The 57,671-nt window shown below is 27.6% G+C and carries 51 protein-coding genes (2 of these 51 cut by a window edge); 15 read left to right on the top strand and 36 right to left on the bottom strand.

The window, feature by feature from the left end:
• A protein-coding gene (locus ARA19_RS08815) for a 3D domain-containing protein (protein WP_055070604.1) crosses the window boundary here: on the top strand, positions 1-538 show its 3' end. 800 nt of this gene lie to the left of the window's left edge; the window shows 538 of its 1,338 coding nt (coding positions 801-1,338); its start codon lies beyond the left edge, outside the window; the stop codon is at positions 536-538.
• 28 nt (positions 539-566) lie between these two features.
• Here the strand turns inward: ARA19_RS08815 and ARA19_RS08810 are convergent, their stop codons facing one another.
• Entirely contained in the window at positions 567-1,562 is a 996-nt protein-coding gene (locus ARA19_RS08810; RefSeq protein WP_055070603.1) for a glycosyltransferase family 2 protein, read from the bottom strand.
• A gap of 624 nt (positions 1,563-2,186) precedes the next feature.
• On the opposite strand from ARA19_RS08810, the gene ARA19_RS08805 reads away from it, so the two are divergent.
• Positions 2,187-2,777, top strand: coding sequence for a CCDC34 family protein (locus ARA19_RS08805; RefSeq protein WP_055070602.1), 591 nt, complete (start codon positions 2,187-2,189; stop codon positions 2,775-2,777).
• A 49-nt stretch (positions 2,778-2,826) separates the two neighbouring features.
• On the opposite strand, the gene ARA19_RS08800 is transcribed toward ARA19_RS08805, so the two are convergent.
• Together ARA19_RS08800 and ARA19_RS08795 are read right to left on the bottom strand one after the other, a co-directional pair.
• Positions 2,827-3,996, bottom strand: coding sequence for an iron-containing alcohol dehydrogenase (locus tag ARA19_RS08800; RefSeq protein ID WP_055070601.1), 1,170 nt, complete (start codon positions 3,994-3,996; stop codon positions 2,827-2,829).
• 325 nt (positions 3,997-4,321) lie between these two features.
• Positions 4,322-5,533: a hypothetical protein gene (locus ARA19_RS08795; protein WP_055070600.1), complete on the bottom strand. Its 1,212-nt coding sequence runs from the start codon at positions 5,531-5,533 to the stop codon at positions 4,322-4,324.
• Positions 5,534-5,943: 410 nt separating this feature from the next.
• Here ARA19_RS08795 and ARA19_RS08790 point away from each other — a divergent pair, with 410 nt between their 5' ends.
• Entirely contained in the window at positions 5,944-6,972 is a 1,029-nt protein-coding gene (locus tag ARA19_RS08790; RefSeq protein WP_055070599.1) for an LCP family protein, read from the top strand.
• Between the two features lie 365 nt (positions 6,973-7,337).
• Positions 7,338-9,818: a glycosyl hydrolase family 18 protein gene (locus tag ARA19_RS08785; RefSeq protein WP_084764412.1), complete on the top strand. Its 2,481-nt coding sequence runs from the start codon at positions 7,338-7,340 to the stop codon at positions 9,816-9,818.
• Positions 9,819-10,038: 220 nt separating this feature from the next.
• On the opposite strand, the gene ARA19_RS08780 is transcribed toward ARA19_RS08785, so the two are convergent.
• Complete coding sequence (locus ARA19_RS08780; RefSeq protein WP_055070598.1) at positions 10,039-11,208, bottom strand: NAD(P)-dependent malic enzyme; 1,170 nt, start codon at positions 11,206-11,208, stop codon at positions 10,039-10,041.
• A gap of 185 nt (positions 11,209-11,393) precedes the next feature.
• Here ARA19_RS08780 and ARA19_RS08775 point away from each other — a divergent pair, with 185 nt between their 5' ends.
• The 3 genes from ARA19_RS08775 to ARA19_RS08765 are packed head-to-tail and all read left to right on the top strand — an operon-like array spanning position 11,394 to position 13,628.
• Positions 11,394-12,548, top strand: coding sequence for an ROK family transcriptional regulator (locus tag ARA19_RS08775; protein ID WP_055070597.1), 1,155 nt, complete (start codon positions 11,394-11,396; stop codon positions 12,546-12,548).
• Positions 12,549-12,567: 19 nt separating this feature from the next.
• Positions 12,568-13,113 carry a chromate transporter gene (locus ARA19_RS08770; RefSeq protein ID WP_055072091.1) on the top strand — a complete coding sequence of 182 codons (546 nt, stop codon included), beginning with the start codon at positions 12,568-12,570 and terminating at the stop codon, positions 13,111-13,113.
• Positions 13,113-13,628, top strand: a complete 516-nt coding sequence (locus ARA19_RS08765) for a chromate transporter (RefSeq protein ID WP_242862418.1) — start codon at positions 13,113-13,115, stop codon at positions 13,626-13,628. The genes ARA19_RS08770 and ARA19_RS08765 overlap by 1 nt, the downstream gene beginning before the upstream one ends.
• A 319-nt stretch (positions 13,629-13,947) precedes the next feature.
• Here the strand turns inward: ARA19_RS08765 and ARA19_RS08760 are convergent, their stop codons facing one another.
• A complete protein-coding gene (locus ARA19_RS08760; protein WP_055070595.1) occupies positions 13,948-15,372 on the bottom strand; it encodes an ApeA N-terminal domain 1-containing protein in 1,425 nt (474 codons plus the stop codon).
• Between the two features lie 314 nt (positions 15,373-15,686).
• On the opposite strand from ARA19_RS08760, the gene ARA19_RS17150 reads away from it, so the two are divergent.
• On the top strand, positions 15,687-16,553 hold the full coding sequence (locus ARA19_RS17150; protein ID WP_084764410.1) for a hypothetical protein: 867 nt from the start codon (positions 15,687-15,689) through the stop codon (positions 16,551-16,553).
• Positions 16,554-16,738: 185 nt separating this feature from the next.
• Here ARA19_RS17150 and ARA19_RS08750 read toward each other — a convergent pair whose 3' ends face one another.
• The 5 genes from ARA19_RS08750 to ARA19_RS08730 form a co-directional block, all read right to left on the bottom strand.
• Positions 16,739-17,677: an ATP-binding cassette domain-containing protein gene (locus ARA19_RS08750; protein ID WP_055070594.1), complete on the bottom strand. Its 939-nt coding sequence runs from the start codon at positions 17,675-17,677 to the stop codon at positions 16,739-16,741.
• Positions 17,670-18,695, bottom strand: coding sequence for an ABC transporter ATP-binding protein (locus ARA19_RS08745; RefSeq protein ID WP_055070593.1), 1,026 nt, complete (start codon positions 18,693-18,695; stop codon positions 17,670-17,672). The genes ARA19_RS08750 and ARA19_RS08745 overlap by 8 nt, the downstream gene beginning before the upstream one ends.
• Positions 18,696-18,762: 67 nt before the next feature.
• Positions 18,763-20,325, bottom strand: a complete 1,563-nt coding sequence (locus tag ARA19_RS08740; protein WP_055070592.1) for an ABC transporter substrate-binding protein — start codon at positions 20,323-20,325, stop codon at positions 18,763-18,765.
• 15 nt (positions 20,326-20,340) lie between these two features.
• Positions 20,341-21,252 carry an ABC transporter permease gene (locus ARA19_RS08735; RefSeq protein WP_055070591.1) on the bottom strand — a complete coding sequence of 304 codons (912 nt, stop codon included), beginning with the start codon at positions 21,250-21,252 and terminating at the stop codon, positions 20,341-20,343.
• The gene (locus ARA19_RS08730; protein WP_242862442.1) at positions 21,236-22,207 is read right to left on the bottom strand and encodes an ABC transporter permease; all 972 of its coding nucleotides are present in this window, start codon (positions 22,205-22,207) and stop codon (positions 21,236-21,238) included. The genes ARA19_RS08735 and ARA19_RS08730 overlap by 17 nt, the downstream gene beginning before the upstream one ends.
• 365 nt (positions 22,208-22,572) lie before the next feature.
• Here ARA19_RS08730 and rbr point away from each other — a divergent pair, with 365 nt between their 5' ends.
• Positions 22,573-23,109 (top strand): rubrerythrin, encoded by a 537-nt coding sequence (rbr, locus tag ARA19_RS08725; protein ID WP_055070589.1) that lies wholly within the window; start codon positions 22,573-22,575, stop codon positions 23,107-23,109.
• 379 nt (positions 23,110-23,488) lie between these two features.
• On the opposite strand, the gene ARA19_RS08720 is transcribed toward rbr, so the two are convergent.
• The 5 genes from ARA19_RS08720 to ARA19_RS08700 all read right to left on the bottom strand — a co-directional run bounded on the left by ARA19_RS08720 (position 23,489) and on the right by ARA19_RS08700 (position 27,255).
• Positions 23,489-24,694: a BaiN/RdsA family NAD(P)/FAD-dependent oxidoreductase gene (locus tag ARA19_RS08720; RefSeq protein WP_055070588.1), complete on the bottom strand. Its 1,206-nt coding sequence runs from the start codon at positions 24,692-24,694 to the stop codon at positions 23,489-23,491.
• 289 nt (positions 24,695-24,983) lie between these two features.
• A complete protein-coding gene (locus tag ARA19_RS08715) occupies positions 24,984-25,853 on the bottom strand; it encodes a hypothetical protein (RefSeq protein ID WP_055070587.1) in 870 nt (289 codons plus the stop codon).
• Positions 25,854-25,933: 80 nt separating this feature from the next.
• Entirely contained in the window at positions 25,934-26,443 is a 510-nt protein-coding gene (locus tag ARA19_RS08710) for an HPP family protein (protein WP_055070586.1), read from the bottom strand.
• Between the two features lie 27 nt (positions 26,444-26,470).
• Positions 26,471-26,761, bottom strand: coding sequence for a hypothetical protein (locus ARA19_RS08705; protein WP_055070585.1), 291 nt, complete (start codon positions 26,759-26,761; stop codon positions 26,471-26,473).
• A gap of 101 nt (positions 26,762-26,862) precedes the next feature.
• Positions 26,863-27,255, bottom strand: a complete 393-nt coding sequence (locus tag ARA19_RS08700) for a C-GCAxxG-C-C family (seleno)protein (protein WP_341382164.1) — start codon at positions 27,253-27,255, stop codon at positions 26,863-26,865.
• A gap of 144 nt (positions 27,256-27,399) precedes the next feature.
• Here ARA19_RS08700 and ARA19_RS08695 point away from each other — a divergent pair, with 144 nt between their 5' ends.
• Together ARA19_RS08695 and ARA19_RS08690 are read left to right on the top strand one after the other, a co-directional pair.
• The gene (locus ARA19_RS08695) at positions 27,400-27,696 is read left to right on the top strand and encodes an ArsR/SmtB family transcription factor (protein WP_055070583.1); all 297 of its coding nucleotides are present in this window, start codon (positions 27,400-27,402) and stop codon (positions 27,694-27,696) included.
• A 103-nt stretch (positions 27,697-27,799) separates the two neighbouring features.
• Positions 27,800-30,265 carry a CoA-disulfide reductase gene (locus ARA19_RS08690; RefSeq protein ID WP_055070582.1) on the top strand — a complete coding sequence of 822 codons (2,466 nt, stop codon included), beginning with the start codon at positions 27,800-27,802 and terminating at the stop codon, positions 30,263-30,265.
• 263 nt (positions 30,266-30,528) lie between these two features.
• On the opposite strand, the gene ARA19_RS08685 is transcribed toward ARA19_RS08690, so the two are convergent.
• The 16 genes from ARA19_RS08685 to ARA19_RS08610 form a co-directional block, all read right to left on the bottom strand.
• The gene (locus tag ARA19_RS08685) at positions 30,529-31,392 is read right to left on the bottom strand and encodes a potassium channel family protein (RefSeq protein WP_084764405.1); all 864 of its coding nucleotides are present in this window, start codon (positions 31,390-31,392) and stop codon (positions 30,529-30,531) included.
• A gap of 133 nt (positions 31,393-31,525) precedes the next feature.
• Positions 31,526-31,759 (bottom strand): hypothetical protein, encoded by a 234-nt coding sequence (locus ARA19_RS08680; protein ID WP_055070580.1) that lies wholly within the window; start codon positions 31,757-31,759, stop codon positions 31,526-31,528.
• A gap of 117 nt (positions 31,760-31,876) precedes the next feature.
• Complete coding sequence (locus ARA19_RS08675) at positions 31,877-32,497, bottom strand: DUF4097 family beta strand repeat-containing protein (protein WP_055070579.1); 621 nt, start codon at positions 32,495-32,497, stop codon at positions 31,877-31,879.
• Positions 32,498-32,959: 462 nt separating this feature from the next.
• Positions 32,960-35,299, bottom strand: a complete 2,340-nt coding sequence (locus ARA19_RS08670; protein ID WP_055070578.1) for a glucosaminidase domain-containing protein — start codon at positions 35,297-35,299, stop codon at positions 32,960-32,962.
• Positions 35,300-35,737: 438 nt separating this feature from the next.
• A complete protein-coding gene (locus ARA19_RS08665) occupies positions 35,738-36,649 on the bottom strand; it encodes a hypothetical protein (RefSeq protein WP_055070577.1) in 912 nt (303 codons plus the stop codon).
• A 63-nt stretch (positions 36,650-36,712) separates the two neighbouring features.
• Entirely contained in the window at positions 36,713-37,126 is a 414-nt protein-coding gene (locus ARA19_RS08660; protein WP_242862416.1) for an acyl-CoA thioesterase, read from the bottom strand.
• A gap of 70 nt (positions 37,127-37,196) precedes the next feature.
• Positions 37,197-38,429, bottom strand: coding sequence for an NAD(P)/FAD-dependent oxidoreductase (locus tag ARA19_RS08655; protein WP_055070575.1), 1,233 nt, complete (start codon positions 38,427-38,429; stop codon positions 37,197-37,199).
• Positions 38,430-38,431: 2 nt separating this feature from the next.
• Entirely contained in the window at positions 38,432-38,875 is a 444-nt protein-coding gene (locus ARA19_RS08650; RefSeq protein ID WP_055070574.1) for a 4Fe-4S dicluster domain-containing protein, read from the bottom strand.
• A 138-nt stretch (positions 38,876-39,013) separates the two neighbouring features.
• Positions 39,014-40,909 carry an anaerobic carbon-monoxide dehydrogenase catalytic subunit gene (gene cooS, locus ARA19_RS08645; protein ID WP_055070573.1) on the bottom strand — a complete coding sequence of 632 codons (1,896 nt, stop codon included), beginning with the start codon at positions 40,907-40,909 and terminating at the stop codon, positions 39,014-39,016.
• A gap of 237 nt (positions 40,910-41,146) precedes the next feature.
• Entirely contained in the window at positions 41,147-41,563 is a 417-nt protein-coding gene (locus ARA19_RS08640; RefSeq protein WP_055070572.1) for an RrF2 family transcriptional regulator, read from the bottom strand.
• 348 nt (positions 41,564-41,911) lie between these two features.
• Positions 41,912-43,237 carry a C40 family peptidase gene (locus ARA19_RS08635; protein WP_055070571.1) on the bottom strand — a complete coding sequence of 442 codons (1,326 nt, stop codon included), beginning with the start codon at positions 43,235-43,237 and terminating at the stop codon, positions 41,912-41,914.
• 258 nt (positions 43,238-43,495) lie between these two features.
• A complete protein-coding gene (locus ARA19_RS08630) occupies positions 43,496-43,924 on the bottom strand; it encodes a hypothetical protein (RefSeq protein ID WP_055070570.1) in 429 nt (142 codons plus the stop codon).
• Positions 43,925-44,323: 399 nt separating this feature from the next.
• Positions 44,324-46,216 carry a type I pullulanase gene (gene pulA / locus ARA19_RS08625; protein ID WP_055070569.1) on the bottom strand — a complete coding sequence of 631 codons (1,893 nt, stop codon included), beginning with the start codon at positions 46,214-46,216 and terminating at the stop codon, positions 44,324-44,326.
• Between the two features lie 333 nt (positions 46,217-46,549).
• Positions 46,550-47,518 (bottom strand): alpha/beta hydrolase, encoded by a 969-nt coding sequence (locus ARA19_RS08620; protein ID WP_055070568.1) that lies wholly within the window; start codon positions 47,516-47,518, stop codon positions 46,550-46,552.
• 150 nt (positions 47,519-47,668) lie between these two features.
• Positions 47,669-48,493 carry a fused DSP-PTPase phosphatase/NAD kinase-like protein gene (locus ARA19_RS08615; protein ID WP_055070567.1) on the bottom strand — a complete coding sequence of 275 codons (825 nt, stop codon included), beginning with the start codon at positions 48,491-48,493 and terminating at the stop codon, positions 47,669-47,671.
• A gap of 140 nt (positions 48,494-48,633) precedes the next feature.
• Positions 48,634-49,164: an ECF transporter S component gene (locus ARA19_RS08610; RefSeq protein ID WP_055070566.1), complete on the bottom strand. Its 531-nt coding sequence runs from the start codon at positions 49,162-49,164 to the stop codon at positions 48,634-48,636.
• Positions 49,165-49,419: 255 nt separating this feature from the next.
• Between ARA19_RS08610 and ARA19_RS08605 the strand changes: the two genes are divergently transcribed.
• Positions 49,420-49,671, top strand: coding sequence for a DUF3850 domain-containing protein (locus tag ARA19_RS08605; RefSeq protein ID WP_084764401.1), 252 nt, complete (start codon positions 49,420-49,422; stop codon positions 49,669-49,671).
• A 64-nt stretch (positions 49,672-49,735) separates the two neighbouring features.
• Here ARA19_RS08605 and ARA19_RS08600 read toward each other — a convergent pair whose 3' ends face one another.
• Both ARA19_RS08600 and ARA19_RS08595 read right to left on the bottom strand, forming a co-directional pair.
• Positions 49,736-51,031, bottom strand: coding sequence for a D-alanyl-D-alanine carboxypeptidase family protein (locus ARA19_RS08600; RefSeq protein ID WP_055070564.1), 1,296 nt, complete (start codon positions 51,029-51,031; stop codon positions 49,736-49,738).
• Between the two features lie 272 nt (positions 51,032-51,303).
• Positions 51,304-52,683 (bottom strand): radical SAM protein, encoded by a 1,380-nt coding sequence (locus ARA19_RS08595; RefSeq protein WP_055070563.1) that lies wholly within the window; start codon positions 52,681-52,683, stop codon positions 51,304-51,306.
• A 661-nt stretch (positions 52,684-53,344) separates the two neighbouring features.
• Between ARA19_RS08595 and ARA19_RS08590 the strand changes: the two genes are divergently transcribed.
• Complete coding sequence (locus ARA19_RS08590) at positions 53,345-53,956, top strand: hypothetical protein (RefSeq protein ID WP_055070562.1); 612 nt, start codon at positions 53,345-53,347, stop codon at positions 53,954-53,956.
• A 68-nt stretch (positions 53,957-54,024) separates the two neighbouring features.
• Here the strand turns inward: ARA19_RS08590 and ARA19_RS08585 are convergent, their stop codons facing one another.
• Positions 54,025-54,657, bottom strand: a complete 633-nt coding sequence (locus tag ARA19_RS08585) for an SIMPL domain-containing protein (RefSeq protein WP_055070561.1) — start codon at positions 54,655-54,657, stop codon at positions 54,025-54,027.
• Positions 54,658-54,753: 96 nt separating this feature from the next.
• On the opposite strand from ARA19_RS08585, the gene ARA19_RS08580 reads away from it, so the two are divergent.
• The gene (locus ARA19_RS08580; RefSeq protein WP_055070560.1) at positions 54,754-55,389 is read left to right on the top strand and encodes a zinc ribbon domain-containing protein; all 636 of its coding nucleotides are present in this window, start codon (positions 54,754-54,756) and stop codon (positions 55,387-55,389) included.
• 74 nt (positions 55,390-55,463) lie between these two features.
• On the opposite strand, the gene ARA19_RS08575 is transcribed toward ARA19_RS08580, so the two are convergent.
• Both ARA19_RS08575 and ARA19_RS08570 read right to left on the bottom strand, forming a co-directional pair.
• Positions 55,464-56,225, bottom strand: coding sequence for a DUF438 domain-containing protein (locus tag ARA19_RS08575; RefSeq protein ID WP_055072089.1), 762 nt, complete (start codon positions 56,223-56,225; stop codon positions 55,464-55,466).
• A gap of 262 nt (positions 56,226-56,487) precedes the next feature.
• On the bottom strand, positions 56,488-56,676 hold the full coding sequence (locus ARA19_RS08570) for a hypothetical protein (RefSeq protein ID WP_055070559.1): 189 nt from the start codon (positions 56,674-56,676) through the stop codon (positions 56,488-56,490).
• A 317-nt stretch (positions 56,677-56,993) separates the two neighbouring features.
• Here ARA19_RS08570 and ARA19_RS08565 point away from each other — a divergent pair, with 317 nt between their 5' ends.
• Positions 56,994-57,671, top strand: partial view of a multidrug effflux MFS transporter gene (locus tag ARA19_RS08565; protein ID WP_055070558.1) — the 5' portion only. It continues 549 nt past the right edge of the window; only the first 678 of its 1,227 coding nucleotides appear in the window; its start codon is at positions 56,994-56,996; its stop codon lies beyond the right edge, outside the window.

Genomic DNA, 57,671 nt, shown 5'->3' with positions numbered 1-57,671 from the left:
TACTGGTAATAGTAAAATACAGCAGATTGAAGCTCAACAAAAAGCTGCTCAGGAAAAGGCAGCTCAAGAAAAAGCCGCTCAACAAAAAGCAGCTCAGGAGCAAGCTCAAAAAGAAGCACAACAAAGTAGTAATGTAAGTTCTAATAATAATACAAGTTCTAACAATAATACTTCTAATAATAATTCTAGTAGTAATTCCAATAACGGATCAAGCTCTAGTAACAACAGCCCTACTAACGGCTATAAAAAAGTACTTAGTATGACTGCCACTGCTTATACTGGTGGAACTTTGACTGCTATGGGTTTAAAACCTGTAAGAAATCCTAATGGTATAAGTACAATAGCTGTTGACCCAAGCGTAATCCCTCTAGGAAGTAAAGTTTACATACCTGGATATGGATATGCTATAGCTTCAGACACAGGTGGAGCTATTAAAGGAGATATTATAGATTTATACATGAATTCAGAATCTGCTTGTAACTCATGGGGAAGAAGACCTGTAACTGTTTATATAGTTGCATATCCTGGACAATGGTAAAAAAACTAGAGCCTTTGCTCTAGTTTTTTTATTTTTTTCCAGCTTTATTTATATATATATTCATAAACATTCCTGGCATCATTGAAGCCATTTTAGCCCATGTATATACACTTTTTCCATATCTAGTACTTTCCTTATTCATAGCTTTTAAATATTGTCTTGCCTTAGACTTTCTTAATGCTTCTTTAACTTGACTTTTCGTATCCGTAGTTAAAGCACCACAAATTTGATACATTATATGCTCAGGTATAAATTCTTTTTCTATAGAATTCACTAAATCAATTGATAATGAATTACTTTTTATATACTTAACTACATCTTCAAAAGAATCTATAACTGTTATATTTTTTAATATATCAGGCTTATTTGTTAAGGAATCTTTTCTTTGATAGTAATATACCAATACATCTTTTATAACTTTTACATTATTAGACTTAAATAATGCTTTAAATATAAAGTTTAAATCTTCCGCCGCATAAGCACCTTCTAAAAATTTCAAATTATTTTTTAATAGGAACTCTCTGCTATAAACTAATGCTCCTGTCCATAATCTTAATTCATTATTTTTATAAGCATTAAATATATCTATCCCAAAATGATATCCTTCTTTATAGTCAAACTTTTGTTCCTTATTTTCTAGAATAACATAGTTCTTGTCTACTCTTAAATAATCATATACTAATATTTCTGTATCTTCTAAAATATTCTTTTTTATTACTTCAACTAAATTACCATTTATAAAATCATCAGAATCTAAAAATAATATGTATTTTCCTTTTGCATTTTCTATACCTTTATTTCTAGCATGACTTTGCCCCTTATGTTGTTCCTTTAAGATTTTATATCCTACTTTCATAGTATTTAAATAATTCTCCGCAACAGCTATGCTATCATCAGTAGAACCATCATCTACTAATATTATCTCAAAATCTATATCATTTTCATTATTTAAACTTTCTAAAGTTTTATTTATGTGATCTGCACTATTGTACATTGGTATAATAATACTTAAAAATTTCTCCATTTTTCTTTCCCTTCTAAAAATAAATATCGCATAAGTTAAACACCTTACATATTATTTTACTACCATTTAAGGTTATAATTCTATAGTAAATTTTAAAAAAATTAAATTTTATTAATTACCTAAAATAATATATTTCATATAAACATTAAATTACATTTCCTACATCTTATTTTCATTATTATCTATTATCTTCCTTTAACTTAAAACCTAAAATATATAATACATAAACGTAGACTTAATTCAGGTAAAGTTTTGACTCCATCTAAATGCTTAGTGGTCGTTATCTAGAAACGTGAGACTGTTTATCTCCTACTTATACGAATACTACAGTCTCTAGCTATAAGATAAACCCTTTAAATTACTGCTCTAATATTCTTACATTAAAATAATACTATCATTAATAATATAAATCTCTATTCCCTATGGAATATATAATAAAAATTTAAATTTATTTACTTTTTATTGCTATATATTCCAAATTGAATATATAAATAAAAATATATCTAAAATATTATATTGATATATTTCTATTTAGGTGATAAAATTTATTCAATAAGTGAAATGCTTATTAATTATTTTATTAAACTCACAATTACAGGAGAGTTTTACAAAGGAGGAATCGACATGGGTCTTTTTGGTGATATATTTGAAGGTTTCGTTGAAGGTGAAGTTGAAGGAAGAATAATAAGAAACGAAATGGAAAGAGAACAAATGATGCAAAGAGAAATGATGCAAAGAGAACAAATGGCTCACAATGATGCTCTTAGAAGAAATCAAATGATGGAACAAGAGTTCATGCAAAGAGAACAAATGGCTCAACAAAGATTTCGTGAACAACTAATGCAAGAAGAAAGATTTCATAATGAAAGAATGATGACTTTATCTCCCGAACAAAGAATAGAAGAACAAAGAAGATTTGAAGATAGAATAAATTATATGAAAAGAGCCGAACAAGAAAGAAGAATGTCTCAGCAGCAAATGCTAAACCAACAAAGAGAAATGATGCAAAGAAATGAAATGTACAACTCTTATGGAAATCCTGGATATGGTTATAACAACATGAATTACGGTGCTCCAATGGGCATGGGTGGTGGAATGTTTGGTTCTAACCCAGTTACAACAATGATTGAAGCTGATATTCTTGGAAACATAGCTGGTGATGTTGCCGGTGAGTTAGTTGATGACATGTTCGATGGCGGAGATGGATTTTGGTAAAATAAATTTAATTGGGATGTATCTAAATTTAGATACATCCCTTTTTTGTTTAAAATGCTAATTTATAAATATTATAAATATCCTCTTTGTTAAGCTCTAAGAATTCATTTACTGTTGTATTTCCGTTATTAGTCATTTTATTAATAATCTCTAATAGTTCTTCTTCTTTTACACCAAGCTCTGATAATTTTGTAGGCATATTTATAGAAGCATAGAACTCTTCTAATTTTTTAGCTGTTTCAATAGCCATCTCTTCTATAGATAAATTTTCACCAGTGACTTTAAATACTCTTCTACCTAATTGAGCTATTCTATCACCATATGTTTTAGCTAAAAACTTCATTATAGCTGGATACATTATTGAAAGTATTTCTCCATGTTCTAAGTCATAATTAGCACATATTTGATTTTCTAAACTATGTTCTTCTAACCTTTTTAAAGTACTTGTTGATAAAATATCATTTTGAGCAACAGCCCCTGACCATATTATTTCTGAAAACCCTTCGTAACTAGTATTATTTTCAATTACTTTATAAGCATTATTTATTACAGTTTTCATAGTTCCTTCAATTAATCTATTTGTTATTTCAACGTTCTTTGTATTTAATAAGTACTTTTCTATTAAATGTGATAATATCTCTGCTACAGCTGAACCTATTTGCTTTTCATTTAAAGTAAAACATAACTCTGGATTTAAAAATGAAAATTTAGGATATAGGCTATTTGATATATATGTAATTTTAGATTTTGTATCTTCATTAGTTAATACAGCATAATTGCTTGCTTCACTCCCTGAGCCTGGATTAGTTAAAACTATTCCTATAGGTAGAGCTTCTATACTATCATCTTTAGTTTCGAATAACTCCCAAACATCCTCATCATAATTAGCGCCTAAAGCTATAGCTTTAGCAGAATCTACTACGCTTCCACCGCCTACTGCTAAAATAAAATCAACATTATTTTTTTTACAGAATTCTATACCTTTATTTACTAACTCTAATTTAGGATTTTTTTCTACTCCACCTAATTCTATTAATTGAACACCTGCTTTATTTAATATTTCTAATATTTTACTATAAAGCCCACTTTCTTTTATACTTCCTTCTCCATAATGTAAAAGAGCCTTACTTCCGTATTTTTTTATTTCTTCTCCTACTTTCTCTTCAACATTTCTACCAAAAAATATATTAGTTGGATTATATAATGTTAAGTTTTCCATATTAATCTCTCCTTATTGATTCTTACTTTTAACTATAATAAGTATATTTTATAGTCTATAATTACTTCTCTACTTACATTTAATATTATAATAAATTAAGATTTCATTCAGATAGAATTTTGACTCTATCTGAATTTTAGTGGGACTTATCTAGAGATGCGTATCTATTTATCTCCAGCTTATAGAAAATTTGAATATTTCAAGCACTGATTATCAGATAAACTACTTAAAATCTAATTGTATGTTTATAAGTCTATGACTTAAAGTTACTGCCTTTAAAAGTTTAAGCGTGCACTAATAAATTCAAACTATATTAAACTTTATTTTATGATTTGCTTAAATCTTTATAAATTTCACCATTATCTGTTATATAAAAATTATCTATAAAATTATTATCGCCAGTTATTTTTATATTATAATATTTAACTCCTTTTATTTCCTTTTCAGAGTTTATATTGAATTTATAAGTTTTATTACTAAGCATTAAATTTTCATATTCTATAACTAATTTATAAAGATTATTACTCAAGTTCTTACTGAATTTATTTTTATTTTGATTATCTTTACTATTAGAAGTTGTATTTTCTTTTATATCGGTGGATTTATTATTAGCATTCCCATTAGCTTTTATATTAGCTTTTATATTAGCTTTTATATTAGCTTTTGAATTATTATTATTATTGTTGTTATTGTTATTTTCAGTTGTATTATTAGAAGTAACACTTATATCAGTATATGGAACTATATTCCCACTAGCAGTCATAAAAAATTTATATAATAATCCACCATTTTCGCTATTTCTAAGATTATTATTATACATTAATATTTCATAATAGCTACTTCCATTATAATTTATAGGTGTTGCCATATTTGTTACAAAATTATAACCATTTACATAAGTTGTACCAAATATATTTAACTCTGCCATTTCACATAATTTATAGTATAATTTCTTTTGTTGATCAGTGAACATTTCATTATTGTTATAATTATTTATTTCACTACTATTTAAATCATAAGTTGAATTTACTTGACTATTATTCCCAAAATCATTAACCATACTTATAGAATTATTTATTCCAATTTTTTCATTAGAATCTTCATTAGGCATTATATTAGAATCTAAACTTATATAAAAGGAGTATTTTAGTTCTCTTTTTGTACTATCATTTATTGTATAAACTTCAACAGGATAGTATTTAATTCCACTCATTACTTTTATATCATTAAAATCTACTTTGATTATATCATTTGATAAATATATTCCATTTTTAGCTAAAATATTATTAGCACTAGCCACTAATTCGTTATATATTTGACCTTTATTTTCTATTTGCCCACTATAGTTAACTACCATATTTTCTCCAAAGGACATATATTGATTATTAGAATTGGATTCCATTTCAGCTATTCGTAATTGATTTTTTATATGTGAATTAAAATTTCCAATAATAATTCTATTCCAATCTATAGAAACAAATGTAATTCCAATTCCAATTAAAGCTACTATAATAACTTTCTTTTTTACTTTTTTCATTAATATTCTCCTTGATATATAAATTAAATCATTTATAATTAAAAATTATACATTTAATTATATCAATTTATTTTATTTTTAACATAATAAAATGCATTGAAATAATTTTATTCAATTATTTCCTAGGAAATTTTCATTTTATTATTAAATTAAATTTATAGTAGTTAATTCTATAGTATATTATTTTTTTAATATTAACAAATCATATATATTTTATTTACAGCTAATTATTTTATAATTCCTTTATTGGAAATATTATATTAATAAAAATCTTTTAATCTTAAACTTTTTGTAACATTTACTTAAAAATATGAGTTTATAATGTATTACAGTTGATTAACAACTAATTTACTTTTTGTTTTATTTTTATTAACAAAAAGTTAACATTTTAAAATGGAGAGGAATTTTTTATGACAAAAGATAAAAAACCCAATCGAAGACAACAAAATAAATCTAATAAGAAAAAAACTGCTATAATAACTGTTATAATCATCATAGTAGCAATAATTGTTTTACTATGTTCTAGTTATTTTGTAGTCGAACATTATTTAGGAAAAATAAACAGGGTAAATATTAACCAGAATGATTTAGGAATAAGTAACTCTGTAGATCAAAATCTTTCTAAATTTACTGGTGTGCATAATATTTATTTATTTGGTGTCGATGAACCTGAAGGGGTACCTGGTAGATCAGATGCTATAATGGTTATGTCTGTTAATGACACTACTCATCAATTAAAACTAGTTTCTATACTAAGAGATTCTTTAGTTCCAATTCCAGGACATGGTATGGGTAAAGTAAACTCTGCTTATTACTATGGTGGTCCTCAATTGGCTATGAAAACTTTAAATGAAGATTATCACTTAAACATACATAACTTTATAAGTGTTAACTTTACTACTTTACCTGATATAATAAATTCATTAGGTGGAATTCAAGTTAACTTGAGTCCAGCTGAAGTTAAAGCTATACAATCTCCATATGATCAATTAAAAACTTTAGATCATATGCCTGATGCACCACCTATAGATAAACCAGGTCTTCAAACATTAAATGGTATACAAACAATGGCTTACTTAAGAATAAGACATAATACTGGTGGTGACTATGCTAGAACTTACAGACAAAGAACTGTAATAGAACAATTATTCCAAAAAGTTAAGTCTAGTCCAGTAAGTGAATATCCTGAGTTATTAAATAAAATTGCTCCTGCTCTTGAAACAAACATGAGCGATTCACAAATTTGGCAATTTGGTGAACAAATACTTGCTACTGGTTCTAGTTCTATAATTAAAGCTAGAGTTCCTGTTGACAGTAACTGTATTGGTAAAACTATAAATGGCTTATGGTTCTTAACATTTAATCAAGAAGAAACTAATCAAAACTTATATGACTTTATCTACGGAAATAAAACTCTGCCAGATCAAGAGTATCAATAATATTTGATTTACTTGAGTAAAAATTAAATACTTATCAAAAAAACTCTCATATACTGCTATTTTGCATTATGAGAGTTTTTATTATAGTAAGTTTAAAAGTTCTTTTCTCTATCCTCATCCAACTTTTCTCTATAAACTAGAACTTAATTTAACTCTATCTAAATTTTAGTGTTTATTTTCAAATTTAATAACTCTATTATTGTAAATTTTAAATATTAAACTCCCTTATACAATAAAAATAATTTACCCTTTAAATCTACTTCTACTTGTTTTTTTGTAATAATTTTATGAACGTTTTCTATTGTATTTTTTTTCCATGAGAATTAATATTAAAATATAGTTTAATATTTAAGGGGGAAAATATTTTGTTAAGTTGTAAATTCAAAAAAATAGTTGCTACTATGTTAGTATCATCTTGTGTTTTTTTAAATGTTAGTACCGTCTCTTCCGCCATTGAAAAGCCTGAAAGTAAAAAACTAGCATCAGAAACATCTAGTCAAAATAAAGATTTAAAAAGAAAAATTGTAGGTTACTTCCCTGAATGGGCATATAAAAGTGAAGCTCAAGCTTACTTTGATGTAGCTGATTTACAATGGGATAGTTTAACTCATATCCAATATTCCTTCGCTATGATAGACCCTCAAACAAATAAAATTAAATTTGGCGATGAACATGCCGCTATTAAAGAAGATTTTTCAGATCATGAGTTAACTCATAAAGGAAAAAAAGTAGAATTAGATCCTACTCTTCCTTATAAAGGTCATTTTAATATATTACAAACAATGAAAAAACAATATCCTGATGTTGATTTATTAATTTCTGTAGGTGGATGGGCCGGTTCTAGAGGTTTCTATACAATGTTAGATACTGATGCTGGAATAAATACCTTTGCAGACTCCTGCGTTGATTTTATTAGAACCTACGGATTTGATGGTGTAGATATTGACTTTGAATATCCTTCATCCACATCTCAATCAGGTAATCCAGATGACTTTGATTTAAGTGAACCTAGAAGAGCTAAGTTAAATGAGAGATATAACTTATTAATGAAAACGTTAAGAGAAAAACTAGATGCAGCTTCAAAAGCTGATGGTGAAAATTATCTTTTAACTGCTGCTGTTACTGCTTCTTCATGGGTTCTTGGAGGAGTGTCTTCTAATGAATATGCTGAAAATTTAGACTTTCTAAGTGTTATGTCCTATGACTTCCACGGTGGTTGGAATGAGTTTGTTGAAAATTTAGCTAATATATATCCAGATCCAGCAGATAAAGAAACCACTGCTATGTTAATGCCTGTACTTAATATGGATTGGGCTTATAGATACTATAGAGGAGTTCTTCCTTCTGAAAAAATATTAATGGGAATTCCTTACTATACTAGAGGTTGGGAAAATGTTCAAGGTGGTACTAATGGCTTACATGGAACAAGTAAAACTCCTGCTTCAGGTAAATATAATATATGGGGAGATGACTTAGATGGTGATGGAGTTTTAGAACCTGCTGGTGCTAATCCTCTATGGCATGGATTAAACTTAATGGATCAAGACCCTAATGTAAAGGAATACTGGGATGATATTGGTAAAGTTCCTCATCTATGGAATGATAAAGATAAAACTTTCTTATCTTTTGAAAATGAAAAATCCATTGATGAAAGAGTTAAATATATTGAAGATAAGAATCTTGGTGGTGCTTTAATTTGGGTTATGAATGGTGACTATGGACTTAACCCTAATTATGTTGAAGGCTCTACAAAAATAAATGAAGGTAAGTATACTTTTGGAGATACATTAACTAAACGTCTAAAAGCTGGCTTAGATAAAATGGGAGATTGTAAAGAAAGTAAAGATGAAATTGCCAATTTAGAACCTATTAATGTTGATGTAAAATTAAGTGGAGTTTATGACCATCCTAACTATACTTACGCATTAGATATAACTAACCATACTGGTGAAAAAATAGAAGGTGGTTGGACTGTTTCATTTGATTTACCTAAATCAGCTGTTTATAAGTCTTCTTGGGGTGGTACTGCTACTACAGAAGATATAAATGATACATTCACTAGAGTTACTATAACAGGTGGTGCTTGGCAAGGAATTGACCCTGGTGCTAAAATTACAGTACAAGGTATGATAGGACTATGCTTCTCTGGTGTTAGAAACATCACATTTAACGGCAAGAATCCTGTTGGTAATAGCGATATCATTGTAAACTCAGCTCCAACAATAAATGGTGCTACTAATACAGAAATTAAACTTAATGAAAAATTTGACCCTAAAGCTGGTGTTACAGCTTCTGATAAAGAAGATGGTGACTTAACTTCTAAAATAACTATTGAAGGTACTGTTGATACTACTAAAGTTGGAACTTACAAACTAATATATACAGTTAAAGATTCAAAAAACTTAGAAGCTAAAGTTGAAAGAACTATAAAAATTGTTGATGATTCTGCAGTAACTCCAGATCCTAATACAGCACCTGTTTTAACTGGTGTAACAAACAAAACAGTTAAACTTAATGAGAAATTTGATCCTAAAGCTGGTGTTACAGCTTCTGATAAAGAAGATGGTGATTTAACATCTAAAATAACTATTGAAGGTACTGTTGATACTACAAAAGCAGGAACTTATACATTAGTGTACAAAGTAAAAGACAGTAAAGGACTTGAAACTAATGCTACGGCTATAATAACTGTAGAAAAAGAAACAGCACCATCTAAGGATACCTATGATTCAAATAAAGTTTATTTAGCTGGAGATACTGTAGTATATAATGGTAAAACTTATACTGCTAAATGGTGGACTAAAGGAGAAGCTCCTGATAAGAGTTCTGCTTGGGAATTAGTATAATTAATTTCCATATCATAAAATAAAAAATTATTGTGTATTAAATTACCCCTAAATTTCTATATTAAAGAAGGGACTGTCTCAAAGTGGAATAAAATTCTTACTTAGAGATAATCCCTTTTTCTTTAAATAACATGATATCATTTAAAATTCTCTATCTTCTGTTTTGATATGGAAAATAGTTCTATTATGAGACAGTCCCTTTTTCTATTTTCTATACTTCTTATACCCTTGAAACTTTTGTTTCTATAGCTACTTTTTTTACAGCTTCAGCTATTTTTTTAGCTATATTCTTATCAAGAGGTGATGGTATAATATAATTTTCATTTAATTCACTTTCATCAATACACTCTGCTAAAGCTTTTGCTGCTGCAACTTTCATTTCTTCATTTATTGTTTTAGCTCTAACATCTAAAGCTCCTCTAAACAATCCTGGGAATATTGAAACATTATTTATTTGATTTGGAAAATCTGATCTTCCAGTTCCAACAATTCTAGCACCACCCTTTTTAGCTTCTTCCGGCATTATTTCTGGATTTGGATTAGCCATTGCAAATATAATGGAATCCTTTTTCATTCTCTCTATGTGTTCTGTCTTTAATATATTTGGTGCTGATACACCTATAAATATATCAGCATCTACTAATGCATCACTTAAACTTCCACTTATAGATTCTTTATTAAACAGCTCAGCAAGTTCCTTATAGTGTCCCTCTAAATGCTCATTATTACTTAAAATCCCAACCTTATCACAAGGAACTATATACTTTGCCCCTGCTGATTTAAGAAGTTTAGCTATAGCTGTTCCTGCTGCTCCCATTCCATTAACTACTATTTTAACCTCTTCTATTTTTTTATTAACTACCCTAAGTGAATTCATAATAGCTGCTAATACTACAATTGCAGTTCCATGTTGATCATCATGAAATACAGGTATATCAAGCTCACTTTTTAATCTTTCTTCAATTTCGAAACATCTAGGTGCCGAAATATCCTCTAAATTTATTCCTCCAAAAGTTTTTGAAATTAATTTAACAGTATTCACAAACTCATTAACATCATTGCTATCTACAGTTATAGGAATTGCATCTACCCCTCCAAACTCTTTAAATAATATTGCTTTTCCTTCCATTACAGGTAATGAAGCTTCTGCTCCAATATTCCCCAAACCTAGAACCGCTGATCCATCTGTTATTACTGCTACTAAATTTCCTTTTGATGTATATTTAAAAACATTTTCTTTGTTTTCTTTTATTTTTAAACAAGGCTCTGCTACTCCTGGAGAATATGCCAAACTTAAGTCTTCTCTTGTATTAACCTCAACTTTAGATTCAATTGATATTTTTCCCCTATATTTTTCGTGCAATTTTAAACTTTCTTCAAAATAACTCACAATAAATCACCTCTTTATTTTATCTATATACTTATTTTACTACTTTTCACTAGAAATTTAATTATATACAATTAAATTTATTTAACTAAAAACCCTTCTTATTAATATTAAATTAATTGACTTAACAAATAATTAATATTATAATCAACTTAAATCCATTTCGGACTAAAGTATAGGAGGTACTTATGAATGAATTTAAAGAATTAAGTTCTATAGAAAAAAACATATATAAATCACTGTTAACTTCTAAAAAACTAAAGAAAGATCTCATGTTAGAAATGAATCTTCCTAAAACCACTGTAAATAGAGCACTTCAAAACTTAATTGCTAAAAATTTAATCGAAGAAATAGGTTTTGAAAGCTCTACTGGAGGAAGACGACCTATTGTTTATGGACCTTCTCCTAATAAATTCTTTGTTATTGGTATAGATATCTCTAGAAGTTACTCTGAAATTATTATAGTTGATAGCTCCTTAAATATTAAATTTAAAAATAGATTTGAAATGACTATAGACTTAGATCCTAAAAGTACAATTACCAAAATAAGCAAAATAATTTCTGATACTATATATAATTTGTCTATAGATAAAAATAAAATTATAGGTATTTCTTTGGGAGTTGTAGAACCTATAGATTTAAAATCAGGAACCTTTGGTTCTCTTTCTAACTTTTTAAATAACCAATGGTCTGAATTAAATGTAAAAGCTTTATTTGAAGAATACTTTTCTCTTCCTATTTTTATAGATAGAGGTACAAATATGGCTGCATTAGGTGAGTTCTTCATAAATCAAGATGCAAATTTGAAAAAAATAATATATCTTAACTTAGGATTAGGTATAAGATATGGACTAGTTAATAATGGAGAAATCATGGATTCTCATCATAAAATTTACGATGCTCTAGGACATATGACCATAAATCTAAATGGAGATAAATGTATTTGTGGTAAAAATGGTTGTCTTGAATTATATGGAACTATTTCAGCAATAGAATCTAACTATAACCTAGATGATAACTCTAGTAAAATTAATATTGATTCTATTATAGAAAATGCTCTTTTAGGAGATAAAAAAGCTCTAAAATCTATTGATGATGCCTTATATGCCTTATCTATTGGAATAAATAATTTTTCTAATATCCTTAATCCAGATAAAGTAATTATAAATGGTCCTTTAATTCAAAAAAATCCTTATATATTTGAAAAGCTAATAGAAAATATAAAATCATTTAATAATAATGATTCTTCTATAGAATCTATTTATTCTAAAACCTCTTACTTTAAAGAAAGTATTATTTCTATGGGGGCTGCAATAACCCTTATTTTAAAACATATTGATTAAAAAGGATGTGACTAAACTAATGAAAAAAATTTTTAATGTTTTCTTCAGTTTTTTTAGAGTTGCTCTTGTTACTCATGGCGGTGGATATGCTATGGTTGGAGTAATTGAAGATGATTTAGTAAGTAAACAAAAATTAATAAGTGAAGATGAATTCATAGAAACTATAAGTTTATGCCAAAGTTTCCCAGGACCTCTAGCTGTAACATCTTCTTTATTTGTAGGTTATAAAATTGCTAAGCTCCCTGGTGCTATAGCTGCACTTATAGGAGCCTTATTACCTCCTTTCGTATTTATTTTTATTTTATCTACATGCTTTATGAACTTTCAAGAAAATACTTATGTTAAATACATTTTAAAAGGTATAGATGCAACAGTACCTATGTTGATGCTTTTAGCTGTAGTTAACTTTGGTAAAAAAATGAAGAAAAGTACTCATAATATAATTATTTCATTAATAGCCTTAATTGCTTTAGGGGTTTTCAAAATTAATCCTGCTTTTATTGTAATTGCATCCGCTATATACGGAATAATTGTCTACAGGTTCATATTTAAGGAGGAAAAATAATGTTACTAAAATTATATATAGCTTTTTTAAAGGTTGGAACACTAGCTTTTGGTGGTGGCTATGCAATGCTTCCATTTATAAAAAAAATACTAGTTGATGACCATCATTGGTTAACAAATGCTCAATTTACATCATATATAGGTCTTGTTCAAATTTCTCCTGGAGCTGTATCCGTTAACTTAACGGCTTTTGTTGGTTTTAAAATGGCTGGCTTAATTGGTGGCATAGTAGCAATACTAGGTTTAATAACCACCCCTTTTATCTTAGTAACCATAGCCTATTTTGCATTTTCCAAATTCAAGGATTCTAAAACTTGGAAAGCTGCAATGAAAGGTATGAAACCTGCACTTATTGCACTAATTATATTTGCTTTTATATCTGTAACTAGTACAGCTTATAGTAGCTATTCTCAAATTTTAATAACTATAGTAGCTGCGATTTTAATATTCTCAAGAAAAGTAAATCTTATATTCATAATAGCTATAGTATCTATATTAGGAATACTATTAAAATAAAGTAAAGGAGGATGTATCACATTACAGATACATCCTCTCTGCCTTTTATCTAGCTATATAGGTTCACCATTTGTGACCACTCACCTACGTAAAGAAGCTCTAATATTTTTTCTACAACAGTTTCTAAAATTTCCAAACTCACTTTGTTCAAACAATGGAAATTTTTTTACGAAACTATTGTTCAAAAATAAAGAGCTTCTAATACTAGTTCAATGGTCACAGCATTTTGTACCTATATAGCTATCTCGGCAGATAAAGAAATATATTTATAAAAGCAATATAAATTAAGGTGCTGATTTGATGCAACTCCCACTTTTTATTAATCTTTTAATATATCTAATTCATCATCAATTTCTTCTTGAAGCATTTCTAAGGCTTCATTAGCTTTTTCATCAGAATAATCATAGCTGTATAATTCACTTGCTAATTCAATCCTTTTTAATATTTTCATATCAATATGTTCTCCAAAGAAACCTATTTCTTTTAAAAGATAAAATTCTAAAATAGATTTTAATATATGAATTGCTTCTTTTAATCTTCCCTTTACAAGAATTCTATCCTTTTGTTCTAAAGAATAATGTGTGTGATAGTTTCTTGTATCAACTACAGCTCTTAAGAAATTCTGTATTTGCTCTTCATCTCTTAAATATGTATCTATTCCAAACTCTTCTATGATTAAATCACTTAGTCTATTTTTTAAAAATATAGATTTTTTTCTTCTTTGATTAATAGTTTTAAATTCTTTATAATGTCTTTCCTTTTCTTCATTATCTTTAAATAAATATTCTATTTTTTCTACAAATAAAGGTCCATCATTATAACAAAATCTCATATGATAAGCTTCCAATGCTTGTACTATATTTAAAAATCTTCTTTTTGTAGACATATAACTATAATGTAAAGTACTCAAATATAACTCTATAATAGGCTCTAATAAATCATATTTTAAAAACCAATTATCTAATAGATTTATTTCTCCCTCTATTAAATCCTCTAATTTAAAAAGTGTTTCTCCTTCATAAAGTTCTTCATATCCCTCTTCAAATTCACTATCTGTAAAAATTTCAATAAACTTATCATTGTCTTTTTCAGCATAAGCTTTTACTTTTAATATATCAACCTTTTTCTCACTTCCTAATCTCACTAAATTTAACACCTTGGTTAATATATCCATTATTTCATCCATGGATTTAGGATTTTCAGTTACTATGTTTATCCATACTGACTGCTCTAATCTTATATCCTCTGATTCTACACTTACATCCTTAGCACTAAATTTAGGTAAAAATATAATTTTTGTTTCCTCATCTAGGTTGTACTCAATTGGACTTTTAAGTCTATATTCTAAACAATAATCATTTTCTTTTACACTTGGATTATAAAATCCACTTAGTCCTGACCATTTTATTATATTTGATACTTTAAATGACATCTTATAAAAGACTATATCTTCCACTTTCTCAAATATTAAATCATTGATTGCATATTTAGCTTCTATTAAAATTGCCTCTCTTTCAGTATTCTCAAATCTTATATTTAAGACACTACAATCAACTAAGGTTATTTTTCTTCCATTAGTTAATATACCATTTATTAACTCTATATTATCTTTAATTATATACTTATTTATATTATATATTTTTAAAGATATTAAGCCTTCTCGATTATTTATATGGACATCCCCACTTAAATTTTCTTTTATTCCAGGAATATTCCATGTCCCTCCAAAACGAATTGATTCCATGTCATCTTCTCCTACTGTCATAAATTATATAAATAACTTTAATTTACATACCTAATTATAATATAACATTTTTTTAATAAATAAAAAACTATGTTTACATTTTTTATTTCCAAAACTTACACTTTATCTAGTAATTAGTATCTATAATATTCCAATATTCCATAAACTAAATATAAACGTAGACTTAATTCAGGTTGAGTTTTGACTCCATCTGAATGCATTATACTTTCCTATAAAATAATCAATTAGCATTATTCACTTTTTTTTAATATTTATAATATTATATTGTAGTAATAATATTACAGGAGATATTTATGGATATAGTTTATCCTTCTAGTTTTTTGAATTTTATAGGTGAAGAAAATTCTAAGAATGATAATGAAACTACTAATAATAATTTGTCACTTGATCACCGAGACTTAGATGATTTTACATCTGAATTTGATTACAAAAACATAGGTTATTTTACACCTGAAATGTATAGTGAGTATATGGGTGAATATATTAATAATTATCCTTCTTCACTACCAAGAACTCCAAGACCTCCAATTTCAGGAGCACCTCCAAGACCTCCAAGACCACCAAGACCTCCAATTTCAGGAGCACCTCCAAGACCACCAAGACCTCCAGTTGGATGGATGCCTCCAATTGGTTGGATACCTCCAGTTGGTTGGATACCTCCAGTTGGTTGGGTTCCTCCAATTGGTTGGATACCTCCAGTTGGATGTAATCCTCAATTTGGCTGTGTTCCTCCAAGGCCTCCAGTTGGATGGATACCTCCAAGACCTCCATTTGGATGGGGATTTCCAAGGTCACAAGCTTCAACAATGTCATCTCTGCCTATTAATTGGATAGATAATTATTATATAGACCCTAATAGTAAAGAGCCTCTAGAAGCTCCACCATCTTATATACCATCTAGACCAAGTGAAAATAGTCAAACTTTAGATGAATCGATAACCACAGCCTATGCTGATCCTATAGTAAAAGATGTTAATCAAAATGCTTTAAAATTCTGCTTATACAAATACACTTATATTTGGCAAAAAGATAATCGTTCCTATTGGGCTTTTATCACTAAGATAGGTGAAAATTCTATTTCTGGATATAGATGGACTAATGATAGATGGAGTAACTTTGGAATAGATTTACGGACTATTGATGCTTTTGAGTGTTATTAATTAAAATACTAATTTATAGATAAAAAATCACCTAATAAAAGTCTTAGTTATTAGGTGATTTTTTATCTATAATCCTTACTATATATTTTTATATCTGCAATACTCCAACATTCTATAAACTAAAAGTAAATAAACACAGATTCCTAAAAAATAATCTCTACTAAAAGTTAGATAATACTTGAACTCTATTTGAAATTTAGTAGCAATTTATATTTTTTATATTCAGAATTAGAGCAATAAACAAAATGTCCATTACTCACTTCTCTCATAGAAGGCTTTTCATCCTTATAGTTATAAATCTTATAATCATATATTGTAAATTTTTTATTTTTACACCTTGGATTAGGCTTTGGAATAGACTCTATAAGAGATTTTGTATATGGATGAATAGGATTTTTATAAAGTTCTTTTGCTTCTGCTATTTCAACTAATTTTCCATTATACATAACCCCTATTCTATCACTTATATAACCTACCATTGTTAAATCATGAGCTATAAATAAACAAGTAAGCCTTTCTTCCTTTTTTAATTTCTTAAACAAATTAACTATTTGTGCTTGCATTGACACATCTAAAGAAGCTATTGGTTCATCAGCTATAATAAATTTAGGATTTATACTTAAAGCTCTAGCTATTCCAACTCTTTGTCTTTGGCCCCCAGAAAAATCATAGGGGTATCTATTAAAACATTCTTTTTCTAAGCCAACAGTTTCCATTAATTCATATACTTTTTTTTCTATTTCTTCTTTACTTTTAAATACTTTTTGAATTTTTAAAGGCTCACCTATTATTTCCCCTATAGTCATTCTAGAATTCAATGATGATGTAGAATCTTGAAATATAAACTGTATTTCTTTACTAATATTTTTTCTCTCTAATCTATATATTTTTCTATTAGCTATATTCTTTCCATTAAATAAAACCGCTCCAGAAGTAACCTTATTTATTCCTATTATAGATCTTCCCGTAGTAGATTTCCCTGATCCAGATTCTCCAACTAAACCAAAAATTTCCCCCTTGTATATATTAAAAGAAATATCATCCACAGCTTTGATAGTTAGATTTTTATTTATCTTAAAATATTGCTTTAGATTTTTTACTTCTAAAATTACTTCTCTATCCATGATTCACCTTTTTATCTTTTTCTAAATTTAAAATCATTTTAGTTTTATATGCTTTAGGATGCAAAAGCCAAGTAGCAGAACTATGACTTTCACTAATATCAAACATTGGTGGTTCCTCTAAATAATCTATTACTAAAGCTCTCTTATTTCTTTCTGCAAAAGCATCTCCCTTAGGTGGATTAATTAAACTCGGAGGAATTCCCTCTATACTAGGCAAATATTCATTTTTATTATCTAAATTAGGGAGTGAATTTATAAGTGCTTCTGTATAAGGATGTTCATAGTCAAAAAAGATTTCCTCTACTTTTCCTATTTCTACGAGTTTTCCTGCATAAATTACAGCAACCCTATGTGCTATATTTGCTACTACTCCTAAATCATGTGTTACAAAAATTATTGATAAGTTTAAAGTCTTTTGGAGTTTTTTAAGAAGCTCTAATATTTGAGCTTGAACAGTAACATCTAAAGCTGTTGTTGGTTCATCAGCTATTAAAAGTTCTGGTTTACAAGCCAAGGCTATGGCTATAACTATTCTTTGTCTCATTCCTCCTGAAAATTGCTGAGGATACTGATTAAATCTATTTTTTGCATTATCTATACCCACCATTTCCATAAGTTCTATAGTCCTTTTTTTAGCACTTTTCTTATCCAATCTTTCATGTAATAAAATAGTCTCCATAATTTGTTTCCCAACTGAAAAGGTAGGATTTAAGACAGTCATAGGGTCTTGAAATACCATTGCTATTTTTTTACCTCTTATTTTTTCAAATTCTCTTTGAGAAAACTTAGAAAGATCTTCTTTATTGAAAAGTATACTTCCTTCTTTAATATATCCATTTTTAGGTAAAATACCTATAAGACTTTTACACAAAATAGATTTGCCACATCCTGATTCACCTACTATAGCTAATGTTTCTCCCTTATTTACAGTAAAAGATATATTTCTAATTGCTTTCACTTCTCCATTTGATACCTTTAAATTAACAACTAAATTTTTCACATTTAATAAAATACTCACTTAATTCATCCCCTATAAAATTACTCATTACCTAATCTAAAAAGCATGTTAGTTTATTAAAATTAAATTATTTACTCCACTCTTCTATATTCCAAAATATTCCTACTCCATGATGTCCTAAAATAGTTTCTTTAGTTAATCCCTTAATATCTGATTTTCCAACATAAATTGCATCAATATATGAAATAAAAGTATAAGGCATAGCTTTAACCATTTCTTCTTGGAACTCTTTATACAATTTAATTCTTTCTTCATTATTATCAGTTTCTCTAGCTTTTTGAAGAATTTCATCTATTTTTGAATTTGAATAAGCATTATAATTTGCTCCTTTTTCCGTACCAAACACCTTATAGGTATGGTCATCTGGATCAAATGGACTTCCCCAACCAATTAAATAACTATCTTGATTAGCCCAATCTATTTTCGTATTGACAACAACCTTTGCCTCTACACCTATAGCTTTTAATTGCTGTGCACATATATTAGCCATATCTATTCTTACTTGGTCCCCTTCACCACAAACTATTTCAAAGGATAACTTTTTACCATCCTTCTCATAAACACCTTTATCATCCTTTTTCCAACCTAATTTCTCTAACTCTTCCTTAGCTTTTTCTGGATTATATTCAAACTTCTCTATAGATTGATTATTATATGGTCCCATTTGTAATGGAGAATAGGCTTTTTCACCATGTCCTAATAAAACACTATCTACTATAGCCTGTCTATTAATAGCATAACCTAAAGCATTAGGTAATTCCTTATTTTCTTTAAATAAAGGTGTATTAAAATTATACATTATGCCTCTATAATCAGCAGTTTTCATTATATTAATTGTATAATCTTCATTACCTTTAAAAACATCCATATCCTTTGGAGTAACTTGAGCTAAATCTAATTCACCTGACTTTAATTGCATTACCTTTGCCTTTGAATCTTCCACTATTTTAAATACTACTTTATCTAAAGCTGGTTCTTTCTTAAAGTATTCCTTATTTTTAACTAAAGTTATACTTTGTCCTCTATCCCATTTCTCAAATTTAAAAGGACCTGTTCCTATTGGATTTTGATTAAATGAATCTGTAGTTATATCTTTGCCTTCTAATAGGTGCTTTGGAAGTATTCCTACTGTTAAATAATCTAACATAGCAACGTTAGGTGCTTTTAATACTATTTGAACAGTATAATTATCATTAACCTTTACTTCAACTATATCTTCATAGTTTGATGCAATTTCTGATTGGTTTTTTTCATCTTGAATAGCCTCTATTGTAAATTTTACATCTTCTGCTGTGAATTCTTTTCCATCATGCCATTTTACATCTTTTCTTAATTTAAATGTATAGGTATTACTCTTATTATCAAATTCCCAATTTTCAGCAAGGGCTGGTATAACTTTATTATCTTTATCATGAGCTGTAAGTCCAGTAAATATTAATGAATTTATCTCTCCATGCTCTTTTATAGCTGGATTTATTTGCTCATAATCACCACTACCATAAACTAAAACTTTTTCTGTACTATTACTCGTAGTTTTATCTTCCTCGCTTTTTCCACTAGTTGTACCACATCCAACCATTAAACTTAACCCCACTATTAAAGACAAAATCTTTACTCCTTTAAATTTCATAAAACCCCTCCAATATCATAAATTATTTGATTTTTTATTACTACTTTTTCTTAAGTAATTTCCAATATTAGCTATAGACACTAAAGTTACAACTAAAAAAATACCTGGTATTAATATTATCCACCAATAATTAGATAAAAGTGCTTGTTCTGATAGAGATAACATACTTCCCCAAGATATTATTTCTACGGGTAAACCTATTCCTAAAAAACTTAAAGTTGCTTCTGTTCCTATGGCCACTCCAATATTGGTTACCACCATAAACATTATTGCTGCTATAAAATTAGGTAATAAGTGTTGTTTAAGTATATAAAAAAATTTTCCTCCCATAATCCTTGCTGCAATTATATATTCATAGTTTCTTATTTGTCTTACTTCACTTCTAACTATTTTAGCTATATTCATCCAGCTAGTTAATCCAATTACTATAGATATAGAAATTGGATTAGCATTTCCAAGTATAGCTTGAAGGAAAATTATAATTAGAATAGAAGGTATACTAAGAATTATCTCTGTGACCCTCATCATAATATCATCAATTAATTCTGAAGAACTTCCACTAATAGTTCCATATACTACTGCAATAGCAGTTGAAATAATTGTTGCTAAGAATCCTATGAACAAAGAAATTCTGCCTCCATACCAAATCATAGAAAATACATCCCTTCCCATAGAATCAGTTCCAAGAAGGAATTCTTTACATGGAGCAATATTAGTATTTGCTAAATCCATATACTTAGGATTTTTAGTCATTATTAATTCAGCAAATATACATCCCCCTATTACAAGTACTAAAAATAAAATTGATATTATAGGTTTTCCTCTTATATAATCAATTAAACCTTTTTTCTTTTCTATAATTACTTCCTTTTGAAAATAATCCTTCTTAGCTATTTCAAAGTCTGATGCTTTAAACCTCAATTTCATCCCTCCTATAGTGCTTCATTCTAGGGTCTATTTTAACCTTTATTATTTCTGCTACTAAGTTAGCTATAACTACTACAACTCCTGTTATTAGACAAAGAATTAATAGCATATTATAATCATGATATTTTGCACTTTCGAAAGAAAGTGAACCAAGTCCTGGATAAGAAAATACCTGTTCTACAACATAAGTTCCCCCTAAAATATGAGGTACTGAAATAGCCATTATACTAATAAATGAAGGCATTATATTCCTTAAACAATGTTTATAAACAATAACCTTACTTTTCACTCCTTTTGTTTTACATAATAATACATAATCTTCTTTAATTTCTTCTAATAATTTGTTTCTTACCATGTATGTGTAATACCAAAGATGAGATAAAATAAGTACTATCAAGGGTAAAACTAAATGCTCTATCCTATCTACCAAATCCCATTCTTTTCCTATTGAATAAGCTCCGCTTGTTGGTAGTAAACTCAAATTAATACTAAAAATTAATATAAGGACTAACGCTACCCAAAATGAAGGAATACAATTTGTTATATTTCCTATAGTACAAATAACTCTATCTATAAATTTATCCTCATGAAGTGCAGAAAATATTCCAAGTATTAATGCTAAGGAAAATGTTAATATATATGCTAATCCCCCCAATATGATAGTATTAACATAAACTTCTGATATAACTAGCTTTACATCTTGTTTGTACTTAAAGGACATTCCGAAGTCCCCCTTTACAGCACCCTTAAGCCACTTAATATATTGAGTTCCTATAGGCTTATCTAGCCCCAATCTTTCCATAGCCTTTTCTCTTTCAGTCTCATTCATCCTTTCTACTCTCTCGCCACAGAAAGAAACTAATGGATCTCCTGGTGCTAATCTAGACATATAAAATACAGCGAAAGTTAATAAAAAAATAGTTATTATAAATTGAAAAAATTTTTTAAAAAATATATTTATAATATCCCTCCTATATGGACAATCTCTCTAATAGATAATATTATATCTATTGAAAAAATATTACTAATTGAAATATTATTCTCAATTACTTCGGTAACTATATTATACATTTAAGAACTTATTTACAAATATTTCCTTTGGACAGATTAAACTCTATTTCAACACAATTATTACTTTTAAGAATATTTGATTTTTTAATGGGTAAAAATAATTTTATCTGATAGCTAGAGGCTGTAATATTCCTATCTTCCATAAATAGCCTCACGCTTCTAGATAATACCCACTAAGCATTCAAATAGAAACTCTATGTGAATTTTAGTGGAGGTTATCTAATAAATTCATTTCAAGGAGGAAAGATTATGAATCTAAAGGGAAGTAAAACAGAAGAAAATTTAAAATCAGCTTTTGCTGGTGAATCTCAAGCTAGAAATAAATATACTTACTATGCTTGTAAAGCCAAAGATGAGGGCTATAATGTAATTGCAGATATTTTTGAAGAAACTGCAAAAAATGAAATGTCTCATGCAAAAATATATTTTGAACTACTTCATGATGGTATGCCAGAAACCTTAGATAACTTAAAAGATGCTGCTGGTGGAGAAAACTATGAACATACAGATATGTATAAAACCTTTGCTAAAGAAGCTAGAGATGAAGGTTTTGATGATATAGCTTTTATCTTTGAAGAAGTTGGGAAAATAGAAGCTGATCACGAAAAAAGATATAATGAATTATATAAACAATTAGAAGAAAAAACTTTCTTCAAAAAATCTGAAAAAACTACTTGGAGATGCCAATACTGTGGATATATTTACGAAGGAGAAGAAGCCCCTTCTATTTGTCCTGTTTGTAAAAAGCCACAAGGATACTTTGAAGTAGTTTGTGAAAATTACTAAATTCCAAAATAAAATAGAGGTTTATTAAGTTAACCTCCAATTTTATAAATATATTTGTAACTATATAACTACAGGAGGATGTATCAAATTACAGATACATCCTCTCTGCCTTTTATCTAGCTATATAGATTCATCATTTGTGACCACTCACTTACGTAAAGAAGCTCTAATATTTTTTCTACAACAGTTTCTAAAATAAAGAGCTTCTAGTACTAGTTCAATGATCACAGCATTTTGTACCTATAATAGCTATCTCGGCAGATAAAAAAATACATTTATCTCATAGCTAGAGGCTATAATACTCCTCTCTTCTATAAGTAGGAGATAAACAGCCTCATGCTTCTAGATAACTACAACTAAGCATTCAAATATGTTAAATTTAATAATCTGATCCTGCTAAATATCCTGTTGAAAATGCTATTTGTAAATTATAACCACCAGTTTCTGCATCAACATCCATAACTTCACCTGCAAAGTAAAGCCCTTTTATTAACTTAGATTCCATATTAGAAGCATTTATTTCTTTTACTTTTACTCCTCCTGATGTTACTTGCGCTGCCTTTATAGTTAATGTTTCTCTAGCTGTTAATTTCATATTTTTTATGTATTCTATTATTTTATTTTCATCATCTTTTCTTAAATCACTTGCTTTTATCTCTAAAAGTCCTAACATGTTTAATATTTCTTTTAAGAAATTTTGTGGTAATATACCTTTTAAATTATTTAAGACAGTTTTGTTTGAATTTTCTCTTACAATTTTAGATATTTCTTCTCTTGTTTTTTCACTTAGAAAATCTATAAATATTTCCACTTCTCCTTCTAAAAGTGCCTTATTTACATAAGATGACAACTTTAAAACAGCTGGTCCTGATATTCCAAAATGAGTAAATAACATATCTCCTTGTTTTTCAACTTTTTTCTTTTTAATTTTAGCTTTAACAATAGCTTCTTTCATAGCTACTCCTTGAAGATTTTTTACAAACTCTTCTTTTATTACTAAGGGAATTAGAGCTGCTTTTGGTGCAACTATAGTATGACCATATCTCTCCAATATCCCGTACATTGTTCCATCAGAACCTGTATTAGGAAAGCTTTTTCCTCCAGTTGTAATAATTACTTTATCAGCAAACAATTTTTCACCATTTGATAAAATAACTCCCTTAATAATATTATCTTCAACTATTAAATCCTCTACCATTGCATTAAATATTAATTTCACATTATTTTTTCTCAAGTCATTGTAAAATAAATTTATAACTTCATCTGCTTTATCACTTTTAGTAAATACCTTTTGATCATATTCTACTTTATATTCTAAATTATGATTAGAAAAGTATTCTAATAGGCTTGTATTAGGAAAGGTGTAAAACGCACTATACAGAAATTTATTATTTGTAACTACCTTTTCAAAGAATTCTTCTATATCTCTATTATTGGTTATATTACATCTTCCCCCACCTGTTAATCTAAGTTTTTTTCCAATTTCATTATTTCTCTCTATTAAAGTTACATCATTATTTTTAGATGCAGTTAAAGATGCCATTATTCCTGCTGGCCCACCACCAACTACTATAACTTTTGCCATAAAAATTATCTCCTCGTCACTACTTATTCTTAATTCTAAAAACTATTGTACTATAATTTTAAAGAAACTAAAACTCTCTCCAATTTAATCTCAACTTATACAATTAATGATTATCACACATATAAAAATATAGAGGATATATCTCTAATTTTGATATATCCCCTATTAAAGCTTATTTAACCTTCCTAACATCTGTGTAATACTCTAACTTTCTATAAAAAGTTAGATATAAACAGATACAATTCCCTAAGTTACTTTCACTAAAACCCTCTTTTAATTAGGTCTTTGCTTATAATTCTGTTAAACTATATCCAAATAATAAGTCACTACTACTTTCTGTACTCGTATCATAACAAGGACTATTATTAAAATTTATAAGTCCTTTATTTTTTTTATAAGTTCTTTCTTCTTTATAAGTGTTTTTATAAAATCCCTCAATATTATTTATACTTGTAATAAGAGTATATTTGTCATCACTTACATTTTTCATTATAGTCTTAGCTGTATATTCTTTGTTTTTATAGACTACCTTTTGTTCCCAACTTTTACCTTCTTTAATTTCTCCCCACATAACAATATAATTTTTTATTATAGAGTTTAATACATCTTTATTTTGTGTGAGATAATCTGAATTTTTCACTCTTTCATAAACCATGGGAGTTTTACCTTCATCTAATTTAAAGTTGTAAGTTAAAGTGAATTTCCTTGGACCTCTTTCATCCTCACCATAACCATCTGTCATTTTTCCATCATATAAAATTAAATTATTTTTTTCATCTATTTTATTAAAATCTAATTTATGACCATATTCACAATAGCCATTATATATAACTTCCTTATTTTTATTTACAAAAAAGCCCTTTTTCTTTTCAAAATATTCTTTTAATATTTTATTATCAACTATAATATTTTCTTCTTTATTATTTTTCTCTATAGTATTTTCATTGTTTTCATCTTTCTGTGTATTAGTTTCTTCATTTTTACTTTCATCAAGTTTAATTTCTTCCTCTTTACTATCTGTAATTTTATCAGATGCATCATAACTTATGAGGTCCTTATTTACAGTATCTATTACTTCTTTATTATCTTCCTTAAGACATCCTGTAAATAAGGATGAAATTAAAGTCACTATTAAAATACTAATCACTTTTTTAACCATGAATACTCCTTAAATTAAATATATTTTACTTTAATTTATATCCATAATATTTAAGATTTATACAATAAACACTTCATTTACTATAACCAAAAAGTCGGATATTTTCTATCTTTGCTTATGTTATTTATAATAAGTGCTAAAATCACTATTAAAACAGAACCAAATAAAATAGGATGTAATAAAAATTTGAAGCTACTTCCAGCCATTATTACAACTATAGGATCTGCTCCTGCTGGTGGATGAGTTGTTTTTGTTAAAAGCATAGCTCCTATAGCAACTCCAACTCCAACCCCAAGAGAAAGATAATTATCTCCCATTAAATTATATGTAATAATTCCTATAAATGAGGAAATTAAATGTCCCCCTATTATGTTTCTTGGTTGTGATAGTGGTGCATTCCATACTCCAAAAGCTAAAACACAACTTGCTCCAAAAGGTGCTATTATCCATGGCGCATGGGATACTCTCCCTAAATAGGCTAAAATGGCTATTGTTACAAATCCACCTATAAATCCTATAAAACTATCCTTATAATTTACTTTAAGTGGCGTTCGTTCCTTTGTTATAAATTTTTTAAAATATCTCTCCATAAAACCTTCCTTTGTATAAAATTTAAATTAGAAAGAAATATACTTTTTTAGCTTTAAATTAGCTAATCTTATTATTTCACTATGTAATAGATTTATTTCATTAAGTTCACCGCTTTTTAATTCTACTAAAGAACTTGCTATGTCATCACAAATATTAAAGAACTCTTCTCTATGTTCTGCTGTCATTTTATCAATCTTTTTCTCTATAGGATTTGGCAAATAAAACTCATCATCCATAGAATTACTATTTTCTAAATCATTTAAAAATTCCTTAATTATAACTATTATTTCTAATTTATCAAATTTAATATTTTCCATATGAATATCACTCCTACTTAATAATTACTTAAATCTAAGTAATTATACTATAAAAAAATAATGAGGTTTTATAAAACAACCTCATTATTTTATCATTAAATTTATAAATTTTCTTCATTATTTAAAACTTTTTTTAAATTTTCATAAGTATAATCTATTATTTCTGCACAACTTACTTTATTTTTCTTTAAATCCTTGCATATAGTAGTATTATATTGTGAATTTATGCTATTCATTAATTCTCTATTTATTGTTCTAGCTTTATTGCTCTCTTCATTTGACATTCTACCCTTTTCTATACCAATAATAGCACCAGCTCCTCCTATAGCACCACAAAGTGAAGCTACAGTAAATCCTGTTCCCATTGCACTCCCTAATGATACTGGTATATTTGTTCCATGTTCTTCATTATATGATTTTATAATTGCTTCTCCACAAGTATATCCTTGTTTATGGTATTCTGATGGTTTAGTCATTTTTATTCCTTCTTTCATTATATATATTAATAAATTATTAATCGCTATATTTAGATATTATGATACATTTTAAGTAAGTGTCAACAATTTTTATAAAAAATTTTATTGACTTTTATTTAACAATATCATATTATTTGAATATAGTAATAAAGAGGTGATTTTATGTCTAAAAGTGAAAATTTCCTAACTAATCCAAAATTATTTGAAGAAAAAGCTGAACTACTAAAAGCTTTATCTCATCCAGTAAGACTTTGTATCATAAAAGGACTTTTAGAGGTTGGTGGTAGCAATGTTACTAATATGTATTCATGTCTTAACATGCCTCAATCTACCATATCTCAGCATTTAGCAAAACTTAAAAGCTTGGGAATTATTGTTGGAGAAAGAAATGGTCTAGAAATAACTTATAAAGTTTGCAATGATGATGTAAAAGAAATAATAAAAGTTTTATTTCCCTAAAAGACTAAATAAGAAGTTTAAAATTCCTAATGGACTTCTTATATTTTTTATAGTATATATCCTAAAAACGTAATATATAAATATTAAAATAGAGGTGAATTTAATGAAAAAAGTACTAATTGTTGGAGGAGTAGCTGGTGGTGCTTCAGCTGCTGCTAGACTTAGAAGGCTTAATGAAGATTTAGAAATTATTTTATTTGAAAAAGGTGAGCATATATCTTTTGCCAATTGCGGATTACCCTATTATATTGGTGAAGAAATTAAAGATAGAAATAAACTCCTTATTCAAACAGTAACAGGAATGAGTACTAGATTTAATATTGATATTAGAAATTTTAATGAAGTTATATCTATAAACAAAGAAGATAAGATTGTTAAGGTCAAGAATATAAAAACCTCAGAAGTATATGAAGAGTCTTATGATAAATTAATTCTATCACCTGGAGCATCTCCAATTAATCCACCTATAGCTGGTAAAGATTCAACTAAAAATATTTTTACTTTAAGAAACTTAAAGGATACTGATGCAATAAAAACCTTTGTAGATGAAAATGCTCCAAAAACTGCTACCATTATAGGTGGTGGCTTTATCGGTATTGAAATGGCTGAAAATCTTTCAAACAGAGGCATAAATGTAACAATAATTGATAAAAGCAATCAAGTTATGGCTCCTTTAGACTATGAAATGGCATCCATAGTTCATGAACACTTATTAGACAATTCGGTTTCCTTAATCCTTAATAATGGAATTTCCGCTATTGAAAATAATGGCAATACCATTATTTTAGAAAATGGAGAAAGTATCAATACTGACCTAATAATACTAGCTATTGGTGTTAAACCAGAAACAAAAATAGCTAAAGAAGCTAGAATAGAAACTAATTCTAGAGGTGCTATAGTAGTTAATGAATACTTAGAAACCTCAAATAAAGATATCTATGCAATTGGAGATGCTATAGAAGTTAAAAACTTTATTAATGGAAGTAAAACACAAATTCCTCTTGCTTGGCCAGCTAATAGACAAGGACGCCTTGTTGCTGATAATATTGCTGGTAAAAAGACTCCCTATAATGGATCTTTAGGAAGTTCTGTAGCAAAAGTCTTTGATATCACAGTTGCTAGTACTGGTAATAACGAAAAAACTTTAAGAAGATTAAATATAGATTATGAAGTTGTTCATATACACCCTAACTCTCATGCTGGCTACTATCCAGGTGCCTTTCCAATCCACTTAAAATTACTTTTTAATAAAAAAGGAAAAATTTTAGGTGCTCAAGCTGTAGGTTTTGAAGGTATAGAAAAAAGAATAGATATTATAGCCACTGCAATTAAAGGAAATTTAACTGTATTTGATTTACCTGATTTAGAGCTTTGTTATGCTCCTCCATATTCATCAGCAAAAGACCCAGTAAATATGGCAGGCTATGTAGCATCTAATATTCTTGAAGACAAAGTTGAAACTGTTCAATGGCATGAAGTAGAGAATTTAATAAAAGAAAATGCCTATATTTTAGATGTTAGAAATCCTATAGAACTTGAAGGTGGGAAAATAGAAAGTGCCCATAATATACCACTTGATAGCTTAAGAGATAATTTAGATAAACTTGATAAAAGCAAAAGGATATATGTTTATTGTAAAGTTGGACTTCGTGGTTACTTAGCTTGTAGAATTTTAAAACAACATGGATTTAATCCTATAAACATAGATGGTGGTTATACTACTTACTCTATTGCTACTAGAGAAGTTGAAAATAATTTAGATAAATTAAGTATGATTGCTATAACTAAAGAAGAAGGAAAGGAAAAAGAAAAAATGAATGATAAAGTTACTATATCTGTTGATGCTTGTGGACTTCAATGCCCTGGTCCTATAAAAAGAGTTTTTGAAGAAATGAATAAGTTAAAAGATGGTGATATCCTTGAAATTATGGCTACTGATTCTGGCTTTAAAAAAGATATAACTTCTTGGTGTTCAAGCACTAAAAATGAACTTTTATCAGTTAATTATTCAAAAGAAAAAAAAGCTTTTATCGTACAAATAAGAAAAGGATTAAGTTCTGAAAAGAGTTCTTCTGAAGTTATAACAAATATAAAAAGTAAAGATGATGCAACCTTAGTTGTATTTAGTGGTGATTTAGACAAAGCTATTGCATCCTTTATTATTGCTACTGGAGCTGCATCTATGGGAAAAAAAGTTACTATGTTCTTTACATTTTGGGGATTAAATATATTAAAAAAAGAAAATAAACCAACTATAAAAAAAGATGGAATGGAAAAAATGTTTGATATGATGCTTCCCGATAGTGCCGCTAAACTTCCTCTATCTAAGATGAATATGGGTGGAATGGGACCTAAAATGATAAAAAAAATAATGGAAAAAAACAATGTTGATAGTTTAGAAACCTTAATAAAAAATGCCTTAGATATGGGAGTTAAATTATTAGCTTGTTCAATGTCTATGGACTTAATGGGAATAAAAAGAGAAGAATTATTAGATGAAATAGAAGTTGCTGGAGTTGCTACTTACCTAAATGCAACTGATGACTCTGGTCTAAACTTATTCATCTAAAGACTAGTATCTGTAATCCCCTCTCTTCTATAAACTTAAGATATACAGACATGCTCTCTAAAAAAACACTAAGAGGCTGTCTCAAGTTAGCACCTTAATTTAGTGGAACCTATATAGCTAGATAAAAAGCAGAGAGTATGTATCTGTAATTTGATACATACTCAAGCTTTTATTTATATAATTTTAGGTAAAAAAGCTATGAAGATATATGAAAATTATAAATGCATATCCATAATCTTTATCTATTTCAAAAGAACTTGCTCTTATTTACTTCTATAAGAAAATATACTTCCTAAAAATATAGTCAAACATATTACACTGGTTAAAGATATTATTATAGCTATAAATTTAGCAGGTACAGTTAAGGGCAATATATCTCCAAAACCTATAGTAGTAAATGTTATTACTGTATAATAAAACAAATCAAAATATCCTGGATTGTTAGAAAAACCTCCCTGTCCTAATATATGGACTAAACAAACTCCCAAATATAAATTTATAAGTATCATAAAAGAAATTAAAATAGCGGCAATAAATATCCTTATAAAACTACTTCTATCTTCTATAGAAAATTTTATATTTTTAGGATTTCTCATTACATTAAGTAATATTTTTAAATTTAAGAAATAAGAAATACCTACTCCCAATATACCTACTAAAGCATAGTTATAAAGTTCCTTAGGAAATAATATTAATGCCATTAAATATGCTGTAGTTAAAAAATAACTTAATAAAAAATCAAATTTTAAACTTTCCTCCTCACTTCTGTATAAAAAACTATATATTTTAGAGGTAATAAGCATAATATATCCCATGGAGTAATGTATTAACATAAATAAAAGAAAAATCATTATAAATTTAATATAAATGCCAATTTCTAAAAACACATACTTATCAAAATAATTTAATATTAATTTATAAACTATAATAAAAGAAAATATTTCTGAAAAAATAACCATAAAACATTGTAATAATCTAACCCCTAAGGTTCCATCAATAAATAAATTTATATAATTACTATTTATAGCCTCTATAGCCATATTTATAGACTTTTTATGTATATAACTTTTTCTTATTATTCTAAAAAATAATATAATTAGAACTATAGTAGTAGCTAAAATAATCAATTTAATCACCTCTTATAATTATTATGTAATTTTTTTCAATTCCATTACAAATAATAATTATAAAATAAAATATTAGTCTAGAATCATTTTATTCAATGATTCTAGACTAATAGCATTGTATGTTTTATTAAAATTATTCGTTAATTAACTTCATAAAATCACTAACTGCTCTTTTAGCTGAGCTAGGCAATTTATCAATAGCTTTTTTTCTTTTTTTCTCATCACTTATTTGAATTATTCTCATTACTTCCTGTTCAAGTCCAGGTATAGAGTTTAATTTTTGGCCCAATTCATTAAATCTTGCTGCAAAATTAGGGTCTTCTTGTATTTTTTGTTGAATTCTCATTATTAATTCATATCCATCCATTCGAGGCTATTGCTAAACTTTATCCTTTATTTAGCAATAGTTCACCTCCTTATAAATTAATCATTTGTTATATATTATTAAATTTAAAATTTATATGTTCTTGTAAATTACTTAAATTTAAAAATAATTATTAATTATAATATCTTTTGAGTTAGTTGTTTCTCCATGCACCAATTGTTTTGCTTCTATTTTTGATTTTTTACTTCCGCCGATCTCTTCTATATCTATATAAAAATCTTTTATATCATTTGCAAAGGATAACCCAGTTTCAGTTTCTACTATTCCTAAATTTTCTATATCCTCATATTTTTCAAATTCTTCTCTAGAAAACTTACTTTCCCCTAAGTCACTATTAAATATTTCTTCATAAACGTTAGCTAAATGAATATCACTATTTTCAGCTTTTATAGATAAAATATTAAGCTTCAAATCAGAAATATTAACCTTAACCTCACCTAAATATAAATTTAAATTCATTCTGTATTCCTTAGGTATTTTTACTTCAATCTCTGATGGTGCTGTTTTTATAAAAGTAGGTTTAAACAATCTAGACTTTATTTCTATAAAGGCCATTGTATCCTTAGTATATGCTTTTATATTTCTTGTCCAAAATCCTAACTTTCCATTTATATCTATAAGATCCCCATTATAACTTGATATTTTTAAACTACCTTCTGTTACATTCATATTGATAGTATATATATTTTTAGAAGAAACCTCTCTTTTAACACCTCTCATAAAATTCTCCCCTTTGCAATTATTCCTGTAATTATACCTCTTACTTGATTTTAGAATAAAAGTATTTTTTTGTCAATATTTTAAATATATTTGTATTTATAATTTTATATTGTTATATATAATATAAAGAAAAAACATCATTCCTTTCTAATAGATACCTCTTTTAAAGCTAAATAAACTTTAATGAACCTTGTAAAAATTTATAAATAAGCATTTTTCCCTCAACTTAGTATTTTTAGATTTAATCTACATACTCTTTAATAAACTAAGACTTAATTCAGGTAGAGTTTTGACTCTAGCTGAATTTTAGCTGAAGTTATCTAGGGACATGTATCTGTTTTTCTCCAGCTTCTAGAGACTTTAGTATTACAGACACTAGTCATCAAATAAAAAAGAAGTATCCTAAAGAGAAATAAAATTCTCTTTAATATACTTCCTTTTATTTATTATAAAAATATTCAATTATTTACTTTGAAATGTTGGTATTCCAAATGAAAATTTATCATTTGCATTGTATAAATAACTATATTGTTTCATTATTTCACCAATAGTTTGACCATAATTAATATCTGTTGAATATTGATGATTTATACTACTACCTTCTCCATTTATATATCTTAAAGCATATGGAGTATTTTGACCATATTTGGAATTATGAACATAATTATTTGCTATAAACTCAGCAGCACCTTGTAATGCACTTGAAACACTTGTCCAACCATGATTATATGCATAAGCTTCTGCAGTTATAGTTGCTTTGTTTGAAAATTCCTTAGTATTATCATAAGCTCCTACTCCAAATAAATTATACACTGTAACAGGTTTTTTTAGCTTTATCATTTTATATCCTATTAATTGTCCCTTAGAATTTTTAATAGGTGCATTCATATCTGCGACTTCTGTTATAGTTGTTCCTTTTGCAAAATTACTTTGGCCCCATCCAGTTTCTAAGGCACATTGTGCTAATAAATATACTGGATCTAAATTGTATTTTTTTGCTGCATTTATAAATGCTTGACCTTGTCCTTGTAATACACCTTTTCCTTGTAATGCTTGATTAAATTCTTGAGCATTTACATTTCTGTATTTATTAACATTTAAGAATTCAAATACAGTTGCTGCAGCTTTAGGGTTAACAGCTTCTGATATTTTCTTTGAAGTATTCTCTAACTGTGCTTTTGTTAATGAATTACCATAAGCTTCATTATAACTTTTAAGTTGTTGAGCTACATATTTCTTCATTGTTGTTGGGTAATTTACATTTTTCTTAATACTATTTTCACTATTAGCAACTGAAGTTGATGTTGGAATTGCAGTAGCTGTAGTATTTACATCACTAGCATTTACATAACCTATACTTCCACCAAATTCTATTTCATAATATCCATTATCTTTGCTTATTATTTTAACATTTTTACCATTGCTTAATGTTCCAACAACAAATGAATAACTTGGTATTGTTGTTGGTGCTGACATAACATTTATAGTTTTATTATTTGTAGATACAAGACCATCATAAGTTGTTAATGGTTGTTGTGGTACTACTTGAGGTTTCTCTTGATTTCCTTTATTCTCTGTTTGTCCACCTTGATTACTTGTTCCTTGGTTTCCTTTATTCTCTGTTTGTCCACCTTTGTTGCTTGTTCCTTGGCTTCCTTTATGCTCTGTTTGTCCACCCTTGTTACTTGTTCCTTGGCTTCCTTTATGCTCTGTTTGTCCACCCTTGTTACTTGTTCCTTGGCTTCCTTTCTGCTCTGTTTGTCCTCCTTTGTTACTTGTTCCTTGGTTTCCTTTGTGCTCTGTTTGTCCTCCCTTGTTGCTTGTTCCTTGGTTTCCTTTATTCTCTGTTTGTCCACCCTTGTTACTTGTTCCTTGGTTTCCTTTGTGCTCTGTTTGTCCACCCTTGTTGCTTGTTCCTTGGTTTCCTTTATTCTCTGTTTGTCCACCTTGATTACTTGTTCCTTGGTTTCCTTTATTCTCTGTTTGTCCACTTTGATTAGTTGAGCTTGAATTTGATGATGCTATTGCTTTAGCACTTGAGCTTGATGTACTTTCTCCTGCTTTTGTTGTTGCTGTTGCTTTAGCATTTGAACTTGCTGTACTCTTTCCTGAATTTGTTGTTGCTGTTGCTTTAGCATTTGAACTTGATGTACTTTCTCCTGCTTTTGTTGTTGCTGTTGCTTTAGCATTTGAACTTGCTGTACTTTCTCCTGACTTTGTTGCTGCTGTTGCTTCAGCATTTGAACTTGCTGTACTTTCTCCTGACTTTGTTGCTGCTGTTGCTTCAGCATTTGAGCTTGCTATACTTCCTTCTGCTTTTGTTGTTGCTGTTGCTTTAGCATTTGTGCTTCCTTCTAAATTTGATGATACTGTTGAACTAGCATTTGAGCTTGATGTACTTGCTCCTGAATTTGATGATGCTGTTGAACTAGCATTTGCACTTGATGTACTTGCTCCTGAGTTTGATGATGCTGTTGAGCTAGCACTTGATGTACTTCCTTCTGAATTTGATGATGCTGTTGAACTAGCATTTGCACTTGATGTACTTGCTCCTGAGTTTGATGATGCTGTTGAGCTAGCACTTGATGTACTTCCTTCTGAATTTGATGATGCCGTTGAGCTAGCACTTGCACTTGATGTATTTTCTCCTGAATTTGATGATGCTGTTGAACTAGCACTTGCACTTGATAATAGCACTTCATTTCTCTGGCTTGTTTTATTTGAATTAATATTAGCTGCACCTAATCCACCTATAGCCATAGTAGCTGCCATTATTAATGTACTTAGCGTTTTTCTATTCATTATAACATTCCCTCCAAAATCTTGACCTTTGTAAAATTCTAAGAGAAAAGGCTATATCATTTGATATAGCCTTTTCTTTTTTCAACACATTACCTATAATATACTACTTTTAGAAATCACAAGCAATTTATAACTTTTATTGTTATTTTATCTATATAAAGTTTTTCTTAATATATCTTTACATTAAAAAGTTCTTTTTTATTTTTTTTATATCTTTTTAACATAATATTTATCAATCGTTAATATTTTATTAATAAACTAAAACTTAATTCTCATAAAACGTAGTCCTTATCTAGAATGGTAAGTCTATTATAAAGATAAGAATATTACAGCCTCTAGCTATCAGATTAATAATTAATCTTTTGTATAAAAAAATATTTCTAGAATCACTTACCCAATTCTAGAAATATCCTAGTTAATATATACTTTTTCTTTAATTTAAAATATATCATTAAATATACTATTATTTGAAGAAACATAATTTTCACCATCTATATTTATTGAAGTAGAATTCTTATTACTACTTCTCCAATAGATTGTTCCATTTATATTTAAATAATCTTTTAATTCAATTTGATTTCCTTTTATCAAATTATAACTTTTACCATTTATAGATAAATCACCTTTGTCTTCAGCTAATTTATATTTTGAATCATTGATGCAAATATATTCATCCCCAGTTTTATAAATAATTTTATTATCTTTTATATATTGTAAAGCATCTTTCTTAGTTCCATAATCTTCTCCATAAACATTTATTTTATTATAATCTAAATTTTTGTAATAAGTTATACCATCTATAGTAATAGAATCTGCTCCTACAGAAAATCCAGAAAAATCGTTATTATTATATTTCACTGGTTTATAATTATTACCATCTATATTCATGGTGTAAATATTATATCCACTAGAATTATTATCTGTAATTTCACATAACATTCCATTTATATAAACATATTTATCACCTTTTTGAAATACTTCCTTATTATATATACTAGAATTTATGTATTCATCAAAAGTTAACTTTTTATTACTCTTTGTCCCATTGGTGTTATCTATAAAATTCAATATATCATTCTTTACTTTATCTTCTATAAATCCTATTTCACTGTTTGTGATTTTTTTACTATCATAAGCTATATTATTATTTATAGTACTGTCCTTTATAGTGTTAACTCCTGTATTTATGCTATTTAATATAAATCCATTGTCAAAGCTATACTTATATGATAATAGTAGAAGTATAACCACAACTATTCCAATGTAAAATAAAACTTTCATAGTCTTTCTTATGAAATTTCTAAAGATTATAAATAAAATTAATATTATTCCTATAACCATAATAAACATGTTTATCTATCCTTTCTAATAATACATCATATCATAGTAAGAATAATATTATTAACTTTTCTATTACAAAATACTTTCACTTAGTTTTTGCCATAAATCACTATTAACTCTCTTCAGATTTATTATTTTAAAATTATTTCTATCAATAAAAGTTTGAAGTGTTGAACCTTTAGCTATAATCTTATTATTTTCTTTCTTTATAACATTATATTCTATTCTAACCTTAACAGCTGTTAATTCAATTATTTTAGCTTCTATTATAAGATCATCATCATACTTTGCAGCTTCTATATATTTACACTCTGTTTCAACTAAAGGCATCATTATTCCCATCTCTTCTATTTCTCTATAGGATACTCCAAGTTCCTTTATTAAATCTTCCCTAGCTACTTCGAAATATAAATAATAATTAGCGTGGTGTACAATTCTCATAGCATCAGTTTCTGCATATCTTACTCTAATATTTGTCATACTCATAAAAAAATTCATCTCCTATTAATAAAGGAGCTATATCATAATAGGTGATAAAGCTCCTTTCTGTTATATCTTATTTATTATTATAAGAGAATTTCCCCTTTTCGTCTATTTGAAAAAAATCTCCGTAATTTATATCAAATATAGACTTATTATCTATTGATGATATATCTATTTTATTCTTTATAATTTGAGTCCATACTCCACAGTAATCTATATTACCTTGGAATAAAATTCCCTTAACAATTCCATCTTTATGAACTATCTTTTTATAAAGATTTTTATTTCTGTATATATCTACATCTACTTCCTCATTATTATCATTTATATCTCCAATTGATACTGTCTTTATTCCAAAGAAATTAAGAGTATTTTTAAATTGGAAATAATCATTAAATTTCTTTTCTTCTTTTCCAACCATGTTATAAGCTGCGTATCTCCCTTGTTTAACTGCTATAGGCCAAATTCCAGTACCACAAACATCCCCAGCTGCATATATGTTTGCAATATTAGTTCTTAAATTTTCGTCAATTACTATTCCTCTTTCAACCTTTACTCCACTACCCTCTAAAAACTCTGTGTTTGCTCTTACACCAGCTGCTACAACTACAAAGTCACAAGGGATTTGTCTTCCATCCTCTAAATTAACAGAGATAACCTTATTATCATCTCCTAAAGTTGTAGACACAACCTTAACATTAGTGAAGATTGATACATTTCTTTTCTTAAGTTCTTCCTCATAAATATTAGCTGCTTCTTTATCTAATTGAAGTGGCAATATTCTATCTGACATTTCCATAACTGATACATTAATATTTCTTTCAACTAATGCTGAAATAGCATCAAGCCCAACTAGACCTGCCCCTATAACAACTGCATTTTTATATTTACCTGCTAATTCATCTAATGATAGAATATCTTTTAAATCCCTTAGGGTATGAACATTTGTACCTTCCCTTAAATTTTCAATTGGAGGTATAGTTGCTCTAGCACCTGTAGCTATTAAAAGCTTATCATAAGCAACTTCTTCTCCATCATCTAAAAGAACTACCTTTTTATCTGGATTTATAGATTTTGCACTTTTTCCCTTAATCCACTTAATTCTATTCTTCTCAAAGAAATCTTTATCTACAAATGATAATTCCTCTAAAGTTCTATGATGGCTTATGTAATGATGTAACATACATCTTGAATAAATATATTTATCCTCAGATATCATTACTATTTCACAATTTTCGTCTAATCTTCTTAAAGTCTCTGCTGCACTTATTCCTGCTGCACTTGCTCCTATAATTATATGCTTCATAACTACACCTCCTCTACATATATAGCTCCAACTGGACAACTTTCCACGCATCTTGGAGTTTCTCTATCATTACAAAAATCACACTTCACTATTTTTTCTCCTGTTTCTGTATCTGGTTTTAATACACCAAATGGACAAGACATAACACACATATAACAAGATGCACATTTAACAGCATCATACTTAACATGTCCTGTTACATAATCCTTTGTCATAGCCCCACTCATACAAGTATTTGCACATTCTGCTTCATCACAATGTCTACAAATTATTGGTACAGGTTTATTATCTTTACCTATAACAATTTGATTTCTACTTTCATTTTCCTCATCTATCATATCTAATAAATAAATAGATTTCCCTTTATCATTATGTTCAGCCATACACCCAACAACACAGTTCATACATGCTGTACATAATTCTTTCTTAATCATTATACGTTTCATAACAAGCCTCCCTAGTAATTGTTATAATTTTAACATTTTAAAGTAAAAAAAACTAAACATTATATAATTATATTAAAGGGCACCCTATCCAAAATGCCCTTTAATTTTAAACAATCCAAATCATCAAAGAAAATTATTCTATTTTAATCCTAATCCACTTCTTCTATCAACTATAATAGCTTCTAATTTATTAGCAGCACTTTCTACATCACCATCAACTATTAATTGTCCTCCAGTTATTTCTTTTAGACCTTCACTTAACAATTCTGTAGCTAACTTACTTCCATCTATAAATGGAGATAATGCTAAATGTAATGGTAACCCTAAAGTTAATCCAAATACACCATCAGCTAAAGCTTGTTCCTCTAACCATTGAGGTGCTGAGAATACTAATGGTAATTGTGGAATATCTACATTTAAATATTCAGCAAGTTCTGCTGCTATCATTTCTAATCTTCCTATAGCTAAACATGGTCCAAAGTTTAGAACTGGTGGAATTCCTAAAGATTCACAAACAGCTTTTAAGCTATCTCCAGCTAATTCAGCCGCTTTAGGTGACATTAATCCAACATTTTCTAATCCTCCTGATGAACATCCAGCTGAAAGTACTAAAATATCTTTCTTAATTAATTCTTTAGCTAATTCAACTGTAAATACATCATGACCTTTTGCAGTTAAGTTCGAACATCCAACTACAGCTGCTATACCTTTGATTTTTCCTTCAGCAATTAAATCTACTAAAGCTTTCCAGTTTCCACCTAAGAATTCTCTTAATGAACCTTCACTTAACCCTGTTACAACATCATCATGACCATGATCTTTAGGTATATTTAACTCTACCTTTCCTCTTCTATCTTTATAACTCTCTAAAGCTGATTTCATAACATAATCTGTAATTTTTTCTCTTTCTTCATAAGTATATCTTACAAATTCAGCATTAGCTTTTTTAGCCACATCATCTAGACAAATCATTTTTATATTTAATTTGTCAGCAATTGGCTCAATTCCTGGTAATGTACAGTTAAATTCTGATACAACTAAATCTACTCCACCAGTAGCTAATACTGCTTCACTAGTATAGTTATTTCCTGCATGTCCTGAGAAGACTTCATCATAATGTTCTCCTCTTACTTGAAGGTCTTGCCCTACACAAGTACATCCTACAAGTCTAAATCCTTTAGCTCCAACTGTTTCTGCTAATTTAGTTGCTTCTTCTGTTATTAAAGTATCTTGAAGATGTGATATAGCTGAATGTTGATGTCCAGTAATCATTATATTGATGTAATCTTCATCTATTACTTTTAATCCTACTGAAGCCTGTCTTATTACAGGATCTCCAAGCATGATATCATTTAATAGATTTACTAAAGTTAATCCATATAAACCTGTTGAAATTCCAAGTCTTAAACAGCTCATATACATATCTACAGGATCACTACTTAAGTTAGTTGAACTTTTAACTACTCCATCAAATACTTCTGATTTAGCTCCTCCTGGCATTATATTTAGCTCTTTCCATTTTTTTAATCTTGGAGCATAAGCTAATTTTTCAACAAGTTCCATTTTATCGTATTTTGGTTTATAAAGATCTTTTAAAACTTCTTCAGCTATTTTTATAGCTTTTTCATTTTCACTTCCTTCTTTAATCCCAAATATTTCAGCAACTTTTGCTAAGGCCTTCTTACCTTTTAGTTCTTCACCATTTTTAGCCATATCTCTTAAATTTGTTGCTGTTGTTTCTATAACGTGAATATAACATCCTGATCCTGCTGAAACAGCTCTTAAGAAGTTTCTAGCAACTATTGTATCTGCATCTGCTCCACAAATACCTCTTGGTGCTTTTGGTGTTATTCTACAAGGTCCATTTGAACATAATCTACAACAAACTCCTTGAAGACCAAATCCACATTTTATACTTTGAGATTGAACTCTGTGATGTGATGTTTCAACATCTAATTCCTTTATAAATCCTTCTAGTTTGACATCTGCTGATTTACATGTTTGGCAGCTAGTTATGCTACAATTTTTTGACATTCTTCATCAACCTTTCTTATCTTTATTTTCAGCTATATTGCATTTATTGGTACTATTACTATTTACTTTGATATTTGGCTATATAATCAATGCTTTACTGAAAATTTTTTAATATATAAATTTTAAAAAATGTACTAATATAGTATAGTTTTAACCTTAAGTACACTAATCTAGTATAATTTAAATTTATATCACATTAAGTGATTTTAAATTAAAATCCAAAGGCTTATTTGGATTTTAATTTTTAAATCTCTTAAGTAATATATCCTCTAAAGATCTTTGTTCTAATATTGAATGTATTTCCTGCTCGACTTTTAACATTTCAGGATATAATTCACAGCCTCTAACACATAATTCACAGGATTTATTATCCTTTGTACATCTATTTATATGAATTGGTCCCTCTATTATTTCTATTAATTCCTTTAAAGTAGTATCACTTAATGGCTTATTTAATTTATATCCACCATTAATACCTCTATATGACACTATGATTTTAGAAGCACATAACTTTCTAAGAATTTTAAATAGAAATCTTAAAGGAATCTTTTCCCTCTCAGATATAGCTTTTGCTTCCATCTTAGAGTCAGGACCATGAAAATACATAGCTCTTAATGATCTTAAGGCATAATCAGTCTCTTGAGAAATATTCATTAAACTAGTACACTCCTTTAATTTTATTAAATTCAAATAAAAACTATACTTATTTTCTACACTTTTTAAAATACACCATCTTTTTCTTATTGTAAATACTTCATATCGCTTTATTAACTATATATTAACAATTGCAAATAAAAAAATTGTTCTTAATATTGCTATAAATCTATAAGATTAATTAAACTTTTGCAGTTTTCCTTATAATTTTAATCATTTTTCAATATTATATTTCATTTTTTATAATTTTTTATTTTTGTTTTTTAATATTAGTAACTTGTAATAAATAAAAAGACTATCTACAAGATGAAATTTTATCCATCTTAAGATAGCCTTTCTATATTAACTTTATAATACTCTTCTTATTTGTCCTATTTTACTCCAAGGCACATCTATAATCCTAACCTTACTTCCAGTTCTAGGTGCTTCTATCATCTGTCCATCTCCAACATACATACCTACATGACTTAAATCTGAATAAAATACTAAATCTCCAGGTTTTACATTGCTTCTACTCACTGCTTGTCCTTGTTTTACTTGGTCGTAAGTAGTTCTTCCTAAACTTACCCCACCTTGTCTAAAGCCCCATTGCATTAAACCTGAACAGTCAAAGGCTCTATAATTTCCATTTCTATATTCACTTGGAACATCATATCTTTGACCAGGATATTTCTTTGAAAGACTTGAAATTAAGCTATCACTTATAATTTCACCACTACCTCCATATACATATGGAGTTCCTATATGTTTTTTCATAGCATTTAATACTGTTTCATACTTTCCTTGATTTGTTTCTGAACTTCCATTATTTCCAGTATTACTACTATTTTCACTTACCTTTGCTACATAGTCACCATGAACATAACCAAATTTATTATTATAATTTATGTAATACCATCCATTTTTTTGTCCATGTATATCAAAGGTATTTCCTGCATAAAGAGAACCTATGATACTTGCTGATGTACTTGCATCACTTCTCATTCTTAAAGATGTGCTTACGTTTACAACTTTCCCCTTTTCTATTTTCCCACTAATTTCTGGTTTAGAAGTTGAAGATTCTTCATTACTTCCTCCATTATTTACACTTCCACTTAAAACTTTTACATAATCACCATGAACGTATCCTGTTGTTCCATTACTCTTTATTTTGTACCATCCATTAGATTTTGATAAAATTTCAAATTTATCTCCACCTCTAAGGCTACCTATCACTGCTGAGGATGTACTAGCTGATTGTCTTATTCTTAATGATGTAGTTACATTTATAACCTGTCCATAATTACCTGACATGTTATTATTCTCTGTATTGTTGTTATTATTAGCACTACCACCATTATTGACAGATATATAGTCAGCACTAACATAGCCTTTTATACCTTTGACTTCAATCTCATACCATCCATCTGTTTTTGATATGATATTTACTGTATTTCCACCATATAAGTATCCTAATATATTCGAATTAGTACTTGGCTTTTGTCTTATCCTTAAATTACTAGTTACATTTATCACTGTTCCCGTTTCACTAGCTCTACTTGTTTGATTAACTTGTAATACATGATTTACTACTTGTTTATTATCTATATTATTAACTTCTCTATTTTGTCCGTTTGCTGTTACTCCCACTAATAATCCAATTGTTATAATCGCTGTTAATATTCTTTTTTTCATCTAATTCCCCCTAAATATTACAATTTGATTACATAATTTATACTATATTATTTCAATAAGTTTTTCCATAGAAATTCTATTAACTTTTTATAAATTCCAACATTTTGTTTATTATTTATACATAATTTCCTTATTTTTTTGTCATATTTATAATAAAATCGAATTTAAATGGCTAAAAATAAAAAAACTAGGTTAAAAAATCTATTAAGATTTTTTATTAACCTAGTTTTACTCTATATAACACTTACTTTTATAAAATTAAATACTCATAATTTTCTCTACGTTTTCCATTGTAGTTTTAACTATGAATATAATATCCTTATCTATTCTAATTTTACATTCTTTATTATTTATTTTAACTTGATTTATGTTTATAGTATTTGAAGATAATTCTCTATACTTACCAGGTGCTATATTAACCTCAAATTTTTTATCTTGAGCTCCTGTTAATTTTACTATACTCCCCTCTTCAGTTCCTTCACTCTTAATTCTTATATCTATTATGTTATTACTTTTTGAAGAACAACCTTTTACAACCTCAACAGGAATGTTTTCTATAGTGGCTTCCCCCATTAATGTCATCCATCCACCACTTAAATTCATTTTTATTAAAACTTCTAAATTATATTCTTCATTTAATTTTTTTAATCCTTGTCCTAATTCATATATATTCAACTCTAAGTTCATATGTAAACCTCTTTTCTAAATTATAATTCGTACTATTTCGATATGTTATATATATTATACATCATTTTCAGAAAATTTCCACAGTTTTATCGTATTTTTTTATTTTTTATAATTAAATTTAAATTTTCAACCTCCAAATAATTGAAAAATCCTTCTCTATCATATACTTAGCCTCATATAACTTTATTTACAAAAATATTCTTAATAATAACTTAAGTGCACTAACTTCCCTTGCTATTTTACACAAGCTTAAAATACCTTCGAAATAATAGAACCTAAACTTATTTAAATAAGTTTAACAATGTAGAATAACAACATAAAAAATAAAATTCATTAATAAAATAAGGAATATAAAAAAACATAATTATAAGCTTTAAAATACTCCTTATTTCTAGTATTTTACGGTATTATTTTTGCTACAAGTGTTGATATTTTTTGTACTATTATATTTTTTCTTTTAAAAGTTTCTATTACATTTATTCCAGAATTAAATTTATCAGTCAAAACTTCTAAGTTTAATTCCTTATCTAAATTCAGATTATAATCATATTCATTAGCATTATGAACTACTAAGATTTTATCATTATCATTCTCTAAAGTATAAGCAATGCAGCAATCCTTTGTTTCTATAAACTTAAGCCCTTTTTTTATTTCCTCTGCTGTTTTAAATCTAAATAAACTAAATGCTTTTCTAAGTTCTATAAGCCCCTTAGTATAGATTACAGAATCTATATTTTGTTTTTTCATATTCCAACAAACTTTATTTATACTATCTGGTGAGTTATATGAATTTTCTACACCTTGCTTAGTTCTTAAAAACTCCTGACCAATTTGCATAAAGGGAATTCCTTGTGAAAGTATTATAATACTAATCCCTAATTTCTGAACATCTTTTATTACTTCCACTGCAACTCCATCTTTTAAAAGTTTATCATAAAAAGTATAGTTATCATGACATTCAACATAGTTTACAACTTGATTTGGACTTACCACTCCCCAAAGTTTTATTTCATCTGAATAATCAATTCCACCAACAATACTAGATTTCACCCTTAACTTCTTTGTAAAATCTCCATTTAGAAATCCTCTATCATTTTCTATAAACTCACTACCTCTTAGAGCATCCCGTATAGTATCATTAAAAAATCCTATATTTTTTATTTTACTTGCATTTCTCTGAGTAGCTCTTCTCTCCTCAGGTAAAATCGAATTCATACTCCATCCTTCTCCAATTATTATAATGTATGGATTAATTTTTTTAAGCTCTTTTTTTACTTCATTCATTGTATCTATGTCTATTAATCCCATAAGATCAAATCTAAATCCATCTAATTTGTACTCACTTGCCCAAAACTTAACAGAATCAACTATAAATTTTCTTGCCATTTTATTTTCTGATGCTACAGTATTACCACATCCTGTTTCATTTTGTATATATCCATGGTTGTATCTAAAAAAATATCCTGGCATACTTAGATGAAAACCTGACTTATCATACTCATAAAGATGGTTATAAACAACATCCATAATTACTCCTAATCCATGTAAATGTATTTCTTGTATTGTTTCCTTAAGTTCTCTTATTCTACATTTTACATCATAAGGATTTGTACTATAACTCCCCTCTACAGCATTATAGTTTTGTGGATCATATCCCCAATTATATGGTCTATTATTTTCAGTTTCATTATTATTTGCAAGCTTTTCATCAATACTAGCAAAATCATAAATTGGCATTATTTGAACATGTGTAAATCCCATTTCTTTAATATGACTTATTCCCGTTAAGTTCTCAAAATCACCATTTTGGAATTGCTTCACCCCTAAAAACTTTCCCTTATTTTTTATATTTGATGACTTATCTATTGATATATCTCTAATACTCATTTCGCAAATTATACTGTCACAAGGTTCAATTTTTTCTAATCCTTTATGTTCTAAAAAACCTTCTGGATTGGTATCATTCATATCTATTATTGCCCCTTTTATTCCATTAACAGAAACTGCTCTTGCATAAGGATCTACAAATTCTCTTCTTTCTCCATCTATATAAACTGCAAAGGTATAAAATTTTTCTTTTATATCCTCATTAAGACTTATACTAAAAACGCCTTTAACTTTATTCATTTCATATTCACTGAAATTTTGACTTTCATAATGATCATAAATACATAAACAAGCACTTTCTGCCAATGGTGACCAAAACTTAAAAGTAAAAATTCCACCTTCTATAGTTAATCCTAAATCATCTTTCTCATAATAATATAGTTTATCCAATTCCCTTATATCCATTAAAATCATCCCTTTTCAAATTTTATATCATACTTTTTAATAATTAGTATCTCTAATACTCCTTATGATTTAAAGATAAACAAACATAGCCCTCTAACTAAATTGATTCCACTATATATACATCTCTATAAATGCTACCCTTGAAAATAATATTAATCTATTTTTTTCAAATACTTATTAAAGTCTACCCTCACTATAAAATATGGCTGCTTCATTTATATAATTCCAAAAATCCTCAATTCTGAATCTCCCTTTTATCTATATTAAAAGAGACCAATCAACTGTGAATTTCAATCCACTTTGATTAGTCTCTTTCCACTAATATTACTTAATTTATTCTTTTATATGTTTATTTAAAAACTTTTCTACAGTATCCCAATATAGTTCTGGATTAACTAAAAAAGATTTGGCATGACCTGCTCCTTCTATTATCAGCTTTTCTTTTTCACAATTTATAGCTGAATCATAGACTTCCTGCAACATAGCATATGGAACGAATTCATCCTTATCTCCATGTATAAATAACATTGGTTTTTTCGCTTTACCTAATTGTTTAATAGCTGATGCTTCTCTTATGGAGTAACCTGCTCTTATTTTACTTACTACACTAGCTGAATGCATTACAGGAAACTTTGGCACCTTCTTATACATTGATTTTAATTGATATGAAAATTGATTCCAAGCTGATGTATAACCACAATCTTCAATAATAGCCTTTACATTATCCTTTAATTCTTCACCAGCTGCCATCATTACAGTTCCAGCTCCCATAGATATTCCATAAAGAACTATATCGGCATTTTCATTTATTTCTGTTATATAATTTATCCAATTTATTATATCTAGTCTGTCATGCCATCCCATGCCAATATAAGTCCCTTCACTTCTCCCGTGTCCTCTTAAATCTGGAGCTATTACATTATATCCAAGTTCATTAAACTTTTTTATTGCATTAACTAAATTAGCTGCATTTCCCATATATCCATGAACAACTATTGCCCATTTATTACTTTCTTCTTTTTTAACTAAATAACCATGTAACTTTAAATTGCCATAAGAATTGATATATACACTCTCATAGTTTGATTCTTCCTTGAACCAATTCATTTCCTCTTCTGTTACTCTTCCACTGGTATCTTTAATAGTAACTTTATCTGTTGTTTTATCTGTATTCCCGAAAACCTTCTCTTTTGATGCTTTAGGATTTAAAGCTAAATTATAAAAATAATTTCCGACTGCACCAAGAGCAGCAATACTTGCAACTGATCCTATACCTACTAATGCTACATTTTTCTTTTTCATATAAAACTCAGCCCCATTCCTTAAAATATCCGTTTATATTTATATTATACAATAAATTAATAAATGTTTAAATTTTAACTGAACAGAACTATTTGTTCTAACCCTTCCTCAATGCTTTTATTAAGTATTTAAAAATTTAAATAATCTATATTAACTTTTCCAATTTGAATAGGCAACTTCATAATTATTATCTTTATTACACTTTACATAATTATGAAACTTATTTAAAAAATTAACCTTCTCTTTATTAGTACTTAACTCTGTACCTCCATTTTCTAATTGATATTTAAGTATTTCATCTAATGATAAATCTAAATTATTATTCATTATTTGATACATAGCCATAAATAGAGTTGTTCTTCCCTCTCCATAATCACAATGAAAGTGAGTATGCAAATCCTTAGGCTTATTTTTTACTATATTTATAAAGTTATCAACAACATCTTCTGAAGGAATCCCATTACTTTTAACTGCTAATCTTATATATTCTATATTATTTTTAGTTGCTAAATCATATTCACTCATTACCTTTTTTACAGTCAAATTTTCCTCAGGCTTTTTTGCCTTATTGTAGATTTTAACACTACTATTTAATTTTATTTTTTCAAGATCATTTATTTCTTTTACCATTACTGAATTTGATGACATTCCATAGTTTAAAGCATCGCTATTTCCAGCATAACTAAAAGCAATATTATTTATAAAACCGTGTGACTCTTGCCTTAAATCTATATCTAGTATTTTATCTTTACTTAAAGATTGAATTAAATTAGGAAGTTGATTTGGAGTAAATTGTCCACTTCCTGATATATTGAGAAATTCTATATTTCTATACTTTTCTGGCATTGCTGATTCATTTTTCCCATCACTAACCATGAACATATTATTTTCACTAGCTTCTACATTTATCAATTTAGGAGAAATAATTACTATACTTAAAATTAATAGTAATGTAAGTTTAAAATGATTCTTCATTTATACCACCTCAATACTTAAATATAGAATTATTTTCTCTGTTTATAAGCAATTTTATTCCTTAACTAATAACATAATATTATTCATTATATCCATTGATAATTGCAATATAACTAACCTTCCTTTCTAAATCTAAAATTTTAAATCTTATACATATTCATCTTTTTCATAGCTGATTTTATCATTATAGATAAAGGTAAAGCCCCTATTATCCCAATTACACATTGCATTATATTTCCAAATAAAGATTCAATAGGAATATATATATTAAAATATAATATTGCTTCAGTTAAATAATATCCAGCAACCATTATTAAGCTTGATAAAAACAATCCCATAATTAACATTACATTTTTAAAGACCTTATTTTCACTTTTTATATTTCCTAAATACCCCAAAGAATAGCCCATAAAAAATCTTATAACAAATGTAAAAGGAGCCCATATAACATAGGAACTTGTTATATCAAACAAAGCCATTCCAAAAGCTCCAGCTATTGCACCAGTTTTTTTACCAAAAACAATAGCTATAGTAAATAACATTACATTCCCTAAATGAAAAAGTGATCCTTCTGTTGGTCCTGGTATATTTATAAATCTCGTAGCTATATACACCAAAGCTATACATAATCCATAATTTATTATATTTTTTGAATTATATTTTTTCTCCATATAATCCCCCCTTAACTATGAAAATTTAATTCCAATATGCTTAAATCTTAAATTCATCATTGATATTTGTCAATTTTTTCATTTTGTATGGATTCAATTTACAAATAAATTCATCAATTATTTGTAAAATTAATCTTTTTCTGTCTTCTTTTTTAATTCAAAAAAATATATTATATAAGTATAAGAAGATATTAAATTTAATCGAAAGGAGGTGAACTGTTTAAAATAACAAAATATTATTTTAAACAGCATCTTATGGAATATAAATTGAATATATCAGAAAAGGATTTCAATGATATTTATTTTGGAAGAAAAAAATTTTTAGTTCGAAATGATAATATTGATTTTAAAATAGGAGATATTCTAATCCTTAAAGAATATGAAAATGAAAAATATACAGGAAATATTATGCACAGAGTAATTACCTATATAGAGAATAACAATGCCTACTTAAAAGAGGATTTTCTTATATTGGGAATTGCTGAAATTTCTAAATTATATACTTAAAAGTAATAAGGATTGTATCACAGGGATATTTATTCCCTCTTGATACAATCCACTTATTTTTTAATTAAGAAACTTTTTTATTTTTTACTATGAATACTGCACTTAATACTATTAATATAATAAATGATAATAAAGCTATATATGGGAAGATACTTATTTCTATTAATTTTGCTTCTGTTATTCCAGCTGTTGTGTTATAAGTTTTATTATATTTTAATTCATTGAAATTAACTTTAACACCGTTGCTCACAGCATCCCAAGCTGAAATATTATTAGTATCTACTTCTAGTTTACTATATTCATTATTTTCACCATTATTATAGTACATTATGTTTTCATTTAATTTTAATGGAACCTTTATGTCTACACTAGGTCCAAAGAATCCAAATAATTTATATTTCAGAGTTGGAACTGCTACTACTGAACCTGCCTTTTCATATATAACAGGTGTAGCATTAAAACTATAATTCATTATTTTATCCATATCTTTAAATATCTCTGGATTTTCTTCATTTTCTCCAGATTTCATTATAACCCCAACTATAGTTTTACCATTTCTTACATCTACATTAAATAAACAACGTCCTGCTTCAAATGTAAATCCTGTTTTCCCTCCTACATTTCCATCCTTACCTAAATTAGCATTTCTATTTTCTATATGGATTATTTCATTTGGTGTTTGATTAAAATGAATAGCTGCATACTTTGTATTCATTGTTTCTCTTACCCAAGGAATAGAATAAGCATGAGATCCTATTATAGCAATATCATATGCAGTTGTATAATGATCTGGATTATTTAAACCATTAGGATTCATAAAATGAGTTCCTTTAAGTCCCCATTTTTGAGCTGTTTCATTCATCATCTTTGCAAAATTTTCTTTATTTCCACCAACATAATCCGCTATCATATAAGCAGTATCATTAGCAGAATATAATAACAATCCATCTAAAACATCCTTTGCTTCCATTGTTTCTCCTACCTTTACAGGCCAAAAGTTTTTACTTAAAGAAAACTCTGGTTGTTCTTCTGCTGATTGAGTATAAGGAATTTCATCAGTTGGCTTTGCATGTGTTCCAAAAAGATATGCAGTCATTAATTTAGTTAAACTTGCTGGATATCTTTTCGCATTTGGATCTTTAGAATAAATTACTTCATTATCAGATAAATCCATTGTCACAGCTGATTCTCCCTGTATTCCTGGCTCATCTTTATTTGTTCCATAGGCTATAGGTTTGTCTACTTTTACTGGATTACTATAAATTTTCGATGATATAGCCATTGGAAAATAAAATGAACAAATAAAGCTTATAATAAATATTACAAGTGTTATCCCTATTGAAATTTTTAATTTTCGCATTAAGTTATCCCTCTTTTGTTTTATTTTCACTCCCTCCAAAATTATACAACTACTTTGATAACATTTTCAATCTCTTTTTGTTAATCACTTTAACTTATATTTTTAATATTCTATTAATATTTTACAATTTAAAATATTATTTTTCATAGAACCATTATCCAAAATTAAATAAAACTTAAATATATCTTAACTAAATTAAATTATTTAAAATAAAAAAATATCTCTAAATAGAAGAAAATTCTATTTAGAGATATAACTTTACTTAAAAATACTTACATCATATCCATACGCTTTGGTACTTTATCGCATTTTTCTGGATATAATTCTCTCCAAGCTTTCTCAGCATATGGTGTAAATTCTGCTGATAAATTATCTAATTTTTTCTTAAACTCGTCATCATATATCATTGCTCTTGCACTTTCATCAGTTGGTCTTGCTCCAACCTTTTGAACAATTTCCCTTACTACATTAGTATTATCAATCATCATGCAAGGTTTAAGTAAATTATCACTATATGGCTGTCTATTCATTAATTCTTTAAAGAATTGGCTTTGGAATACTTCTCCTAGTGACTTTTCTCTTACATTATCAACAGTAAAATGAGCAAATACACATGGTTCAACATCTCCTGATGCTGTTACATGGCAATAATAGCTACCAGCAATACATCCACCAACATGAGGTGCATCATTAAAGAAGTCGATTGTTAAACATGGTTTTGTGTGTCTTATTTCATTTGAACGTTTTCCCATTCTAAGTCTTTGTTCTGGGTTTAACATCAATGAGACATCTGGTTTTTCACCTATTGGCATAAACATGAAATACCAATTTATAAATGAACCTTTATCCATTAAATTATCTATAAATTCATCTGATATTACAGTATCAACATTCATAGCACCAGTTGCTGATGATACTCCAAAAGGAATTCCTCTACTTTTTAGTTTTTCCATTCCTTCCATAACTTTAGCATATACCCCTGCTCCTCTTCTTTCATCTGTTTCTTTTTCATAGCCTTCTAAAGAAAACATTGGGTAAACATTTTTTAATTCTTTTATTTTATCTGCAACTTCATCTGTAAATAAACTTCCATTTGTAAATGTAAGAAATACAACATCATTATATTTCTCATATATTTTCCACATATAATCAACAAAATAAGGTTCTCCACCTAGTATAAACATAAAGTATATACCTAAGTCTCTAGCTTCCCCTACAATTCTATCAACTTCTTCGTAAGTAAGACCTTTTGATTTATCCCAATCTGCTGCATAGCATCCTGTACATCTTAAATTACATTTCATTGATGGACTTATAAGAAGTGCAAAAGGAACATGAGCTCCATGCTCTTTATAAAATTTTTCTCTTTTTTCTCCTCCATTCCAAATAGCATTAGCTACGAAATTTCTAAAGAATGTCCTTAATATTTTAGGGTCTATTTCTGTTGTTATTCTATGAAGTAAGGGTTTCATTGATGGAACTTCTCTGTAAAAATGCTCTACCATTTCTACACCCTTTCTATCATATTCATTTCTTACAACTGTCTTAGCTATTTTTATTATTGCTTCTATGTTGCTCTCTGGGTCCTTTTCTATTATGTCACAAATGGTACTAATAATTTTTTCTCTTGTAGCTTCTTTATTAGACTTCATTTCGTCACCTCATATAAATTTTTCTCTTACAGTAAAATTAGACTACTGCTTAATAGATTAAGCTTAAATTTAGTTGTAGACAAAACCTTTAAATCTAAACTTTTATTATTTCTCTCACAGCCAGTTAACAACAGTATGAGTTTTTAATAAACATAATGCCATTATCTGGCTCTCAGATTAATTAAACTAAAGATTCATTACTGCTTAAAACTATTTTTGAATTAAGTCTCATTTTATCTTTATTCTAGTATTGCACCAATTTAACAAATTTATGTATATGTTAATAAAATTTATTTAATTTGTGATTTACTTTGAATTTTATCTTATTTAACTAATTTAAAACTACACTAATAAAAAAATATATTATTTTCCTTTAAAAACATATTTTAAGTTAATTTCCTCTACATTTTCCTGCATGCATTGAAATATTCTTGAAATTTTCTCAAATTAGTTGACATATTGTTAAAAAATTATTATATTCATAGTAAATAAACTGAAACTTAATCTAGATAGGATTTTGACTTTATCTGAATTTTAGTGGAAGTTATCTAAGGACTTGCGTCTGTTTATCTTAAACTTATAAAAGATTTGAGTATTACAGACACTCGTTCATCAAAAAAACTCAAATTATTATATAAGTAGACTCAGGAGATGTACACAAATGAAAAAAATGATAATAGAAGTTATAACAGGTCTTTTAGTCATAGGTATCTCTGCAGCTATACACTTTGGATATAGTAAATTTTCTGGTGATTTTTTTTCATCAAAAACTTCACAAACTCAAAGTGTTCAAGTAGCAACTGCTCAGTCGCCTAACACTAACTCTTATTCAAATTCTTCAAGTAATGATGATTCACAAAATAGTAATTATGGTTCTTCTAATGAAAACACCAATAATTCTAACTTATCTGAAAATAACAATGGAAATTCTCAAAAAGAAATTCAAAATCAGAGTTCAAAGCAATTAAATAATTATAGTAGTAACAATGCTACCAATAATACTATTTCTAATAAAACTACTACTGATAATTCAAGTCAACCAGTAGAGAAAATTTCAAATAGTCCAAGCAATACTCTAAATAATAGTTCTTCTGATAATGATGCTACTAAAAAAACGAGTATTTCTACTACTAATAATAACACTACTGATTCTAATAAGAACAGTAATTCTCAGGAGAGCAAAGATAATACAAGCTCTCAAAATAGCAAAAATACTGCTAATTCAAATGTCCCTTCAAATACACAGACATCTGAAAATACTTCTTCCAAATAATAAATTTAATCCAATTAAGTATTGTTCTAAATCTTATACCTAATTGGATTAAACTTTTATTTTCTATCTTATTTTATATTAAAAATTATAGTAACACTTTCTTCTATTTCTATATCCTTAGGATTTATATTAAAGTCCATATTATTTGATTTCCCTAATACTATATTGTTATATTGATTTCTAGGAAAAGCATTATAAGTATTATTATAAATAACCTCATTAACTGAAGATATTTTTAAATTTAAAGAATTGGCAATTATATTCCCCTTATTCTTTCCATCTTCAATAGCTCTTATTAAAGCTTCTTCCCTCAAACCTTCCTCATCAGAAACCTTAAAATCAATACTTATATTTGCTGAAAAATCACTATCACTTAAAAATTTTAATACCTTATTTATTTCTCTTTGTTCATTAGGAACTTCAATTTTTATTTTTTGTTCTGCTTTATAATGTGAAAAAATACTTTCTTTTAATTCATTATCATATTTATTCTCTGCATATATTTGAAAGTTTGTTGTTTTAACATCCTTTTCATTAATTCCTAAGTTCTTTATTCCTTGCAACACAGCTCTTATTGTTGAATTTAAAGTTTCTATAGCTTTATCATAATCTTTATTAGTAGCAATTTTTTGAAAGCTTATAATAGCCCTATCCGGTTCTTTTTTAATTTTTCCTTTTCCTATAACATTAATAGTTCTCAATGTTCTCCCCCTTTTTTATAACACAAAATTTAACCTATATATCCTAGATTTATTATTAATATTATACTATAATTCTTTTGAAAGGATTTGATTTAGATGAAAAAGAAAAGCAAGGCTTTTAAAGTTATTATATCTACAATAGTAGTCATTTTAATCATTATATTTGGTTCATTATTCACTTATGAAGCATATTTTGCTCCTAAGGTTCCTGTAACTTCTATTAACACTACTATAGAGGTAAATCCCTTAGAATTAGCCCTTAAGTTACTTCCAAATAAAGTAGACCTTTCTCTCAATGAAATAAAAGTTAATTCTAATATTGAACTTACTGAAGATCAACTAACTGATTTTGCTATATTAGCAATTCAAAATAATCAAGAGGTTCAAAAGTTTGTTAATGGCTTAAAATTCAATATAAATAACAATAAAGTTACTCTTTATGTTAAATTTACATATGGAGGAATACCTTTAGAAGCTCAATTAAACTTTAATTGTTTAAGTGAAAATGGTCAGGCAATTATTCACTATGAATCTGGAAATATAGGATTTATAAAAATCCCTGCAAGTGTTATATTCAATAGACTAAAATCAAATGAATTTATAACAGTTTATCCTAATGAACAAAATATAGCTTTAAACTTTAAATCTGTAAAAAATATATCAATAAATAGCTTTACCGTTAATGGTAATAAATTAGATATCGGTTTAGAAGCATCTTTAAAATTATTTTAAAATGTAAAATTAATCTATATAGCTAAATAAAAATGAGGATGTATCTATAATTTGATACATCCTCATTTTTATTATTATAAACTTTCTTGTGGTGTAAATGGACAATAGCCTATTTCATCACATTTTACTCTCATTTCATTCCATTTTTCAGTTGATTCTATAGCTTCTAAAGCTGTTGGATATAAAATATAGTTTTCTTTGAATATATGATCTTTTAATTCATAAATTAATTCTTTTGCTAATTGATCTAATCTTTCTTTGAAATCATCAAATCCTATATACTTAACTGTATTTCCTAATTCTCTTATAGCTATTTTCTTTGCTCTTAGAGTATCATGTTCCATTTTCATTATTCTTGTAGGACCTGTTATTTCTCTATCTTCTAATTCTTTAAATAGAACATCTTCTTCTCTTTTATGATGTAATTCTGCTTCAATTATTAAATTAGCCACTTCAACTAATTCATTAAAGATTTTATTATTTTCATCATACTTATTTAATTTACTTATTTCCTTATTTATTTCTTCTAATCTATCTAAAAGTTTTACTATTTCGTCGTGTTCTGCTACTAGTGTATATAAAACATGTCCCTTATCAATGTTTGATTTTAACTTTTCTAGCTCGTCCTTAAGAACTTCCATATGAATATCACATAAATGTCTTAAATCTGTTGGATTCATTCCTTCATCAATTAAACTTTGCTCTGCTACAGATAATTCTAAAGGATTTATATTTTTTACTATTTCTAAGCTTTCTTTTCTTAAATCTTCGCTTATTTCGCCTTCATTTAATTTTTTTAATAATCCTTTTAAAGCTTCTATTTTTTTTGCATCCATTTTCTTTTCTTTATTTTCCATGTTGTAAACTCCTTCTTTCTCTTTAAATTTATTCTATATCTATAAATTTCTTATTTTATTTCTTATTTGTTTTTCAGTTCTTGCTTATATCTTATAACATTTTATAAATTAAAGAGGTAACCAAAGTTACAACAAAAAAATAAAAAGTCAAATTGTTAAAGTTCACTATATAGTCTACTTAAGCAATTTAACTTTTTATATAAAATTTTAACTTATATTTAAATTTACTTCCTAACTCTAATTAGTCTTGGAATTTATCTAAGCTATCACAAGCACTTTTTAAAGAGCTTATAGCATCTTCTATTGCTGTTTTGTTTTCAGTTTTTTCTGCTTTCATTTTTGCTTCGTTTAATTCTGTTTCAGCTTTGTTTAATTGTGTTTTTACATCGTTTATGCAATCTTGTGCTTTATAGTTAGTATTGTTCATCATTTTAATGCACCATCCTTAAATAATTTATTGTAATTTCGAGCTCTCAACTACAATAATATAATGTGTAAAAACCACGAAAAAAAACCTAGTATTTCATGGCTTACATGGAATAATTTATTAAATTCATAAACTATCTACATTTGACACAACTACTAAAGTAATATTATGATTACTTTATCTAATAGCAAACCATAACAATGCTCTATCTTTTTAGTTGGAGTATTACTGCGTTATGCTCTTAGAAAAGTTAGACCAAATTCACTTTATTATCTCTTTGAATTAAGTCTTTCTTTACAAATACAAAAAGGAGAAAAATAATGACAACTAAAGAAAAAGAAAATCAAAGCATTAGCCAAAAGTTTTTAGGTAACACTGGATTCATAATTTTTATAGGTTTTTTAAGTGCTTTTGTACCTATGTCTACTGATTTGTATTTGCCTGCATTACCTTCTATGGTAAATACTTTTCATACTACTGTGGCTATACTAAATCTTACAATTACATTCTTTTTTATTTTTTATGCCGTAGGAATGTTATTTTGGGGTCCTCTTAGTGATAAGTATGGAAGAAAACCTATTCTATTAATTGGAATGATACTTTATGCTATAGGAAGTATATTATGTGCTACTGCTACTACTGTTCCACTACTTATAATTTATCGTATTTTACAAGCCATAGGAAGTGGTGCTGCAGTGTCAGTTTCAACAGCTATGATGAAAGATGTTTATAGTGGAAAAAAACTTGTGTCCATGCTTGCCACTGTACAATCTATAGCTATGACAACACCTGTTATAGCTCCTATTATAGGTGCATTTATTTTAAAATACACCTCTTGGCACGGTATATTTTGGATATTAACTGCTGTAAGTGTTATTGCTATAATTGGAGGACTATTACTTCAAGAAACTATAAAAATACATAGTACAGGAAATATAGTGCAAATATTTTCAAAATTAGCTATAGTTAGTAAGAATCCTGGATTTTCACTACTATTA

This window comes from Clostridium massiliamazoniense, assembly GCF_001403635.1.
GTDB lineage: Bacteria > Bacillota > Clostridia > Clostridiales > Clostridiaceae > Sarcina > Sarcina massiliamazoniense.
The sequence above is the reverse complement of the archived record's forward strand: the minus strand, read 5'-3'. Positions and strand labels throughout refer to the sequence as shown.

What these genes read in the sequence shown, in the direction of transcription:
- ARA19_RS08810 (WP_055070603.1), bottom strand. Translation starts at nt 1,562, where the DNA reads ATGGAGAAATTTTTAAGTATTATTATACCAATGTACAATAGTGCAGAT.
- ARA19_RS08805 (WP_055070602.1), top strand. Translation starts at nt 2,187, where the DNA reads ATGGGTCTTTTTGGTGATATATTTGAAGGTTTCGTTGAAGGTGAAGTT.
- ARA19_RS08800 (WP_055070601.1), bottom strand. Translation starts at nt 3,996, where the DNA reads ATGGAAAACTTAACATTATATAATCCAACTAATATATTTTTTGGTAGA.
- ARA19_RS08795 (WP_055070600.1), bottom strand. Translation starts at nt 5,533, where the DNA reads ATGAAAAAAGTAAAAAAGAAAGTTATTATAGTAGCTTTAATTGGAATT.
- ARA19_RS08790 (WP_055070599.1), top strand. Translation starts at nt 5,944, where the DNA reads ATGACAAAAGATAAAAAACCCAATCGAAGACAACAAAATAAATCTAAT.
- ARA19_RS08775 (WP_055070597.1), top strand. Translation starts at nt 11,394, where the DNA reads ATGAATGAATTTAAAGAATTAAGTTCTATAGAAAAAAACATATATAAA.
- ARA19_RS08770 (WP_055072091.1), top strand. Translation starts at nt 12,568, where the DNA reads ATGAAAAAAATTTTTAATGTTTTCTTCAGTTTTTTTAGAGTTGCTCTT.
- ARA19_RS08765 (WP_242862418.1), top strand. Translation starts at nt 13,113, where the DNA reads ATGTTACTAAAATTATATATAGCTTTTTTAAAGGTTGGAACACTAGCT.
- ARA19_RS08760 (WP_055070595.1), bottom strand. Translation starts at nt 15,372, where the DNA reads ATGGAATCAATTCGTTTTGGAGGGACATGGAATATTCCTGGAATAAAA.
- ARA19_RS17150 (WP_084764410.1), top strand. Translation starts at nt 15,687, where the DNA reads ATGGATATAGTTTATCCTTCTAGTTTTTTGAATTTTATAGGTGAAGAA.
- ARA19_RS08750 (WP_055070594.1), bottom strand. Translation starts at nt 17,677, where the DNA reads ATGGATAGAGAAGTAATTTTAGAAGTAAAAAATCTAAAGCAATATTTT.
- ARA19_RS08740 (WP_055070592.1), bottom strand. Translation starts at nt 20,325, where the DNA reads ATGAAATTTAAAGGAGTAAAGATTTTGTCTTTAATAGTGGGGTTAAGT.
- ARA19_RS08735 (WP_055070591.1), bottom strand. Translation starts at nt 21,252, where the DNA reads ATGAAATTGAGGTTTAAAGCATCAGACTTTGAAATAGCTAAGAAGGAT.
- rbr (WP_055070589.1), top strand. Translation starts at nt 22,573, where the DNA reads ATGAATCTAAAGGGAAGTAAAACAGAAGAAAATTTAAAATCAGCTTTT.
- ARA19_RS08720 (WP_055070588.1), bottom strand. Translation starts at nt 24,694, where the DNA reads ATGGCAAAAGTTATAGTAGTTGGTGGTGGGCCAGCAGGAATAATGGCA.
- ARA19_RS08715 (WP_055070587.1), bottom strand. Translation starts at nt 25,853, where the DNA reads ATGGTTAAAAAAGTGATTAGTATTTTAATAGTGACTTTAATTTCATCC.
- ARA19_RS08710 (WP_055070586.1), bottom strand. Translation starts at nt 26,443, where the DNA reads ATGGAGAGATATTTTAAAAAATTTATAACAAAGGAACGAACGCCACTT.
- ARA19_RS08705 (WP_055070585.1), bottom strand. Translation starts at nt 26,761, where the DNA reads ATGGAAAATATTAAATTTGATAAATTAGAAATAATAGTTATAATTAAG.
- ARA19_RS08700 (WP_341382164.1), bottom strand. Translation starts at nt 27,255, where the DNA reads ATGAAAGAAGGAATAAAAATGACTAAACCATCAGAATACCATAAACAA.
- ARA19_RS08695 (WP_055070583.1), top strand. Translation starts at nt 27,400, where the DNA reads ATGTCTAAAAGTGAAAATTTCCTAACTAATCCAAAATTATTTGAAGAA.
- ARA19_RS08690 (WP_055070582.1), top strand. Translation starts at nt 27,800, where the DNA reads ATGAAAAAAGTACTAATTGTTGGAGGAGTAGCTGGTGGTGCTTCAGCT.
- ARA19_RS08680 (WP_055070580.1), bottom strand. Translation starts at nt 31,759, where the DNA reads ATGGATGGATATGAATTAATAATGAGAATTCAACAAAAAATACAAGAA.
- ARA19_RS08675 (WP_055070579.1), bottom strand. Translation starts at nt 32,497, where the DNA reads ATGAGAGGTGTTAAAAGAGAGGTTTCTTCTAAAAATATATATACTATC.
- ARA19_RS08670 (WP_055070578.1), bottom strand. Translation starts at nt 35,299, where the DNA reads ATGAATAGAAAAACGCTAAGTACATTAATAATGGCAGCTACTATGGCT.
- ARA19_RS08665 (WP_055070577.1), bottom strand. Translation starts at nt 36,649, where the DNA reads ATGTTTATTATGGTTATAGGAATAATATTAATTTTATTTATAATCTTT.
- ARA19_RS08660 (WP_242862416.1), bottom strand. Translation starts at nt 37,126, where the DNA reads ATGAGTATGACAAATATTAGAGTAAGATATGCAGAAACTGATGCTATG.
- ARA19_RS08655 (WP_055070575.1), bottom strand. Translation starts at nt 38,429, where the DNA reads ATGAAGCATATAATTATAGGAGCAAGTGCAGCAGGAATAAGTGCAGCA.
- ARA19_RS08650 (WP_055070574.1), bottom strand. Translation starts at nt 38,875, where the DNA reads ATGAAACGTATAATGATTAAGAAAGAATTATGTACAGCATGTATGAAC.
- cooS (WP_055070573.1), bottom strand. Translation starts at nt 40,909, where the DNA reads ATGTCAAAAAATTGTAGCATAACTAGCTGCCAAACATGTAAATCAGCA.
- ARA19_RS08640 (WP_055070572.1), bottom strand. Translation starts at nt 41,563, where the DNA reads ATGAATATTTCTCAAGAGACTGATTATGCCTTAAGATCATTAAGAGCT.
- ARA19_RS08635 (WP_055070571.1), bottom strand. Translation starts at nt 43,237, where the DNA reads ATGAAAAAAAGAATATTAACAGCGATTATAACAATTGGATTATTAGTG.
- ARA19_RS08630 (WP_055070570.1), bottom strand. Translation starts at nt 43,924, where the DNA reads ATGAACTTAGAGTTGAATATATATGAATTAGGACAAGGATTAAAAAAA.
- pulA (WP_055070569.1), bottom strand. Translation starts at nt 46,216, where the DNA reads ATGGATATAAGGGAATTGGATAAACTATATTATTATGAGAAAGATGAT.
- ARA19_RS08620 (WP_055070568.1), bottom strand. Translation starts at nt 47,518, where the DNA reads ATGAAAAAGAAAAATGTAGCATTAGTAGGTATAGGATCAGTTGCAAGT.
- ARA19_RS08615 (WP_055070567.1), bottom strand. Translation starts at nt 48,493, where the DNA reads ATGAAGAATCATTTTAAACTTACATTACTATTAATTTTAAGTATAGTA.
- ARA19_RS08610 (WP_055070566.1), bottom strand. Translation starts at nt 49,164, where the DNA reads ATGGAGAAAAAATATAATTCAAAAAATATAATAAATTATGGATTATGT.
- ARA19_RS08605 (WP_084764401.1), top strand. Translation starts at nt 49,420, where the DNA reads ATGGAATATAAATTGAATATATCAGAAAAGGATTTCAATGATATTTAT.
- ARA19_RS08600 (WP_055070564.1), bottom strand. Translation starts at nt 51,031, where the DNA reads ATGCGAAAATTAAAAATTTCAATAGGGATAACACTTGTAATATTTATT.
- ARA19_RS08595 (WP_055070563.1), bottom strand. Translation starts at nt 52,683, where the DNA reads ATGAAGTCTAATAAAGAAGCTACAAGAGAAAAAATTATTAGTACCATT.
- ARA19_RS08590 (WP_055070562.1), top strand. Translation starts at nt 53,345, where the DNA reads ATGAAAAAAATGATAATAGAAGTTATAACAGGTCTTTTAGTCATAGGT.
- ARA19_RS08580 (WP_055070560.1), top strand. Translation starts at nt 54,754, where the DNA reads ATGAAAAAGAAAAGCAAGGCTTTTAAAGTTATTATATCTACAATAGTA.
- ARA19_RS08575 (WP_055072089.1), bottom strand. Translation starts at nt 56,225, where the DNA reads ATGGATGCAAAAAAAATAGAAGCTTTAAAAGGATTATTAAAAAAATTA.
- ARA19_RS08570 (WP_055070559.1), bottom strand. Translation starts at nt 56,676, where the DNA reads ATGATGAACAATACTAACTATAAAGCACAAGATTGCATAAACGATGTA.